This window comes from Erysipelatoclostridium sp. MSK.7.34 (assembly GCF_019041935.1).
Lineage (GTDB): Bacteria > Bacillota_I > Bacilli_A > Erysipelotrichales > Coprobacillaceae > Thomasclavelia > Thomasclavelia ramosa.
Genome location: NZ_JAHPYJ010000002.1, coordinates 230,685 through 277,841, shown reverse-complemented (window position 1 = coordinate 277,841; position 47,157 = coordinate 230,685). Strand labels below are relative to the sequence as shown.

Genomic DNA, 47,157 nt, shown 5'->3' with positions numbered 1-47,157 from the left:
TTAACTACAGGAGCTAATATCATGGGTGCTGTATCTCAAGCAATTGCAATCGTAGCATCTATCTTAATTTATGCACCATTCTTAATTGCTTATGAAAGATATCAAAACAAACAAGCTGCAGAAGCTGCTGAATAATTTGATAATAAAAAGTGTATCTTTAAAAAGATGCACTTTTTTAAATTTCAAAAATAAATAAAATAATTTATAAAAAGGTTGATTAATTCATATTAAATTAACATTCATGAGAGATTATAATAGTGCAAGGTAGATAACTTGTATAAATAGTCACTACTCCCTAAAATATCTATTGACACTATTTGTTTTAATCAGTGACTATTTTTATTTTTTTATTAAGCCGTATAGGCTTTTTTATTTTAGTAAAATAATCTTTTCTTGGCTTTTAATAAACTGAGTTGTTATAATTCGAATAATCAAGTAACAGTAATGTGTAAATCTAGATATTGGGTTTGCGCATTTTTTATTTGCATTTTCAAGTGAGGACGCTTAAGCAAACGATTGGGGTATTTGAAAAAATAGTAGAGAGTATAAAAAATGGTTATACGGCCACTAATTAGAGTACTGCTCAGTTGTACTGGTGGATTAACAACTAGTTCTTTACGATATCTTATAGTAAGCTATTTGCAGTAGGAAATCACTATGATGTAATTGTTTTAAGCACCACAAATTTTTACTAAATATGATGCTAGACATGCTCTTACATTGATTGAAGATAAGATTGATCATATTGAGGGAAAAAGTTATATCACTTGAACCCTTGTCATTGAAAATGGCAACCCATAAAGGTGTTAAGATCTTATGTATCTCAGTCATTAGAATCAGTGAGCGGGTTTGGTTGATGCATCGTATTTATGATGAACAAAATATTATTATTCTTGATGAAGAACTTACTAAGAATTGAACCATTTTAGAAGATATATATGATATTTTAAATGTTATATTAATAAAATACCAAGATATTAGAAAAATTGGGATAAGTATGCCAGATATAATTAATCATGGCAGTCTTCTCTTATTTCTGGAAGATTTTGATTGTTAGTGTCTTAGAGCCGGGGATTATTGCTTTTTCGTGTTAACTTACATTATAGGTAGATAAGTTAGTTTATAAAATGGAAAAATATATCTTGGAAATTGTGAAAATCGTTAGTTTAAAGGAGTGTATTTTATTAGGAAAAATGATTTTATATGTATAAGCAATGAATAAAAATGAGATTACTAAGTATTATTAAAGTAATTGTGGTAATGATAGATGCAAGGAGTGAATGGAATGTGAAAGATGGACAAACTAAGTTTTATGAATATTATTTAAAAAGAGTGAAACCTGAGTATCAAGATGCAGCACAGCATTTATTAAAAGAAAGTTTCAAAAGACAAGCTGATGGAAATTTTGATGATAATTTTATTAATAAATTTGTTAAAGAGACTCAAGTTTATATTGAAACAGATAAATTAACAGAAGTTTTAGAAATAATTGAACATTTTTGTACTGGACATTTTAATAACTGAATCAAAGTAAAGCCTCCGGTTATTAGGAGGCTTTACTTCTATTCAAAATCTGATTGACTACTAATATTTTTCCAAGTTTCGATTTCTTGAATTCTTTCTTCTAAAGCACTAGCTACGATCTTGGTAGCATCACTACCTAAGAGAAGACGGAAAGGATAGTTGTCTTTTTCAATTGTATCAACAATAACTTGACCACCTTTATCAGGATCACCAGGTTGATTTTTATGATTAACGACATTCTCTTTACGAGTTTTCCCAGCTGTTTCGTTATAATCATCGATCTTATTTTTAGTCCCTTTTAGTGAAGTATCATAAAAATTAGTTCGGAAAGAACCTGGTTGTGCTATCATGATCTTGATTCCTAGCGGTTTTAATTCTTTAGCTAGACCATCAGTCATTAATTCTAAAGCAGCCTTACTAGCAGCATAATAACCAGAACCTACACCCGATCTAACCGCTGCAATTGATGATACGTTGACAATAGCACCGTTTTTGTTAGCTCGCATTTGTGGTAATACTTCTTTAATTAGTTCGATTGGCCCAAAGAAGTTAGTATTAAATAAAAGATTAACATCATCTATGTCACCTTCTTCAACTGAAGAACGATATCCATATCCAGCATTATTAATCAATACATCAATTGTTCCAAATCTTTCTTGTGCTTGTTTTACTGCAGCACTAATACTCTCTTTTTTGGTAATATCTAGAGCCACTCCTAAAGCTGTATTTGGATATTGATCAACTAGATCGGCAATTTTACTTGTATCACGAGCAGTAACAACAGCATTATCCCCTTTCTTTAATACCGCTTTAGCAATGCCGTGTCCAATTCCGCTAGAGCATCCTGTAATTAACCATGTTTTCATTTTAAGTCCTCCTTCATGTATTTATCTTTTCTACATTTATAGTATAGAACTTAGAGTTAACTATAAGTCAATATAAAAATAAAAAAATTAAATATTCTCTTTTTGTCAGTTGCCCAAAAGACATTTTTATCATATAATAATGAATGTGTTAATGACGTACTTGAATTAAAAGCCCTTTGGAGACAAAGGGTATTTTTCTTTTAAAAATACTGATATAATCAAAAATAATTGAAAAGGGCTGATAAATGTGAATAGAATTGGAACTGGAAAACTACGAGATTTAAATGATCAAATCATTTTGAAATTGTTATTAAGACATCAAGAAGTGACAAAAAAAGAACTAGCTAATTATTCAAGATTGACAGTAGCTACAGTAGGAACGATTCTTAATGATTTTTTGGATAATGGAACTGTTGTTGAAAAAGAAATTATTTATTTAAAAAAAGGTCGTCCTACTAAAAAATATGGATTGAATCCAGAATATTTTCATTCATTGTGTTTATTTGTACAAAGAAAAAGAGGCAGAGATTATCTTTGCTGGCAAATCATTGATGCCCTTGCAAGTGTACTAAAACAGGGTAAAGAATTAGTAAATGATTTAAAATTAGAGGATATTTTAAAATTCATTAAATATCTTTTATCACAAGATTCGAGAATCCAAATAATTGGTTTAGGGGTACCGGCAATAATTTCTAAAGAGATAGTAATTGAATCAGATATTCCTAATTTAAAAAATGTAAATCTTAAAGCTGAAATCGAGAAGGCTACAGGATTAAAGACAGTTGTTAAAAATGATATGAATTATACTGCTTATGGCTGCTATTTACATAATAATAAAAAGGATCTTTGTTATGTGACGTTTCCATTAAATTCTGGACCTGGCTGTGGGAGTGTTATTAATGGTAAATTAATAGAAGGAGAAAATAGTATTGCTGGTGAAATCTTATATTTACCATTTTTTAAATACCTAAAACAAGAACAGTTATGCTTTGATTATTCACCAGAAGATGTGGCTTTATCATTATGTTGTGTAGCATCGATAATAAATCCTTCAATCGTGATTTTAACAGGTGAAGCTATTGAGGCTGATGATATATTAAAAATCAAGAAGATTTGTTTAGAGTATTTACCAAGTGAATTTATGCCTGAATTAACGTATTGTGCTAATTATGAAAATGATTATTTATTGGGAATACAGGAAGTTATTAGAGAAAGTTTCATTAAACAAGACAAATAAAACAACTGTTATTGATATAAAAACCTCCTAGATAGTGTAAATAATTAAACACTGAATAGGAACTTTTATATTGTTGAGGGGACAAAAGTATGCTAAAGCGTATAAATTAGAAATTGTCAAAGAACATCTAAATAATCATAAATCTTTCCTTGAATTGAAAGAGAAATATGGATTTATATGTTTGTTGGACGAACAGTATTATCATCAGATTTATCAGTTTGATGTTCAATACCAGAAAATAAAAAGATTATGAAATATGAGACTGAACACTATAGTAATAATATTTGCATAGCTTAACCTGTTTATTTCTAAATAATAAATGAAGTTATTATTTTTGATAACTTCAAATCTAATAATTTGATTGTTTCATCTATTTATTTGATTAGGACGGTTCAAGGACAGTTGTTTTATTTGTTGACTTTTTTATTAGATAACTTATAATTATTAATTAATAAAAGACTTTTAATAAATAAGGAGATAAGTGTGAAACCAAAAAAGAGAATTCTTCATGAACGTTTGGCAGCAGTTGTTGCTAGTCTGCGTCATGGTGAGATGTTATTTATTGCTGATGCTGGCAGTGGAACATCTAGTAAAGCCCTATACCCACTGGATTCAAGTGTTGAATATATAGATGTAGAAGTAGTGACCGGTTCACCAAGTTTTGAGGATATAGTAACTACACTAGTTGCTTGTGGTGATTTTGAAGGAGCAATCGTCACAGAAGATATGATTGAAGTAAATCAAAAAGATTATCAGTTACTGGTTGATTTGTTGGGAAAGAAAAATATTCATTCGATGCATTACATTCCTGAATATTATGAAATGCGTGATCGTTGTAAAGCAGTGGTACAAACAGGTGATTATGGTGTACATGCACAGGCAATTTTAATTGCAGGGTATCCTAGTGCAGAGATTAGTATGAAATGGTTAAAAGAAGGAATAAAGGGGAAATAAAAATGACAGAACGTGAAAAAATGGAATTAGGAATGTGGTATGATGCAAATAATGATGAAGAATTATTAAAACAAAGAGTATTAGCTAAAGATTTGTGTTTTGATCTAGATCACATAAAACCTAGCAGTTATGAAAAAAGATTAGAAGTGATTACAAGTTTGTTAGGTTATCAACCTATAAACATAGAGCTTATAAGTCCCTTTATGTGTGATTATGGAAATAAGATTAAAATTGGTAAAAATGCTTTTATTAATAGTAATTGTTATTTTATGGATGGTGGTGGAATTGAATTAGGAGATAATGTTTATATAGGACCTTCATGTGGTCTATATACTGCTATTCATCCTACCGAATATAAAATTAGAAATACTGGTTTAGAACAAGCGCTACCAATTAAAATTGGTAATAATGTGTGGTTAGGTGGTAATGTAGTTATTTTACCAGGGGTAACGATTGGCGATGGCTGTGTAATTGGAGCAGGCAGTGTTGTGACTAAAGATATTGCTCCTAATAGTGTTGCTTGTGGAAATCCCTGTAAAGTAATAAGATCAATCGAAAATTAAAATATCTGTTTTAGAGGTTATAGTGAGAAGTCATTATAACTTTTTATTATGAAATAATCTGATGAAAGTATTTGTTTATTGACAGATTGGTAACTAGTTACTATAATAAAAATAAGTAACTAGTTACGGATATGGAGAGAATGATGAAAAAATCAAGTTATGAATTATTAGGACAGGATCCTAAATGGGTCAAAAAACTGTTATTTGCGGGTGTGTTTATTCAGGAGAATAAGTTACATGCGATATTTGATCGTTACAATGAAATGACGAGTAAACAATGGTTATTAATGGCTACGATGACTTCATTTACTGATGCTCCTGATTTAAGCATGTTAGCAAAAGTGATGGGGTGTTCACGACAAAATGTAAAAAAATTAGCACTGAGTTTGGAAAAGCAGGGATATGTGATTTTAGAGAAGTCACCCAAAGATGCACGTTCGTTATGTGTGGTAATGAGTAAACAGGGATTGCGCTTTAGAAAAGATATGGAAGAATTAACAGATGAGGTACATCAAGCTTTATTTAGTGAATTTAGTAATGAAGAAATCACTCAGTATTATCAGTTATCAATTAAATTAATGCATGGGATCGATCATTTAGAAGTATTTTTTAAAAATCGTCAAAAGGGGGCAGAAGGATGATTGAAGTAATATATAAAAGTAAAAAGAATAATAAGAAAATTGCGAAGGCAATTGCTGACGAACTTCAAGTCGATGCTAAAAATATTAAACAAGTGCAAGATGTTAAAGCAGATATTTTATTTTTAGGATGTCCAATTTTAGGAGGAAATATTCCTGAACAAGTAACTAGGTTTGTAGCACAACTTGATGCTAATAAAGTTAAGAAGGTTATTTTATTTTCTGCTAACGGTTTTGGAACAGATCAATTTACTAATGTTAAAGCACAGCTTAAAGAAAAGGGAATAATTTATGGACCGGTGTTTTCATGTAAAGGAAGTGCTTTTATTTTTAAAAACTTTGGACATCCTGATAAAAAGGATATCCAGGCAGCTAAAAAGTTTGCTAAAGAAGTTCTAAAATGGAGGTGAGTCGAATTAAAGATCTATATTATGTTTTAATGAAGAATAAACTAGGGAATCACAAGATATGTAAAACCTTGATTAGGCATGGGGAAATTAGGGTGAACGATCAAGTAATTACAGATGTTCGTTATCCAGTAAAGGCGGATGATATTATTATGTATCATCATATTCAATTGAATGCCCAGCCATTTGTTTATTATATGATGAATAAACCGGCTGACTATCTTTGTGCAAATCATGATAAATATCATCAGTGTGTAATTGATCTGATTGGGCGAGAAGATTGCTATTGTTTAGGGCGTTTAGATATTGATACAACAGGGCTATTGATAATTACTAATGACACTTCACTATCAAAAAAATTATTATTACCACAAAATCATGTTAATAAAAAATATTATGTGACTACTAAATTTCCGCTTAAAGATGAATTGATTAAAAAATTCTCTGATGGTGTAGTGATTGATCACAAGGTTCAATGTTTACCTAGTTTATTGGAAATACTTGATGAATACCATTGTTTAGTAACTATCAATGAGGGGAGGTATCATCAAATTAAAAAAATGTTTAAATCATGTCAAAATGAAGTGTGTACACTTAAACGAATTGCTTTTGCAGGAATAGAACTTGATCAAAAATTAGCTTTAGGGGAATATCGAGACTTGACCTCAACAGAATTGATAACTTTGTTTAAGCATTGTTAGACTAATAATTTGTTTTTAGACCTCATTTGTGAGGTTTTTTTGCTTTTCCAGAAAATGAAATTTACTTTGTTCAAAAGAATATGGGCGTATAATAGGTAACTGTAGGGGGCGTGAGGAATGTTATTTGATAACAAAGCATTAAAAAAATTAATTATTCCCTTGGTTGTGGAACAATTATTAGTAATTACAGTAGGTTTTGCAGATACTGTTATGGTTGCTAGCGTCGGCGAAGCAGCAGTATCAGCAGTTTCGCTGGTTGATGCAATTAATATTTTATTAATCAATATTTTTGCTGCATTAGGAACAGGGGGAGCAGTAGTTGCAGCCCAGTTTATTGGACAGGGTTCTAAAGATAAGGCAAAGTATTCAGCAAAACAGTTGATTTTGATTACAGCATTATTGTCAGTAATTATCATGGTGATAGTTATTGCATTTAATGTGCCATTATTACACATGGTTTTTGGAAATGTTGAAGTAGATGTAATGAAAAATGCAGAAATCTATTTTTTATTTTCAGCAATGTCGTATCCTTTTATTGCATTATATAACTCTGGAGCAGCATTATTTAGGGCAATTGGTAACTCTAAAATATCGATGATTAATAGTGCAGTCATGAATGTTATTAATATTATTTTAAATGCAATTTTTATTTTCGTTTTTAGATGGGGGGTATTTGGTGCCGTATTAGCAACGCTGATTGCCAGAGCAGTAGCTTGTATCGTAATTTTAAAGATGTTAAGTCATCGGGATAATGATGTATGTGTAAATGATTATCTTCATTGGAAATTTGACTTTATGTATATAAAAAAGATTTTAGCAATTGGGATACCTTCGGGATTAGAAAATGGGATGTTTCAGCTAGGGAAAATCTTAGTACAAAGTTTAATTGCAACTTTTGGGACATATTCAATTGCAGCTAATGCTGTTTCGAATAACTTGGCTCAAATGCAGATTATTCCTGGGATGGCAATGTCTTTGGCGATGGTGACGGTTGTAGGTCAATGTGTAGGTGCAAATGATTATAAACAAGCAAAATATTATGTTAAAAAGTTATTAAAAATTACTTATCTTTCAATGGCTGGATTAATTGTAGTTTTAATTATTGCAACACCTTCAATTTTAACATTCTATTCATTATCAAAAGAAACGACGGACCTTGCATACCAATGTATCTTTTTACATGCAATTATTGCAGCATTAATCTGGCCTACGTCATTCACATTTCCAAATGCTTTAAGAGCAGCAAATGATGCTAAGTTTACGATGATAGTTTCAGCTGCATCAATGCTAATATTTAGATTATGCTTTAGTTATGTTTTGGGACAATATATGAATCTTGGATTAATTGGTGTTTGGATTGCAATGTTTATTGATTGGGGAGTTCGTTGTATTTTCTTTATCTGGCGCTATTTTAGTGGAAAATGGATGAATCGGCAATTAGTTTAATAAAAAAAGATTGACTTAAAGTAATGTTTAAGGAGTATAGTACTATCGTAGCAAAGTAAGTGATCATGTAGATTATTTTTCTCTCCCAATATAAAATATTACATGATCATTTCATTTGCTGCTAAAAATGAGAGTTATATTGTTGTTTGAAAAGGAAGAAATTCCTTTTTTTAGTAAAAAACAATTCATTATGATAGTTGTTTAGGTAGTTTGGCTAAAATAATTTGGCCTAAGATACCAATGACACTACCTGTAATAAGTGATAAGATTATTAAATAAGGTAGATAATAAATAATATTAAAACCATAGAAAATTAAGGCTACTAGGATTTGTCCTAGATTATGAAAGATTGCGCCGGAAATACTAATGATCAAAGTTGAAAAGAGTTTGGTTTTTTTTAAAAGAACCATAATGACTAAACTTAATAAAGCACCGCTTAAACTATATAAAAACATATAGTAGTTAGTAAAAACACTGGCAATAATAAAAACTCGCAGGAGAGTGATGATTAAAGCGTCTCTAAATCCAAAGCGATATAGTGCAATTAATCCGATGAGGTTAGCAAGGCCGAGTTTTGCACCAGGAATTCCAAAGTTAATAGGAATAAAGGTTTCAAGATAACCGAGAATAATTGCGATTGCGATTAGTAAAGATAAATAGGTAATTCTTTTAGTCATTGGGGCCTCCTATTTGGATGATGAATCAACATCGTTATATTGATTAGAAACAATTGCAATAACAACTTGATTAGGCAAACAAATAATTTGTTCACCATTTTTAGATATCGTTCCTTGTTTGATACATAATTTATCAGGGCAAGTAGCATCTTTCATATGTACACTTCCGTGATTGATCACGATCATATTTTTATCACTAATCTTAATTGTCTGATCAATCTCTAGAGGAACAGTACGATATACTTGATTATTAACGGTGATTTTCACGTAAGCAGCTTTTTGACTGAAATAAAAATGATTAAAAAGTAGTGCCCCGATAATAACGACAAAAATTATGAAAATAATAATGAAGTCTTTCTTCTTAAACATAGCTACCTCCAGAATGAAAGGAAATGACATGAAAAAACGTTGGTTTATAAAAATTTTAATAATCTTAATTATATTTTGTGGATGTATGAATAAACAGCCTCTAAGTCAAACGCAGCTTCTTTTAGATACGCAAGTTACGATTACTTTATATGATTGTGCTTCGTCTAATATTCTAGATGAATGTTTTGCTATTTGCAAGGACTACGAGCTTCTCTTTTCCCGGACTAATCCCAAAAGTGAATTATATCAGCTCAATCATCAAGATAAAACTAAACCAATTAAAATATCCAAGGAACTTGCTAAAGTTATAAATATTGGTTTGGAATATAGTAAATTATCTAATGGTACTTTTGATATTACAGTAGGACAATTGATTGATTTGTGGGATTTTAAAGCTGATACTCCAAAATTGCCGGAAACTTCAGCAATAGCCGGTGCTTTGACGTCGATTGGATATAGGGGAATTACTTTAAATGATAGTACAATTAGTTTTAGTAATCCTAATACTATAATAGATCTAGGGGCTGTTGCAAAGGGATATATTGCTGATAAAATTAAGGAATACTTAATTGAGCAGGGAGTAGACAGTGCAATTATCAATTTAGGTGGTAATGTTCTTTGTGTAGGGAAAAAGAATAGTGATGATTTTACAATTGGTATTACTGATCCTAAAGGAAGTAGTGACATTTTAAAATTAAAAATTAATGATCAGTCGGTTGTAACTTCAGGAATTTATCAACGTTATTTTGAAGTTGAAGGGAAGTATTATCATCATATCTTAAATCCGAAGACGGGATATAGTTATGATAATGGGTTAGCTTCAGTTACGATTATTAGTAATCATTCAGTTGATGGTGATGCATTAAGCACAGTATGTTTTACTTTAGGTAAAGAGCAGGGGTTAGCATTAGTAAATCAATTAGCGGGGATAGAAGCTGTGTTTATTGATACAAACAATGCTCTTTATTACAGTGATCATGCAAAAGATTATGTGATTCAGTAATTATTTTCATAATATTAAAATATCTCATAAAAGATATGAATTTCTTTATACTTAAAAGAAGGAGGAGCATTATGAATACGAAAATAGCGTTTTTTGATATTGATGGGACATTAGTTAATGTACCTAATGGGATGTTACATCCAACTGATGAGACAATAAGGGTTTTAAATGAATTTAAAAATCAAGGTAATAAGATCGTCATTGCAACAGCTCGGGGTGAAGTACCTGAAAGTGTGGCAAACATTGAATTTGATGGGTATATTTGTAATGATGGACATTATATTCGTTTTAATAATGAGATTTTGATTGATGAACAATTTGATAATGGAATGGTGCAGAAGCAATTAGATGTATATGCAAAATATAATGGTCGTTCAATGTTTAATGGTCGCGGTGGTGCATGGTGCAGTTTTCTTGATGATGAATTGGTTATAAAACATCGTGCTATGTTTCAGGGAACAACTGAAAGACCAACTGATGTTAATGAGGTATTTAAAACTAGTGATGTTAAAGCGGTAAGCTGTTGTGTTTTATTTGATAGTGCAGCACAGTTGTGGGCAGCTTATCATGAATTAGAAGATGAATTTACGATGATTCCGTATGATACAGGTTTGATTCGAATGGATGTTTATTGCAAAGGGTTCACTAAGGGAACTGCTTGTGAATATTTATATCAAAAATTAGGAATTGATTATGAAAACACGTATGCTTTTGGTGACGGTATCAACGATGTAGAGATGTTACAATTGGTTAAACATGGTATTGCTATGGGGAATGCTATTCCTAAATTAAAAAGTGTAGCAAGTGAAATAACTGATAGTGTTGATAATGATGGGATTGCTCAAAGTTTTAAAAAGCATTTTAATATTTAACAGTAAAGTCAGCAGAATGCTGATTTTTTTGTAAGAAAAATGTAAGAAATAAGTGGGAATTTTGTGATTTTTTCTTATGAAGAAATTAAAAAATGAAGAGCGTTTTTTTTATATTATAGATTTATCGAAGGAGTAGTAAGGAAGGATATAATATGAAAAGAAAAACAATAGCTATTTTATTTGGAGGAAAATCAAGTGAATATGAAGTGTCGCTACAATCAGCAGCTGCGATTATAAAGAATTTTCCGCAAGAAAAATATGATCTTTATTTAATCGGGATTACGAGAGCAGGACAGTGGTTTCATTATGATGGGGAAATTGAAAAAATTAGTAATGATACTTGGAATCAAGAACTGCTTAATCCAGTGACGGTATGTTTAGAACCAGAAAGACAAGCAGTGATGGAAATAGTTGATAATAAAATAATCTATCAGCAAATTGATGCGGTTTTACCGGTCTTGCATGGAAAAAATGGTGAGGATGGTACTGTTCAAGGATTAATGGAGCTTGCAAAAATACCAGTACTTGGCTGCGGATTATTAGCATCAGCATTATGTATGGATAAATATCGAGCTCACCAGTTAGTCAAAGCAGCAGGGATAAAGGTTACTAGGTCTGTGCTTGTACATAATATAAATGATTTTAATGTTAAAGCATTGAATTTTCCATTATTTGTTAAACCATTAAAAGCTGGATCATCATATGGAATTAGTAAAGTTGTCAAAGTGGAAGAATTAACAAAAGCACTTGAATATGCCTTTAATTACGATAATGAAGTAATTGTAGAGGAAGCTGTTGAAGGGTTTGAGGTAGGTTGTGCGATTATTGGCAACGATGAATTGACTGTTGGTGAGGTAGATGAAATAGAATTATCGGGAGGTTTTTTTGATTATGATGAAAAGTATACTTTGAAAACTTCAACAATTCATATGCCCGCTAGAATTGATGAAGTAACGGCAAGGAAAATTCAAGAAACTGCAAAAATTATTTATCAGACATTAGCTTGTCAGAATTTTGCTAGGGTAGACATGTTTTTAACGCCAAACAATGAAATAGTTTTTAATGAGGTTAATACGATTCCTGGTTTTACTGATCATAGCCGTTTTCCCCAGATGATGAAAGGAGTAGGTTTTGAATTTAGTGAATTAATAGATAAAATTGTTGCGATAGGGCTTAAGTATGCAGATGGTAACTTTAAATAAAGATGATATTTACCAAGGTCCATTAGTATTGGTTAATCATAATTATCCAATTGCAAATAACTATCAAATTACTAACTGTTCGACTGCCAAGGATTCAACAATATCATTAGAAAAAACGGCTATGGAGATGCTAACAAAAGCATTACAGGAAATTAAAGCAGAAGATAAGATTGTTTTAGTCAGTGGTTTAAGAAGCGGTCAAGAACAAGCTATGATCTATAATCAGGCTATTCAAAATCATGGAAAAGAGTTTGTTGATAAGTTTGTTGCTAGAGTGAACTGTAGTGAGCATCAAACAGGTCTAGCCATTGATTTAGCAGTAAAAAATGAAACAATTGATATCTTTTGTCCTGATTTTACAAGTCAGGAAATCTGTCAACAATTTCGTGATATTGCAAGTGATTATGGCTTTATTCAGAGATATTCTAAAAATAAAATTGATTTTACCAAAATTAGTGAGGAACCATGGCATTTTCGCTATGTTGGGATTGTTCATGCAAAAATTATGGAAGAAAATCAGTGGTGTTTTGAAGAATATCATTTATATATAAAAAATCATTCTATTTTCAATCCATATGTTTTAGAATGCCAAGGAAAGTTAGTTGAAGTATTTTATGTTCCAGCAGTTAATGAACAGACTAAGTTAAACTTAAGTGATCATGGTAGTTATCAAATATCGGGAAATAATTGTGATGGTTTTATTATTACATCATGGAGGCCATATGTCTAAAGTAAAAGGTTATCCCTTAATCGACTGTTTTAGGATAATTGCTGCAATTTTAGTTGTCACGATTCATACTTCACCATTAGATACAATTAGCCCAACTTTAGATTTTTATTTAACTCGTGGATTAGGACGTATTGCAGTACCATTCTTTTTTATCACAACTGCTTATTTCTATTTTCTTAATCCCAGTAAAAAACGACTATATAAGATTATTAAACAGACACTATTGATTTATTTAGCAGCAATAATTATTTATTTACCATTAAATCTTTATAATCATTATTTTAATCAAAGTAATCTGATTTATGAAATAATTAAAGATGTTTTGTTCGATGGAACTTTCTATCATTTGTGGTATTTACCAGCAACAGTTCTAGGATTGATCATTGTTGCAGTATTAGATAAACGGGTATCTTTATTAACGAGTTTTTCAATTGTGGTACTACTTTATTTAATTGGATTAGGTGGTGATTCGTATTATGGTTTGATACACCCATATTGTAAATGGGGGTATGACTTGATTTTTTTAATAAGTGATTATACACGAAATGGTATTTTCTTTGCACCGTTATTCATTTGGATTGGAAAACTTCTTGCGGTAAAGCAATTTAACTTTAGTTTAAGAGTAATCGTTATTAGCACGATATTAGCAATAAGTTTGATGTTTATAGAAATATCACTATTGAAAGGTTATCAAGATGCAGCAGATTATGTTTTTGTACGTCATGATTCAATGAATATCTTATTGCCGGTAGTAATGTTTTGGCTATATCAGGGACTTTTACGAATATCAGGCAAACGAATATCTAAATGTAAAGATCTATCGTTAGCTATTTATCTTTTTCATCCCTTGATGATTGTTGTTGTTCGTGGAATAGGTAAATTATTGAAGTGTGATCATTTAGTTGTTGACCCGCTGATTCAGTTTATTAGTGTATTGATAATAACTGTTTTATTTTCAGAGATTTTATTGAAAGGAAAAGAGAAGTATGGTGAATATTCGCACAAGTCGCAGTTGGATCGAAGTTGATCTAGATGCAATCACGCATAATCTTGATGAATTGAGTTCATTATTAAATAAAAATAGTTCATTAATGGTAGTTGTTAAAGCAGAAGGATATGGTCATGGGTTAGTAGAAGTTGCGAAACATTGTCAAAAAATGGGAATTGAAGCTTTTGCAGTTGCTACTATCGATGAAGGTATCAAACTTCGAGAACATGGGATATATGGCGAAATTTTAGTACTTGGTTATAGTCATCCCATTCGTGCAATTGAATTACATAATTATCGTTTGATTCAAACCATTGTAAATCGTGAGCATGCTCGGCAATTAAATGAAAGTGGGCATATGATCAATGTTCATATTAAGATTGATACTGGAATGCATCGTTTAGGTTTTGATTTAAGCGATTATGAGAGTATTAAAGAAATATATGATTACCAGTTTATTCATATTCAGGGTTATTTTACACATCTTTGTGTTTGTGATAGTAAAAGGAAAGTTGATCAAGAATACACCCAAAAACAAATAGCTGCTTTTTATGATTTAATTAATGAATTAAAATTAAGACATTATGATATAGGAAAGGTTCATCTTCAAAGTAGTTATGGATTAGTAAATTATCCTGAAATCAATGCCGATTATGCTCGGGTTGGGATTTTAATGTATGGAGTGTACTCAACGTTCAATGATTATTCAAAAGTACAATTAGATTTAAAACCAGCTTTAACAATTAAAGCACAAATTGCAATGCTGCATTATTTGACTAAAGGCGCGAGTCTTGGTTATGGCTTGACTTATAAGGTTAATCGTGATAGTGTAATTGCCGTTATTCCAATTGGCTATGGTGATGGATTGCCACGTATACTTTCTTCAAATGGAAGTGTTTTGATCAAAGGTCAAAAGTGTCCAATCGTTGGAAGAATTTGTATGGATCAAATGCTTGTAGATGTTAGCGAGATTAGTGATATCAGTGATAATGATCTAGTCACCGTAATTGGTCAAGATGGTACAGAAGAAATTAGGGTAGAAGAAATTGCACTTGAAGCTAATACAATTAGTAATGAGATTTTGAGTCGTTTAGGAAGTCGACTGCCAAGAATATATCGAGGAGGATAATAGGTTGAAAAGAAGCAGTTACATGTCGTACAATGAAAAGAAAAAAATCCCTTATAAAGTAATCATTAGTGTATTAATCGCTATGTTAATACTTGGGACATTGATTGCATTTAATTTTACAAGAATTCGGTTAATGACGAAGGGCTATGGTTGGTCTGAACAAAGCATTATTTTACAGCTAAATGATAATGAGATTGAGCGTTATTTGGATGCGGAAAAGGTCAGTGATCTAAGTTCCTGGAATGAATATAAAAATAAAAAACATTATTTAGAGTATCAGACATATCAAAAAGAACATCAAGATTATTCAAAAAAAGAAGTAATAAAATATATTGATACTTTCTATCAGGATTATTATCAAGATCTCAAGGATTTAAAATATAGTTATAAACAAGTATTATCTTTAATGAAAGTTGCAGAGCTGTCTGATTTTAAGGTAATCGTCGATAATAAATATACATATTCGCAAATTAAATCTTATTTAAAGATTAATGGAATGGTCTTTGAGGATCTGCCTAAGTATCTTGCAAGTAATCAAGAGCCAATAACAGCTGTACTTACGGTTACTTACCCATTTATTGATGCTAATAATGCTGTTGGATCAGAATATGAAGTTTTAGATCCTAGTAATACACTTCTGTTGATTAAAAAGGGTTTTGTGTTACCTAAAGATTATGTCCCTGCTGATCTTGTTGTACCTGATATACCAATTGCTCCTGATAATAACCATAATAAACTTCGAAAAGATGCAGCTAAAGCATTAGAAGATATGAATAAAGATGCTTTAAAAGAAGATTATCATTTAGTTTTAAATAGTGGATATCGCTCATATGATGAACAAGTAGAAATTTATAATGATTATTTTAACCGTTATGATGAAGTCACTGCTAGTGGTTTAGTTGCGAAACCTGGCTCAAGTGAACATCAATTAGGGTTAGGAGTAGATTTAACTAGCCAAAGTGTAATTGATAAAAAGAGAATGGTTTTTGGTGATACGGATGAGTATAAATGGGTTGCTAAAAATGCTTATAAATATGGCTTTATTCTTCGTTATCCTAAAAATCGTTCGGATATTACTGGAACTGCTAATGAGCCATGGCATTTACGTTATGTTGGTAAGAAAGCAGCTAAAATAATTTATGATAATAATTGGACTCTAGAAGAATATATTTTAAAATATGGTTTTGATTATGAATTAAAGAAAATTGATTAAGCATCCTTTGGATGCTTTTATTATTTTCAATTAAACTTTTAATATGTTAAAATCATTATCATAAAAAGAGGAGTTAACAATGGATATATATAAATTTTTAACACAGTTGGGTATTGATTATCAAAAAATTAATCACCAATCAGTTAGCACTGTTGAAGAAGCAATGTTTATTAATGAGCAAATTGATGGAGTAGCATGTAAAAATCTATTTTTAAAAAGTAGTGATAAACAATTCTTCATTTATATGATGACGGTTGAAAAGCGTGCTGACTTGAAATATATAGCTAAACAAATTGGTAGTAAGCGGCTAAGCTTTGCTAGTGATGAAGAACTTGTAGAATTGTTAAAGTTAATTCCAGGATCAGTGACACCATTAGGAATAATTAATGATAATAAGCGAGTAAAAATATTGATTGATCGTGAATTAAGAGCACAACGATTATTAATTCACCCAAATATTAATACAGCAACAATATCAATTACCTATGATGATTTGTTATTGTTTATTAATGCTTGTGGAAATGAGTATTTAATTATTTAAAAATTTGATTATGGCAGTAATAAGAAATTTATTGAAATAAATACTTGCTGCAAGATTACATCTTTATAACTCTATGTATTTAGTTTAGTCATAATACTAATGAATATTATTCGATATATGCTATAATTTTAAAGAAAATTAGGAGGTGACTGGTAAGTGCTTGTAACTGACAAAGAATTACATAGAATCGTAAGCAGTGTTAGAAATCTAAGAACAGGACGAATATATTATCAAAAAGATTATGTTAGAGAAATCACAATTACTTATGATCGACTTTTTGATGATTATACAATTGAAGGCATTGTTGATAATGGTAGTTATGAAAATGTGTGTAAAATCGTTATTGATCAAGATAATAAGATTACTGACTATAGTTGTAATTGTTATTGGTGTGATGAACTCTCGGCTTGCGGTCATATTGGGGCTGTTTTGCTGAAGGTTCAAGAGTTATCACCTGATGATTTTCCATTTAAATATAAAAGTAAAAATGGTAAGATAAGTTATTTCGACAAGTTAGTACAAATTCGTCAGCAGCAGGAAGAAGAACTGCTAAAAAATGAATTAGCAGTAACAAAAAACCTAATAGCATCATTTAAGACTGCTAAAGCAATTGATTTTAATCAGGTTAAACTAAATCAAAAGTATGATCTTGAAGTCCAGATCAAGATTAATTATGGGCACCCATGTTTAAAATTCAAAGTAGGAAGTGATAAAAAGTATATAATAAAAAATATTCCTAATTTTTTAAGTGCATTAGCAAATAATGAATATGTTGAATATGGTAAACAATTAGCGTTTGTTCATAATCAAAAAGTATTTAGTGATGAAGCACTGAAGATTATTGAATTAATGAAATTTTGTATGATCACTTATGAGCGGTATCAACAGGAATATTATTACGATATATCGCATGTGACAAATGAGATAAAGATTATTCCCGAAAGTATTGAATATATCTATGAAGTATTAAAAGATTTAGAAAAAACTAATCAACATTTATCAATTTATCAATATAATTATCAGCCTACTTTACATATAAGGAAACTTGAAAAATATTATTCGCTTGAATTAAAGGATTTTGATGAATTTTGTGGTTATAAAAATCTTTATAAGATTACTGAAAATGAAATAGGTATGGTTAAGCTGGACGATGAAGGAAAGGCAATCAAATTTATTCATAATTGCGAAAGTAAAGACAAATTATTATTAGCAAAAGAAGATGTAAATGACTTTGTTAAATATATTTTAAATGATATTAAGCAATATTTTAATTATACTGGGGACTTATTAACAAGTGAAGTTATCGAAACAGAAATATTGACACTCTATGGCGATATTAATGAATTGGAACAAATCAAAGTTTATCTTGAAAGTAAACAAGGCCTAGAAACGATTTATTCATTTCAACAGCCGAGAAAGCAAACATCAATTAATTTTGATTTAATTGAAGATTATTTAAAAGAGATTGGTGATGTAGTTGATTTTGAAAAACATTGTATGTATTTGAATTTAGAAAGTGAAAAAACTTACTCCTTTTTAAATGAAGGTTTGCCTTTTTTAGCTAATTATTGTGAAGTGATGGTTAGTGATGCACTTAAAAAGATTGGGAAGAAAAGTCAATTTAGTATTACTGTAGGAGTGACTTTAGAAAATGACTTATTGGCAATTGACATTGAAAGTATTGATATTCCTAAAGATGAATTAGCGTTAGTCTTAAACTCATATCAAAAGAAGAAGAAATTTCATCGGTTAAAAAATGGTCAACTATTATATCTTGATTCTGATGAGCTGGAAGAATTAAATGAATTTATGACTGATTATCAAATTAGACCAAAGATGCTTGAGGATGGACATTTAGAAATGGATGTCTATCGGGCTTCTAGTCTTGATAATAAAGCCGAAACAAGCAATTATTTAGTATATGATCGTAGTACCGTATTTAAAGAAATTATTGATAATTTTAAAAATATAGCTAAACAGAGTTATCCCTTAGCGCCTAATTATCAAGAAATTTTACGCGATTATCAGAAATTTGGATATCAATGGCTTCAATCAATTAGTTCTTATGGCTTTGGAGGAATTTTGGCCGATGATATGGGGCTTGGGAAAACCTTACAAATGATTGTTTTACTGGATCAAAATCGGGATGATAAAAAAACTAGTTTAGTTGTTTGTCCATCATCATTGCTATTGAATTGGCAAGATGAGATACATAAATTTTCTAATTCTTTATCTTGTACTTGTATTCACGGCAGTCTAAAACGACGAAAAGAAGCAATTAGAAAATTTAATGAGGTTGATGTGCTAATTACTACTTATGATTATATGCGTCGTGATGCTAATCTTTATGATGGTTATCAATTTGAAAATATTATTTTGGATGAAGCGCAATATATTAAAAATCCTAAAACTAAGAATGCGATAACAGTAAAATCGTTAAAAGCTAAACATCGTTTTGCTTTAACCGGAACTCCTATAGAAAATTCTTTGGCGGAGTTATGGTCAATTTTTGATTTTTTAATGCCAGAGTATTTGTATAGCTATCATTATTTCAAAACTAATTATGAAACACCGATTGTTAAAAATCATGATGAAAACAAACAGCAGGAACTAAAAAAATTAATTACACCATTTATCTTAAGACGTAATAAAAAAGATGTATTGACTGAATTACCGGAGAAGATTGAAAAAACATTATCAATTGAATTTAATGAAGAAGAAAATAAGTTGTATTTAGCTAATTTAATTCAGGTCAATAAAGAACTGCAAGAACAGCTTAATTATGATAATGTAGATCGTATTGCTATTTTAGCAATGTTGACAAGATTAAGACAAATTTGTTGTGAACCACGGATAATATATGATAATATTTCGAATATTTCATCAAAATTATCGGGATGTCTTGATTTAATCCGAAATTTCCTGGGAAATAATCAAAAAGTGCTATTATTTTCTTCTTTTACTTCCGTGCTTGATTTAATTGCTAAAGAATTGGAGAAAGAAAGTATTACTTATTATCAATTAACAGGTGATACAAAAAAAGAAGAACGTCATCGATTAGTTAATCAATTTCAAAATGATGATACAACAGTATTTTTGATTTCATTAAAAGCTGGGGGAACAGGATTGAATTTGACTGCTGCTGAAGCAGTTATTCATTTTGATCCTTGGTGGAATATGTCAGCACAAAATCAGGCGACTGATCGTGCTTATCGAATCGGGCAAGAAAATGTTGTAACGGTTTATAAATTGGTAATGAAGGATAGTGTTGAAGAAAAGATCTTAGAACTGCAAAATAAAAAGAAAAACTTAGCTGATAGTTTTGTGGAAAATAATGAAGGTAGTATAACAACAATGTCTACTAATGACATTATTGAGTTATTTAAAGTATAAATGAAATACTCTAGTAAAAACTTACTAGAGTATTTTTATCGTTGTGCTTTATTAGATAATTATGAACTAACAATTTATAATCATAAGAATAAAAGCGGTAATATAAACTATTTGATTACGTAAGGAAACATGCTTGATTTATATAATATTTCATTTATTTACAAAGTTTAGTACTTCAAGTATACTTGAAATTAATAAAGCTAATCAATATAGTCAAAAAAGTTATTTGATTGTTTTAAAATGATGGTATTGTAACTATGCGATAAGATTATAGGTTGGAGTATATAATGGAATATTTTGAATATAGCGATATTGAAATTGAATATTTGAAAAGTAGGGATCCTGTTTTAAAACAAGTAATCGAGCAGATTGGTATAATTAAACGTGCGGTAATACCTGATTTATTTGCAGCTTTAGTTAATTCGATTGTTGGTCAACAAATTTCTACTAAAGCCCATCAAACAATTTGGCAGAGAATCAACAATTCTTTTAGTCCGATTACCCCAGCAAATTTTAAATCACTTTCAGCTGAGGAATTACAAAAATGTGGCATTACGATGAAAAAAGCACATTATATCAAAGAAATAACGAGACGGATCATTAGTGATCAATTGGATTTGGAGCGATTAGCTGATCTATCAAATGAAGAGGTTATAGAACAGCTTTGTGAGTTACCTGGAATCGGGAGATGGACAGCAGAGATGATTTTAACATTTTCATTACAACGTAAAGATATAATTAGTTATAGCGATTTAGCAATTTTACGGGGAATGCGCATGGTCTATCATCATCGGCGAATTACACCTCAACTATTCACTAAATATAAACGTCGCTATGGACCATATGCAACAATTGCCAGTTTGTATTTATGGGCAGTTGCTGCGGGAGCAATTCCAGAATTGAAAGATTATGCACCGAAATCAAAAAATAATGTTAGAATATAAGTTATATTGAGAGAGTTGATATTTATCTTGTCATGGAGGATAATATAATGAAATTTGAAGAACGGGTCTTACAACAAGAGTTTACACTAAACGATACAGATGATCTAATTGTTGATTATATTCGTAAAAATAAAGCAAATTTGGAACATTTATCAATTCAAAAGGTAGCCGAAGATCTTTATCTTGTTCCCAACTCAATCATGCGTCTTTGTAAAAAGTTAGGGTATAAAGGCTTTGCAGAGATGAAATTTTTAGTTAATAACGAAGTATCAGAAAATTTAGATATTCAAAAATTATTATCAAAGAATTTGTATAAATCAATGGAACTAATTAATTATAAAACGTTAGAAGAAGTTGCCGCTAAGATCAAGAATGCCCGAACATGTCACTTTATTGGTGTCGGTGAGTCATTATATTTTTGTGAAATGATGGTCGATAATTTGCGATGTTATGATTATCGAGCTGAATATTATCAAACTTATCGTGAAATTGAATATCGAATCAAGCATTGTGAAGAAAAAGATATTTTGTTTGTAATTAGTGCAAGTGGTGAGAATGGTCGTTTGAATAATTGGGTAGAAGAAGCAAAACAGAATGGAATTTTTGTTATTTCGGTTACCCATTTTAATGAAAATCGATTGGCTGGTTTAGCACATATTCCATTATATTATTGGGGTGATGAACAAAAATTGAATGGCTATAATGTTGCAGATCGAACAGGGATGATGATGCTGCTTCGAGAGTTGACAGAGGTATTTTGGAGGATGTACTGTGTATAAATACACGGTACATCCATTTTTTATTTAAAAATAAGTGTATGATTTTCCAAATTGAAAAGGGTTACAAAATAATATGCTATGATATTTTTGTAATCAGGGAAAGACATGTCGGTGATTAATAAAATTAAAAGAAGAGGGCAGAAGAAATGGAATTATCTAAATTAACAAGTGAGCAGCTTATTACTTTAAATAGTGATTTGTCATCAAAAGATGAAATAATTAAATTCTTAGTTTCTAAATTATATCAGGCAGGAAAAATTAGTAATGAGGAAGATTTTTATCAAGCAGTATTAGAACGTGAAAGCTTAACATCAACAGGGATTGATAATGGTCTGGCCATTCCTCATGGAAAAGATGGAGTAGTTAGAGAAGCAGCTTTTGCGGTTGTAACTTTAAAGAAACCTGTGAAGGATTGGGAAAGTGTTGTTGAAGGTAACAAAGTACAATATGTTTTTTTACTTGCAATTCCCCAAAATGATAAGAATTCGGTTCAAATGCAATTATTAGCAGAAATGATGACGAAGATGGCTAATCATACATATACAGAAAAATTATATGCTTCTAAAACAGTAAAAGAATTTTATCAAAATCTGGATAATGGGGTTAATAGTGATGAAATAAAATCCTTTGATCGCTCAATCGTTGCGGTTACTGCGTGTGCCGCTGGTATTGCCCATACTTACATGGCAGCAGAAGCATTAACAAAAGCTGGGCAAGAGTTGGGAGTAAATGTATATGTAGAAAAGCAGGGGGCTAATGGAATTGAAGATCGTCATACTAATGAGATGTTAAAAAATGCAAGTGCAGCTATTTTTGCTGTCGATGTAGCGGTTAAAGAGGAGGAACGTTTTAGTCATTTACCAACGATTAAAACAAAAGTATCTGCACCATTAAAGGATGCTAAAAAGATTATCGAAACAGCGTTAGTTAAAGCAGAACAAACTGCTCGTGGTGAGTATGTAGAACATTCACGACATCAAGAAGCCGGATTTTTAGAAACAGTTAAAGAAGCGGTTATGACAGGAATTAGTCATGTTATTCCATTGATCGTGGCTGGCGGAATGATTGCAGCAATTTGTGTAATCTTTGCAAGAACCTTTGGTTTTACAGATTTGATGAATACCGAAGGAAGTTGGCTTTATTTGATCAAATCAATGGGAAGTGGATTGTTAGGAACCTTGATGGTACCGGTATTATCAGCTTATATGGCTTATTCAATCGGGGATAAACCAGCTTTAGCTTCAGGGTTTGCGGCTGGATTTTGTGCTAATACCGTTGGCGGTGGATTCTTACTCGGGATGCTTGGTGGGATCATTGCTGGGTATTCAATACGCTATTTAAAGAAATGGATTCCAGCTAAAGGAACATTTGCCGGTTTTGTGAGTTTTGTAATTTATCCTGTATTGTCTTGTTTGATTGTTGGAGTCTTATTGTTAGTCGTATTAGGTAAACCAGTTGCAATGATCAATACAGCATTAGTTGACTTTTTAGGATCAATGGCAGGAACAAATGCTGCTTTACTAGGGGCTGTTTTAGGAATCATGGTTTCTTTTGATTTAGGTGGACCAGTAAATAAAGCTGCATATGCTTTCTGTGTTGCTGCAATGGCGGAAGGAGTTTTAATGCCATATTGTGCTTTTGCTTCAATTAAAATGGTTAGTGCATTTGGGGTGACATTTGCGACAAAGTTTAGAAAAGATTTATTTACACCAGAAGAACGTGAAGTAGGAAATTCAACCTGGCTATTAGGTTTAGCAGGAATCACAGAAGGGGCAATTCCGTTTATGATGGCAGATCCAATTCGTGTAATTATATCCCTATGTACTGGTTCTGCAGTTTGTGGAGCGATTGTAGCGATGTTTAATATTGGTCTTGATGTACCTGGGGCAGGAATATTCTCTATTTTCGTATTAACTGCTGATAATATTCCATTAGCGATGATCGTCTGGTTTGGAGCGGCAGTAATTGGAGCGATTATTTCAGCGGTGCTACTTGTAATTACTCGAAAACAGAAATTAGCTAAGGCAAAATAGGAGGAATAGCATGGCAAATCAAGTACACATTGTCCCCCATATGCATTGGGATCGTGAGTGGTATTTTTCAGCCGAAGAATCAAAGTTATTATTACTAAACAATATGGAAGAAATATTAGAAATGTTAGAAAATAATGAGGATTATCCTTATTATGTTCTCGATGGACAAACAGCTGTACTTGAGGATTATCTAGCATTAAAACCAAAAAATTTATCACGAATAGTTAATTTAGTGAAAAAAGGTAAATTAATTATTGGGCCTTGGTACACTCAAACTGATGAGATGGTTGTAGGTGGAGAGTCGATTGTTCGTAATTTATTATACGGTCATAAAGATAGTCAGACTTTTGGAGAACCTATGAATATTGGTTATTTACCAGATTCATTTGGTCAGTCAGGCCAAATGCCAATGATTTTAAACGGTTTTGGAATTACAAGAAGCATATTCTGGCGGGGAACGAGTGAGCGAATGGGTTCAAATAAGACAGAGTTTTATTGGACTAGTGACGATGGTTCAAAAGTCTTAACTCAACTATTACCACTTGGTTATGCAATTGGAAAATATTTACCCACAGATCTTGATGAATTAAAAAAACGTTGTGATAAATATATGCCAGTGTTACAAAAAGGAGCAACTAGTGAACATATATTAATTCCTAATGGTCACGACCAAATGCCATTACAAAAAAATATATTTGATGTCATTGAGCAGTTAAAAAGACTTTATCCAGATAAAAACTTCTTTTTAAGTAACTATGATCAGATATTTAAAGAATTAGAGAAAAAAGATAACTATGATATCCTTCATGGTGAACTGCTGGATGGTAAATATATGCGTGTACATCGTTCGATTTTTTCATCACGGGCAGATATCAAAACAATGAATACCGTAATTGAAAATAAAATTACCAATCTGCTAGAGCCATTGGCTTCCATTGCTTTTAAATTAGGGTTTGAGTATTTTGATGGGATGATGGAATCGATATGGAAAGAGATAATGAAAAATCATGCCCATGATTCAATTGGATGTTGTTGTAGTGATAAAGTACATCAAGAAATAAGCAGCCGTTTTACGATTGCTAATGAGAAAGTAGAGCGAATGATTGACTTTTATAAACGAAAGATTACTGATGCAATGCCTAAAGATATTGCGCTTGATAAACTAACGGTCTTTAATTTACTCCCTTATCCAAGAAATCGAGTGGTTCGCAGTGAAGTTATCACGAGAATGAAAAGTTTTAAAATTGTTACTAGTGAGGGTCATGAAATAGATTATCAAGTTATTAATAAAGAAATCATTGATGCTGGGTTAATTGATCGTCAGATTGTTCATTATGGGAATTATGATCCATTTATAAAATATACAATTGAATTTAAAGATAATTTTCCTGCGATGGGATATCAGGCTTATTTAATTCAAGAAGCAGTAGAGCCAAAAGAAATTTTATTAGATAAAGTGGACTTTCTGGAAAATGAATACTATCAGATTAAAATTAATAGTAATGGAACTTTAAAAATATATGATTTAGTTAATGATCATACTTATGATTCCGTTTTATTGATTGAAGATGGTAGTGATGAGGGTGATGGTTATGATTATTCACCATTATTGGAAGATTATATCATAACTTCTAAAGATGCTAAGGCAGATTATCAAATCAATAGATCCAGGTATTCTACTACAGCTCATATAATTGTCGAAATGAAAGTACCAAAAGATTTAACAAGTCGTAAACAAAAGAAATGTGATACAAGTTTAAAAATTGAATTTCAAATAGAATTAAAACAAGGGGAACGAAATCTTGACATTACAACTAATATTGATAATACAGCTAAAGATCATCGACTTAGAGTACTTCTTCCAACTGATATTTGGGCTCAGGCCTCAGTTAGTGATAATCAGTTTGGGATAATTGAACGCCCAGTAAAAGATATGGCGATAGAATCATGGCAAGAAGATAATTGGAGCGAGCGGCCAGATAGTATTTATCCAATGCTTAGTTACGTTGCAATCAAGGGTTGTCCATTAGCTTTACTCACTAATTCAGTTAGAGAATATGAAGTAATTGGGGATAATTATAATACCCTGGCAATTACGTTATTTCGATCAGTTGGCTATTTAGGTAAAGAAGAATTAGTTCGGCGTCCGGGACGACCATCAGGAATTAAGATGCCTACACCAGATTCACAATTATTAAAACCATTAGAGTTTAGATTTGCGCTTGTTATTGAAAATGATCACGCTAAATTATCACGTTTAGCTAAAGATTATTTAACGCCATTAATTAGTTATAATAAAATGCCGTACAATGCGATGAAGTTAAATGAGGTTGATTTTAACACTCCATATACTTTCTCTCTGCTTCATGAAAATAATGAACTTACTACACTAAGTGTTTTAAAAAAGGCAGAATCTTCAAATAAATTAATTTATCGAACTTTTAATACTAATAATAAAGAGGTTTTAATTTCTTTAAATCATGATCTTAAAGATTTTGTTGATTTAAAAGAAGAGATAGTTAAGACTAATAATAAACTAAAAAAGAATCAAGTAAAGTCATTTATTTTAGATGATTAAATAAAACCGTAGTCCAAATGACTACGGTTTTGACAGTTACCTAAAGGTGCCTACTATTAAAAGACTAGATAATCAATATAATGATATATAAGGAGGAATAAGCAATGTTAGGTGAAGAAAAGTTAATTAATTTTACGAAAACAAACTATCAAAAGAAAATTACTAAAGTTAATGAACGGGTATATCATTTTTTGGGCTATGGACATAGTAATGCAATTGCGATTATTGGGGAAACTTCAATTATATTAATTGATACTCTTGATTCTGATTATCGTGCAAAAGTGATGAAAGATGAACTAGCGAAAATTAGTGATAAACCGGTTAAAACAATTATTTATACTCATGGACATCCTGATCATTTAGGAGGAGCAGGTACTTTTCGGGATACAGTTGTAGAAGTAATAGCATTTAAACCTCGAAAACCAATTTTAAAATACTACGATAGAATTAGTAAACTACTAAATCAACGAGGGATTTATCAGCATGGTTATGGATTAACAGATCAGGAAGCGATTAGTCAAGGAATTGGAATCCGTGAAGGAAAAGAAATTAAAGAAGGAAAATATGATTTTATAAAACCGACGACATATTATGAGCAAAAAGTGGTTGAACGAGTAATTGATGGAATTAAATTAAAGATGGTTAGTGCTGTAGGTGAAGCAGATGATGAAATCTATGTTTGGTTAGAAGATGATCAGATAATGTGTTGTGGAGATAATTATTATGGATGCTGGCCTAATCTTTATGCAATAAGAGGAACCATGTATCGCGATGTTGCGACATGGATTGATACTTTAAATGAGATTTTAAATTATCCAGCTGTTGCATTATTACCAGGACATACACGAGTTTTATGGCAAAATGAGATTAAAGCAATAGTGGGAACTTTTAGGAATGCCATCGAGGATATTTTATTTAAAACATTAGATTGTATGAATCAGGGAATGTCTTTGGAAGAAACTGTTAAAAATGTTAAATTAGCACCAATATATCAGGATAAAGAATATTTAGGTGAGTATTATGGTACTGTAGAATGGTCAGTGAAAAGTATTTATAATGGTTATGTAGGATGGTTTGATGGGGATCCTGTGAAGTTATTGCCACATCCAACTGAGGCTTATAATCAGGCGGTACTTGCTTTAATTGGTGATAATGATAAACTAATATCAGCTATTAAAAATTATATGGCACAAGAAGATTATCAAATGGCATTGCAATTAATTGAGTTATTGATGGTGCAAGATAATTCATTACAAATTATAGAACTGAAAAAACGAGCCTTATTGATGCGGGCTAAACAAGTGACATCTGCTAATGCTCGTCATTATTTAATTGCATGTGCTAAATCATTATAAAGTAAGGAGAGAATATGACAAAAAAGATTTTGGTAACTGGAGGAACAGTTTTTGTAAGTAAATTTGTTGCAACTTATTTTAAAAATCATGATTATGATGTTTATGTTTTGAATCGTGGAAATCGAAAACAGATTGAAGGAGTAAAATTAATTAAAGGTGATCGACATCATTTAGGAAATTTGTTAAAGGGATATGATTTTGATGTGGTTTTTGATGTTACTGCTTATACTAAACAAGATGTCAAAGATTTGTTAGAAGGTCTAAATGGGGTCAAAGATTATATTTTGATTAGTTCCAGTGCTGTTTATCCGGAAAGTTTATCACAACCGTTCAAAGAGGAGCAGAAGGTTGGAAGAAATTCTATCTGGGGAGATTATGGAAGTAATAAAATTGAAGCTGAAAACTATTTACTAAGTCATATTCCTCAAGCATATATTTTAAGGCCACCATATTTATATGGACCAATGCAAAATGTTTATCGCGAACCTTTTGTGTTTGAATGTGCATTAAAGAAACGTTCTTTCTATTTACCTAATGATGGTAAAATGTTATTACAGTTTTTTCATGTTGAAGATCTATGCAAGTTAATGGAAACCATTATTAAAAAGCACCCTCATGATCATATCATGAATGTTGGAAATAGCGAAATTGTTGATATAAATAAATTTGTTGAGTTATGTTATCAAGTTGTAGGAGTACCGCTAAATAAAGTATATGTAACTAAGCATGATAATCAACGTGATTATTTTAGTTTTCATAACTATAATTATGTTCTTGATGTAACTAAGCAAAATCAGCTGTTGCCAAGTCAAAAAAGTCTTTTCGAAGGATTAGAGGAATCATATCAGTGGTACCTTGATCATCCAGATGAAGTTGTTAAGAAAAATTATATAGAGTTTATTGATCAAGAGCTTATTTAAAATAATCTTAAATTTTATATCTAGGAGAATAATGTAGTATGTGGATTATCTTTGGAAGCTTGAGTATTATCTGTACTTTGATGAGCTGTCTGTCTATATTTAAAAGTCAAGAGAAGCTGAGGGCTTATTGGTTTTCGATTTTAGGACTTGTTTTTACCGTGCTTACTCTTTTAGCAGGGTATCAATTAGTAAGTAATTGGGTAAAGCATGAAGATTGGTCAGCATTATTGGATGTAGTACCGTCAATGTTTACAATTCTTACAATATATGTAATTACGATGTTGACTGCAAATATTATTGCACTTATATTAATAAGAGGTAAATCAAAAAATACAAATGATAACTTAATGAAAAAAGATAGTTATTGATTAAATAACTATCTTTTTTATGTGATTATAGTAAAATAAAGTAAATAATAACTATTTATATATTGAAAGAAATAATGATAAATCATTTTAACAAATGTTGGAATTGAAAAGATTATGAAAAAATATATTAAACGTGTAGTTGCTATGGGTGTTTAAAAAATTTATAATGCAGTATATTTATTTAAAGGATTTCTTTGAGTAATAAAGGAGGAGCTAATGGAAATAAAAAGAGTATTTGAACGAGACGAACAGTTAATTAGTTCACTTGTTACTGTTTGGGAAAGTTCGATTAGAGCAACTCATGATTTTTTTAGTGAAACTAATATTCGAGAAATAAAAAAGTATGTTTTTCAAGCAATTGAAGAAATTCCAATTTTAGTAGTTGCTGTTGATAATAAAGAAACATTGGCTTTTATGGGGATTGCTGAGGATAAATTAGAGATGTTATTTATTACAGCACAACGTCGAGGACAAGGTATTGGTAGGAATTTATTAGAGATAGGAATAAATGATTATGAGATCACTGAAGTCTGTGTAAATGAGCAAAATCCTCAAGCTCTAGCTTTTTATGAATATATGGGGTTTACTATTTATCGGCGAAGTGAATTAGATGAACAAGGGAATCCATTTCCAATTTTGTTCTTACATCGTCAATAAGAATTATAAATAGATATTTAGAAAGGACAAATTATGAAGTTGTTGTCATTAACTGAAAAGATAAAGCTAACTAAACAGCAAGAACTTGAATTTATTGATGTTCTCGAAGATGATATTAAGAAGTATTTTAGGATCCCGATATTTTTTATTATGTTATTTCAAATCTATAATATGGTCTATGTAAGTGTTTATACGGATTTTACCTATTATACCAAGTCAAGTAAGATTTATATGCTTTTATACACACTCATGTTTATCATCTGTGTCTTAGGGTTGATTTTATTGCATAAAAAGAATGTTAAAAAGGGTTTATTGTTGAAAGTTCAAAATTACTATATTGTTTTTTTAATCATGTGGTCGCTAGCAGTAACGATATATGATAATCGTGTTTCTAATAACATTAGTGTGCATATTATTACAATGTTGAGTATTGCTATTCTTGTTTATTTACCGCCAAAATTATTTGTTCCTCTGTATTTGTTCTCTGATATTATTTTGATTACTGGAATTGAATTAGTGAAACATGGTGAACCATTGGGGAGTCATTATAGTATTTATGTTAATAGTACCTGGTTAACGATTATGGCTCTATTTGTTGGATATTATCATTATCAATCAATGCGACAAACTTTTTTAAATCAGAGTATTATTCTAGAAAAAAATAGGATGATTGAAGAAAAAAGTGCGGAATTAGATTTTATTGCCCATCATGATTCTTTAACGGGGCTTCAAAATCGACGTTATTTAGCTAATTGTTTAAATAATATTTATTTAGAGAGTCGCGATAGTCAGCTTAAAACAGGTGTTTTTATAATTGATATCGATGATTTTAAATCTTATAATGATACTTTTGGGCACATTAAAGGTGATGAATGTCTAAAGAGAGTTTCTAATGCTTTAAATTTATGTTTGAGTGAAGGGTTTTTGATTCGTTATGGTGGAGAAGAATTTGTTTATTTATTAAAAAATACAGATTTAGAAGAAATGCAAAGAATTGGTACAGAACTTTGTCATACTGTTGAACGTCTGCATTTATTAATGCCAAATACTTCAAGTCGTGAATATTTAACTGTAAGTATTGGTGGGGCAATAGGTGTTTTAAATGGAGAAGAAAGTTGGCAAGCAGTTTTAGAGCAGGCGGATCAAGCCTTATATAAAGCTAAAAATACTAATAAAAATAAATGTATATGTGCAGTCGAGTAATATATTTTATAGTTGGGTTATAGATTTGTTTATTAAAAATAGTTTTATGATTGGATAGGAGGTTTGAAAGAGACCTCTTTTTTTATTTAGTGATATTTTAAATTAATAACATTAAGTTTTTATTGACTTATAGTTAACTCTAAGATTTATACTATGTTTAAAGATAAATAAGGTGAGATGGAAATTTTAATTATTTAAAAAACCATATTTAACTTTTTATTCTTATCGATACAAGTGCATAATTTATAGTGCACTGTTAATCAGATAAAGATTTTTAGTATATAAACTAAATATATTTAAATGTAAAAGATTATGATTGAATCTTGAATTTAAAAATCAAATTATTAAAACAAGATTATTGAGACTAAAAATATATGGCTAGAATAGGGGGAAAAATAATGGAATATATAACTTTAAATAATGGTGTAAAAATGCCCATGGCAGGATTTGGAGTTTTCCAAATCAAGGATAAAGAAGAATGTGTAAGGGTTGTCCTGGAGGCAATTGAAACTGGGTATCGTTTAATTGATACAGCACAGTCTTATGGTAATGAAGAAGCTGTAGGAGAAGCAATCTTAAAAACTAATGTACCTCGAGAAGAGTTGTTTGTTACAACAAAAGTCTGGATTACAAACTATGGCTATGAAAAAGCTAAGGCATCGGTGGAGGAATCTTTAGAAAAGATGAAACTCGATTATATTGACCTAGTATTATTGCATCAGCCTTTTAAAGATTATCATGGTGCTTATCGGGCTTTAGTTGATTTATACAAAGAAGGAAAAATTAAAGCGGTTGGTGTATCTAATTTTTATCCGGACCGTTTAGTAGATTTATGTTTAGATACAGATGTTGTTCCTGCAGTGAATCAGGTGGAAGTAAATCTATTTCATCAACAGAATCAAGCATTAGAATATAATCAAAAATATGGTGTTCAATTAGAAGCATGGGCACCGTTTGCAGAGGGAAAGAAGGGAATCTTCACTAATGAAACATTAATGGAAATTGGTGAAAAATATAACAAATCAGTAGGTCAAGTAATTTTAAGATGGTTAGTCCAAAGAGGAATTGTGCCATTAGCTAAAACGGTGAGAAAAGAAAGAATGTTAGAAAATATTGATATTTTTGATTTTCAATTAAGTGAAGAAGATATGAAAACTATTACAAATATGAATAAAGATACGAGTTCATTTTTCTCTCACTATGATCCAGCAACTGTTGAGATGATCTGTGGTTTAAAAAGATAAATTATTAAAGCAAGATGAAAGCTAGATAGCTTTATAGTGAACTAGTCAGAATCTACAATATACTAGGAGGTAAAATATTAATGAGAATAATTGAATTGAGTAATGGTGTGAAGATGCCGATCATTGGTTTTGGAACAATTGGACAGTTTGGTAAACAAGTAGAAGATAATGTTTCTTTTGCTTTACAAAATGGGTATCGTTTGATCGATACAGCTAATCGCTATACTAATGAAAAAAGTGTAGGTAGAGGTATTAGTAAAAGTGGATTGGATAGAAAAGAAATTTTTATTGAGACAAAATTAGCTCCGACGTTTTATGAAAAAAGTAATGCTGTTGAGCAAACATTAGAACGGTTGGGAGTTGAATATATTGATCTGATGCTGTTGCATCACCCTTTAAATAATTATATTGCGGGTTATCAAATGATGGAAAAAGCTTATAAGGAGGGGAAAATCAAAGCACTAGGGTTATCTAATTTTAAGGTTGAACAAATTCAAGAAATTTTGGATATTTGTGAAATTAAACCAGTAGTAATGCAAATTGAATGTCATCCTTATTATCCGGCTGAAAAGGTAAAAGATTTTTGTTTTGAAAATGGGATTATTCTACAATCATGGTATCCTTTAGGGCATGGTAGTAATGAATTGTTAAATGAACCGTTATTTAAAGCATTAGCAATTAAATATCATAAGACAACGTCTCAAATTATTTTGAAATGGCACACGCAAATGGGGTTTAGTGCAGTACCGGGAAGTAGAAGTGCTAATCACATTTTAGAAAATATCGAGTTATTTGATTTTGTACTAACAAATGAAGAAATGTATGAAATAGCAAAACTAAATAAACATTGTCCATTTTATCAAATAACTGAAAAATCACAGCATATACTGGCAACAACAATTCCAGATGTTGACGGTGAGGAATAATAAGGGGGATAAGATTATGGAATATATTATTTTAAATAATCAAATAGAAATGCCAATTTTAGGTTTAGGGGTATTTCAAGTACCGGATAAAAAAGAATGTCAAGAAACTGTATTTCAAGCAATTAAAGCGGGGTATCGATTAATTGATACAGCAGCTTCTTATATGAATGAAGATGCTGTAGGAAATGCTGTTAAGCAAGCTATTGAAGCGGGAATCTGTACGAGAGAAGAGCTGTTTATTACATCAAAATTATGGGTGCAAGATATGCGAACATATGAAACAGCAAAACAGGGAATTGAAAATTCATTGAAAAAAAGTGGATTGGAATATTTTGATTTATATTTACTTCATCAAGCAATGGGAGATTACTTTGCTGCATGGCGGGCTATGGAAGATGCATATCATAAAGGAAAGTTAAGAGCTATAGGTGTTTCTAATTTCTATCCAAATATATTAACGAATTTTTGTGAAATTGTAGAAATTAAGCCAATGGTTAACCAGATAGAACTGCATCCATATTTTACTCAGGAGCAAGCAATAGAGACAATGAAATATTATGATGTTGTTCCTGAAGCATGGGCACCATTAGGAGGCGGTAGATATAATCCTTTTGAAGATGAGATGTTAAAAGGAATTGCTGAAAAATATCATAAGACAGTGGGTCAAGTATTACTTCGGTGGAATATTCAAAGAGATGTTGTTGTAATCCCTAAATCAACTCATATAGAGAGAATTATTGAAAATATTAATGTATTTGATTTTGAGTTGAATAAGGATGAGATGAAAAAAATTTCATCCTTAGATATGGGATATAGTGGTTCACGGGCTAAACACTTTGAACCTGATTTTGTAAGGATGGTTGTTCATAGGAAAATCCATGAATAAAAAATAGATTATTAAAGGAGTGAAAAAAATGAGTATATTATTTATTAACGGAAGTCCTAATAAAAATGGTAATACGGTTGCTTTAAGTGAGCAATTTCTAAAGGGTAAAAATTATCAGACATTGCATTTAGTAGATTATAAGATTTATAGTTATGGTCAGCATTTTACAGATGATCAATTTGATGAAGTTGTTTTAGCGATGAGTAAAGCTGATACAATTGTAATTGGCTCACCGCTTTATTGGCATAGTATGTCTGGAGCTGTTCGTAATCTATTAGACCGGTTTTATCAACATGTTGATGAAAGTTTATTAAAGGGTAAAAACATGTATTTTATCTTCCAAGGTTATGCTCCAACGAAACAACAATTAGAAGCAGGAGAATATACAATGCAGCGTTTTGCAAATTTATATGGAATGAATTATCGTGGGATGATTACTGAATAAGAAAGGATAATGCTATGATGATAAAAAGACAGTTAGGGAAAACGAATATGTATGTCAGTCCGATAGGATTAGGCTGTATGGGATTTTCTCATGCTTATGGCTTAGCTGAAGATAAAGAGGGAGCAATTCAAACTATTAAGCAGGCTTATAAAATGGGTTATAATTTTTTTGATACGGCTGAATGTTATACTGGTGAGAATACTGATGGAACTATTTCTTATAATGAAGAGCTTGTAGGTGAAGCATTAAAGGAGGTAAGAGAACAGGTTGTTATTGCAACTAAATTTGGAGTTGAACATAAAGGGGATCATTTAGAATTAGATTCCTCACCAGAAAAAATATATGCATCGATAGAAGGATCATTAAAGAAATTACAGACTGATTATATTGATTTATATTATCAACATAGGATAGATCCTAAAGTTGAACCTGAAGTAGTGGCTGGAGTTATGAAGGAATTGATTGCAGCGGGTAAAATTAAAGCATGGGGAATTTCGGAGACAACAGAAGAATATTTAAGAAGAGCACATGCTGTTTGCCCAGTTACAGCTATTCAAAATAGATATTCAATGATGGCTAGATGGTATGAAGATTTATTCGTTGTTTGTAAAGAGTTAGGAATAACTTATGTAGCTTTTTCTCCAATGGCTAATGGATTACTTTCAGGGAAATTTACACCAGATTCTACCTTTGAAAAAGGGGATTTTAGAAATAATATGCCTCAATATCAAAAAGAAGGGTATGAAAAAGCAAAAAAATTATTGAATTTGTTAAAAGTATTATCAGAAAAGAAAAATTGTACTATGGCTCAACTTTCAATAGCATGGATGCTAAGAAAAAAGGATTTTATTGTGCCTATCCCGGGAAGCAGAAAATTAGAACGTTTAGAAGAAAATTTTAGAGCAGGGGAAATTGAAGTTACAATTGATGAAATCAAAGAAATTGATGCTTTATTAGATACAATTGATTTTGATGTCTTCGGCGGACATTAAAAATGAATATAAGTGAAAATACTACTATTCAAGAAGTATTAGAACTTCCAGCCTTTAAAACATGGGGAAAGTTACTATTTCCAATCAATAGACCGATAGCTCTAAATATGACGATTAAAGAATTAAGTTCGTCTAAAATTTATTTATGGTATAATTATATAGATGTGAATAAGACAATTGAGATTATAAATACACTCAATCACGATGCTCAAAATCATTCAATATTTTATAACATTTATTCTAAAGAAGAATTATTAAATGATGCTTCAAAAAGAGATGTAGGATTGTTCTTTTTTAAAGGAAGTAAAGATACGCCTTTTGCAATATGCAATGCTGGTGGTGGTTTTGTATATGTAGGAGCAATGCATGATAGTTTTCCACATGCTTTAGAGTTAAGTAAGCGTGGGTACAATGCTTTTGCTTTGATTTATCGTGTTGAGCATCCGTATGAAGATTTAGCTAAGGCTATTTCGTTTATATATAATAATGCGAATATGCTGAAAATAGATAAAAGACACTATTCACTTTGGGGTGGGTCAGCTGGTGCTAGAATGGCAGCAGTATTGGGAAATAAAAAGTTTTTATCTTCATATAGTGAAATTGCTGTCCCTTCAGCCGAAGCTGTCATTATGCAGTATACAGGGTATGATTATGTTTCAAATGAAGATGCTCCAACTTATGCATGTATTGGAACAAACGATTATATTGCAGATCATATTCTTATGAAAAAACGGTTAGAGCACTTAAATAAATTAAATATTCCAACTGAGTTTCATTGTTATAAGGGTCTATCACATGGATTTGGCTTAGGCACAGGAACAATAGCTGAAGGTTGGATAGATGATGCCATTTACTTTTGGCAAAGACAATCGTAAATATGTTGAATAAAAAAGACTTTACAATTAAGTTAATTAATATTGTATCGTCTTTTTATTTGGTCATAAAGATAATGTTATTTGATGTTCATTATTATGGATGTTAAAATAAAATTATAAAGAGAAAAGAGGGATAAAATGACTGAAAAAAAGGCGGTTTTTGATTTTAAAGGTTGGATTCGAGAGCATCATAATACTCCATATGAGATTCGTTTAGAAAACGATGATCTTATTAAATTAGTAACTGAATACGGTGAGGCATCGATTCAATTTACAGTAATTGAGGAATATACAATCGTTGAATTTAGTATTGTTTCAAATAAGGATCATTCTGTTAAATTCTATCTTCATTTTGAACTCAATGATGAAAATCATGCAAAGCAATTATATGATGAGATGGTTGAAACATTGATTGGGTTAAAAGAAGAAAAAACTTTGCGTGTTTTATTATCATGTTCGGCAGGACTTACAACTTCTATGTTTGCTGATAATTTAAATTCTGTAGCAGGAATGTTAGGGTTAGATTACCATTTTGATGCAGTATCTTATATGAGTATTTATGAAGAAGCAGAAAAGTATGATGTAATTTTAATTGCACCACAAATTGGGTATATGCTCAAACGTTTAAAAGAGAGTATCACAGAAAAGCCGGTATTACAAATACCAACATCGGTATTTGCTTCGTATGATGCTTTAGCTGCTTTAAAGTTTATTCAAAGTGAGCTTGAGATTTTCCGCCAAGAAAAAAGTAATGAGCAAGCGCATGAATGTACCCATTGTGCAGAATATGAAAATCGTATCTTATCAATTGTTATTTTGATTAGTAGAGAGCAGACACGTATTTATTATCGGTTAAATGATAAATGTGAAATAATTGATAGTAACCTTGTCATTAAACCTACAATGAATATATACGATCTCTACGATATTATTGATACCATTTTATTAAAACATTCTTACATTGATATGATTGGAATTGCGACACCGGGTATTGTTAAAGATGAAAAGCAGTTGAAAGAACCAACAGATGGAAGAACTATTGATATAAAAGCTGATTTTGAAGATAAATATGGAATTGATGTTTTTGTTTATAATAATGCAAATGCAGCAGTTGTAGGTTTTTCTTTAGAACATCCAGAGTATGATAATATTATTTTCCATTCACAGCCATTTGGATTTGGGGTAGGGGGACAAGGAATAATTTCTAATGGTAAAGTAATTAGAGGGAAAAATGGTATAGCAGGTGAGATAAGATATTTTATCCGACGGATGCAATTATCTGATGATGTTCATAAACTGGCTTGGACACAGCATGGAGCCGTAGAGCTCGTAACAAAATCGTTACTTCCAACTATTTCGCTCATTGGACCCGAAGCTGTAGTGATAAGTTCACCAATGACACCGGATATGGATGAAGTAAAAAATGTGCTATCCTCTTTTATTGATAAAGAATTTTTACCTGAATTTTATTATATTAAAGAAGCCAGCTCTTATATGTTAAGCGGAATTACAAAATTATGTGTTGATTTTATTGAAGAAGAGTAGGATATTTCTAATATAGAAATAAGTCTTTATCTTTTAGTGACAAAAGATAAAGACTTATTTTCTTAAAGTGGTAATTATCAAAGCTATTTACTCATTTATTTCAATAAGATTACTTGTGTACCTGCATTTTCCTTCAAGTACGTCATCGTAAAAGCTTTGTTTATTATCGATATATTCAATACACTCATTTATTTCTGCAATTCTTTTTAACAAATGTTCTTTTGTTTGGCTAAGCATATCTTTACGTTGGGGAATTGAAGTTGGCCCTTGTAAACAATAATTCATATATATTTTTATTTCACTTACGCCTAATCCACATTTTCTTAAACATTGAATTCCTTTTAACCAGGCAATATTTTTCTCATCAAAATTACGATAATTATTTTTATCTCGTTTTACATTAGGAACAAGACCTTCTTTACAATAAAACTTTAATGTTTCATAATTCATACCAATTTCTTTACATACTTCTTTCATCGTACACATAATAAATACCCCTATTTTTGATTTATTTTAAAAAATTATTGACCGGTAGTAACTACCGAGTATTACAATATAATTGTAAGATAAATAAAAAGAGAAATCAAGGAGGATAGAAAAATGAAAGTTATTTTAATTAATGGAAGTCCAAATGCTAAAGGATGTACGTATACAGCCTTAGAGGAAGTATCAAAAACCTTAAAGAGTGAAGGGATTGAAACTGAGATTATTCATGTTGGTCATAAAGATATTCGTGGATGTATCGGTTGTCGTCAATGTAAGACGAAAGGGAAATGTGTATTTAATGATATTGTTAATGATATTGCACCAAAATTTAAAGAATGTGATGGCATTGTTATTGGTTCACCAGTTTATTTTGCGTCGGCAAATGGAACCTTAGTATCATTTATTGATCGGTTATTTTATAGTATGACTGCTGATAAAACAATGAAAGTTGGGGCGGCTGTAGTTAGTTGTCGTCGAGGGGGTAATAGTGCTACATTTGATGAATTAAATAAATATTTTACTATTTCTCAAATGCCGATAGCCTCTAGCCAATATTGGAATATGGTACATGGTAATTCACCAGAAGAAGTACAGCAGGACCTTGAAGGACTACAAACGATGAGAACTCTTGGTAAGAATATGGCTTTTTTAATTAAAAGTATTCAATTAGGTAAAAAGGAATTTGGATTACCGGAAAAAGAGGAGCATAAATTCACTAATTTTATTCGATAAAAAGTAAGACGACAGTATGGTAATGGATTTGTTCCCATATTGTTGTTTTTATTGTAGATTGTGAAGTTCTTTAGTAAGCAAGGCCAAATTATCAATTGTTTTTTTATTAAGAAAGTGTTCAATTTTCTCAACTTGTTCTAGTTCGTTATGACTGTTATTGAGTAGACAGAGAAAGTTATTTAATACCTGATGACGATATATAAAATATTCACCCCATTGTTTACCTAATTCAGTTAACGTGATAATTCCATATTTTTGATATTCTAAAAAGCCTTCTTGACTTAATTTAGTTACCATTTTAGAGGCGGATGAGGGTCTAACATTAAGATTATTGGCCAATTCGTTGATTCTAACGAAGGGTTGTTTTTCTTTTAAGCGAATGATCATTTCTAAATAATCTTCCATTGAAGAAGTTAAGTTACTGTCATTATTCAATTGATAGCCCTTGAAAGTAAAATAGGCATTTTCATCGTTATTCATTTTTTTCTCCTTTTTAGTAACGCTTTACTAGTAATTTAATATTATAGTATTAGGAAACAAAGTTTCCTTAATCTAATATACGATGAGGAGAAATTTATTATGATAGAAAATAGATGTTTAAATGATTTACAAATGGGTGAAGTAGGAGTGATTACTTCATTAATGGCACAAGGGAGTATTAAAAGAAGACTTTTAGATATTGGCTTAGTTGATGATACGGAAGTACAATGTATTTTGAATAGTCCAAGTCAAGATCCTAAAGCTTTTTTGATCAGGGGTGCAGTAATTGCTTTACGGAATGAAGATTGTCAAAATGTTTTAATTAGAAAAGATGATGTGAATTATGGGCTTAACTAACAAATCTACAGGAATTAATGCAAGTGAGACAAAGTTAGTAATAAAAAAACAAAGTAGAAATGATAAAGTTGTTGCCATTGCAGGTAATCCTAACGTTGGAAAAAGCACTGTTTTCAATGGGCTAACAGGCCTTCATCAACATACTGGTAACTGGCCTGGTAAAACAGTTACTAATGCTCAAGGCTATTGTCGAGGAAAAGAAAATTCATATGTTTTAGTAGATATTCCTGGGACATATTCATTATTAGCACATTCAGCGGAAGAAGAAGTAGCACGTAATTTTATTTGCTTTGAGCATCCAGATATAATTGTTGTTGTATGTGATGCAACTTGTTTAGAACGTAACTTAAATTTAGTAATTCAGACAATTGAAATTCATACAAATGTAATAGTTTGTGTTAATTTGTTAGATGAAGCTAAGAAAAAAGGAATTGATATTGATCTTGAGCAATTATCATCTTGCTTGGGAGTTCCTGTAATTGGGATTACTGCCAGAAAAAAGACAGATTTGCATAAAGTTATTGATTCTTTAGATCAAGCAATCGATAGACCAGTTAATTACAAATCCTTAAAAATAGCTTATAGTGATATTTTATTACAAGCAATAAGAATTGTTGAGGAAGTATTGCAAAAGAAAGTAACTACTTCTTTAAGTTATCAGTGGCTTAGCTTAAGATTGATTGAAAACGATCCTTCCTTAATGATTGAAATGTCAAATCAATTAGGACTGGACTACGATGATCAAGAGCTTAAAGAAGCTATCGACCAAGCAAATGAATTATTAGCACAACATGATATAAATAAGGATAATTTACAAGACAAGATTGTTGTTTCATTTATTCACAGTGCTCATTTGATTTGTCAAAAAGTGGTTCACTATCAAAAGCAAGATTATAATCAAAGGGATCGTCAGATAGACAAGATTTTAACAAATCGCTGGACGGGGTATCCAATCATGATTTTATTACTTGCTTTAATATTTTGGATAACTATAACAGGGGCAAACTATCCATCGCAGTGGTTATCGGATTTCTTATTTGGATTAGAAGTACCTTTTAATCAGTTCTTTCATTTTATTGGGACGCCGTTATGGCTTAGTGATATGCTTGTATCTGGGGTATATAGGGTGTTAGCTTGGGTTGTAAGTGTTATGCTGCCACCAATGGCAATCTTTTTTCCATTGTTTACTTTGATGGAAGATTTAGGCTATTTACCAAGAATTGCTTTTAATCTTGATCATGCATTTAAAAAATGCAGCGCTTGTGGTAAACAAGCTTTAACGATGTGTATGGGATTTGGATGTAATGCTGCTGGAATAGTAGGATGTCGGATTATTGATTCACCACGAGAGAGATTAATTGCAATGATTACTAATAATTTTGTGCCATGTAATGGTCGTTTTCCAACCTTGATAGCAATCTTAACAATGTTCTTTATTGGAACCGAAGCAACTATGCAAAATTCTCTATTATCAGCAATATTTTTAACAATGTTAATTGTTTTAGGAATAACTATGACTTTGATTATTTCAAAGTTATTATCTAAAACTATATTAAAGGGAGTCCCATCTTCATTTACTTTAGAATTACCACCATATCGTAAACCTCAAGTTGGCAAAGTGATTGTTAGATCAATTTTTGACCGAACATTATTTGTTTTATCTCGAGCTGTGGCAGTAGCTGCTCCTGCTGGTCTTATTATTTGGTTAATGGCAAACATTAGTGTTGATGGTATGACAATTTTAAATATTACTTCTAATTTTCTGGATCCCTTTGCTAAATGCATTGGTCTAGATGGCGTTATTTTGTTAGCATTTATTTTAGGGTTTCCCGCTAACGAAATAGTAATTCCTATCATGATTATGGCATACCTCGCTAGTGGTAGTTTGATTGAAATGGATAATTTAGTAATGTTAAAAAGTTTATTAGTAGAAAATGGCTGGACGTGGATCACTGCAATTAATGTAATGTTATTTTCATTAATGCACTGGCCTTGTTCGACAACACTTTTAACAATAAAAAAAGAAGCTAATAGTTGGAAATGGGCGATTGTATCTTTCTTAGTTCCAGCTGTAACCGGAATCATAATCTGTTCTATCTTCACTATGTGTGCTAATCTGTTTATCTAAATGATTTTTAATAATAATGAAATTGAACCTCTTAGTTGGATTTCCAACTAAGGGGTGAACTATATAAAGATGATATATGGTTTTATTGAGATAAGTAGCTATAGATGATATGATATTAAAAGACAGGGGTGGAGAATATAAATGACACGTCCAAATTTTAATGATATTCAAAGTTTTGATGAATTTAAACAGTATTATTGGTATCGTGATGAACTAAAACAAATTTGTAAAGAACACGGAATTACTCATACAGGTACTAAAACGGAACTGAATGATAATATTAAAGCCTATTTTAATGGTGAAATAATTAAACCAGTAAAACGAATGAAAATAAGGAAGCAAGATGTGCCTTTAACCTTAGAAACAAAATTATTAGAATGTGGCTTTGTTCTTAATGGACGTTTTCGTGAATTCTTTGGCGAAATTACAAAAACACCTAATTTTAAGTTCACCGCAGATATGGCAACTGCATTGAGAAGGGTTCGAAGTGAGGGGAATGTTAATTTCACGCTCAAGGATCTTTTAGATGTGTATTATGGAAAAAGTGATTATGCTAAATATGATAATTCAGCTTGTCAGTGGAATCAGTTTTTAAAAGATTTTTGTCGTGATGAAAATAATAAAATTTATTATAATAAATTGAAAGCTGCCTCGATATTGTGGAAGGTTATTAGAGATCAGCCAGGAAAGAAAGTATATTCAGCTTCATTATTAAAGAAACATCAAGCTTTGCTAAGACAATATAAAGGGGAAAATAAATGATAAGAGAAATAGTTAGTGATCAATTTAGACTAAGTCAAAAATCACTTCCAGCTACTAAAGAGGATTTACCGGTTGTTCAAGATTTATTAGATACGATTATAGCTCATGCTACAGGTTGTGTAGGAATGGCAGCTAATATGATTGGTATCAATAAAAATATTATCATTGTAAACGATGATGGTAATTATTTAGTAATGTTAAATCCAGAAATTATAAAAACTATGGGACGTTTATATGAAACAGAAGAAGGATGTCTATCACATATTGGAGTGAAAAAGACAAAGCGATACGAAAAGATAAAAGTAGCATATTATGATGTTGATTTCAAAAAGAAAATAAAAACTTTTAGTAATTATACAGCTCAGATCATTCAACATGAAATAGATCATTGTAATGGAATTTTAATTTAATTAAAGAAGTAAAAGGAATGATATAATTGCAGTTTACTATATAAATATTTAATGGTAATTTTAAATATGATTATGCGCCAAAATGATGATGGAAGGATTATTGTAATTCATTCAGTTGTAATGAAAGATATTTCAGCATATTCTGTTATTGGAGAGAATTCGGCTCATTTTAGACAAGAATGTTTTGGTAATGAAATGATCGAATTGTTGGGATGGTTAAAATGATAAGATTATGAATAAGAAAAACTATGTGATCTCTCCCTTTATTACGTAAGGAAGATTTAGGTGAAGTAAAAAAGAGAGTTTATAAAATTATTAATGGTGAAATCGATGGAAATTAGAAAATATCAGTCTTCGGATTTAAAAGTAATTTGTGAATTGTTTTATGAAACGATTAATACAATAAATAGATATGATTACAATAATGATCAAATCAAAGTATGGTCAAATCGGAGTAATTTTCTGCTGACTCAAGATGACTTTTTTAACTCTATGTATACTCTTGTAGCTGTTGAAAATGAAAAGGTTTTGGGTTATGGTAATATTGATAAGAGAGGTTATTTAGATCATTTATACGTACATAAAGATTATCAAGGAAAACAGATTGCAACAAAGCTATGTGATAAGTTAGAACAGTATTGTAAAGATGTAAAAAGTTTAACAGTTCATGCTTCCATAAGTGCTAAGCCTTTTTTTGAAAAAAGAGGATATAAAGTTATTAAAGAACAGTCAGTCAAAGTAGATAATGTTTATTTAACTAATTATTTGATGGAAAAGACTAGATAATTTGATTTAGCAGTTTAAGATGCCGTTAGGCATCTTTTAATTCGTGATAGATTATTGATTATGAGATAATATAATTAGATTGAGGATATGGATAGTGATTGTCTTTGTTTTAGAATTAACTAAGGATGGTAAAGTAATCAAGCAAGGTAATTTTACTTACAAAATTAGAATATCTTTGTTTTGTTATGATTAGCAATATATACTTATATCGATAAAGGAGTAATTTGAAAAATGAGAATTTGAGTCAAATGGTCTTTTTAAGATATATTTTTATGATGAAGAATCGTTAAGTGATAGAAATGATGAATCAGCTAATTAGGGTGTTATAATAAATTAAATTGTTTAAAGACTATTTTAATCAGGATTAAAAGGAAAGGGGGATTACTGAAGATTTTGGAATTTATTATCAACAAATTATAAGAATAGAGAAAAGTCGTGATGCAATTGCATCATCAGCTAATTCTTTGGATCGGCTCAATATTGTTACAGAGCAAAAAGATTTTTATATTTCTTTACAAAATAATGATCTATTTATTAGTCAAATTAGAAAATTTAAAAGAGAGTTACAGTATAAATAATTTTAATAAAGAAATTAAAATAGTAGAAAATCTTCAAAACAGTTATATATTTGAGGACAAGACTGGGATATGGAATAAAAATAGGGGAACTTTTATATTAGTGCTTATCATAGAAATTTAAATGATTTTATTGAAAACTATTTGTTGAAGGATGAAAATAAATCAAACTGTTTAAACAAATACAAAAAGCTGGTTATCGCTATTGTGGAATCCAGCATGGTAATTTTAATTATTATTTATTTTGCGGGGAGGGAACACATATCTTTTAGCTGTATACATTGTCATAATAAAGTTAGAAAATATGATTATTTAGTGTAATTTGTTAAATATCTAAATATTTTATAGCAGTAAGCTAAAAATGGATAATTAAAGATTTTTAGCAAAACAATATTTTTGCAATCGACAGGCAAATACTGTGACTAAGTTTGGTTTTATCAAAGAAATTTATAAGAAGTTATTATATGATGTTCTTGAAATTAACATGAAATAGGGCTATATTCATACATATAGATTGGGGGTATTCAATGAAACGAACAAAATTAGATGATCGAGTATTACCCGAATATACTCGAGGTGAAGAAATTTTTAATATGGTTACTCATATTGTAGGTGGAGTTTTTGGAATTGCCGTATTAGTACTTTGTATTGTTTTTGGAGTATTGCGCCATAACAATTATGGTATAGCTTCAGGAATTATTTATGGAATATCAATGATCTTGCTATATACAATGAGTAGTATTTATCATGGGCTTTCCCCAAATACTAAGAGTAAAAAAGTGTTTCAAATTATGGATCACTGTTCAATTTTTGTATTGATTGCTGGTACTTATACACCTATTGTGTTGTGTTCGATAAGACCAGTAGATTCATTTTGGGCTTGGATGATCTTTGCTGTTGTTTGGGGCTGTACGGTTCTAGGAATCATTTTAAATGCAATTGATATTGAAAGTAATGAAAAGTTTTCAATGATTTGTTATTTAGCGATGGGCTGGTGTATTATCTTTAAATTCAATCTATTGCCGGAAGCTATTGGATATAATGGAATTTGGTTACTTGTGGCTGGTGGTGTAGCTTATACGATTGGTACCGTTTTTTATGGTTTGCAAAATAAGTATCGCTATATGCATAGTATTTGGCATTTATGGATCTTATTAGGAAGTGTGTTACATTTCTTATGTATAATTTTATATGTTATTTAAAAGGTATCATTTTAAAAATGATGCTTTTTTTACGATAATATAGAGAAAATGGGGCTAAAGAGTATCATAATAGTGTGGTATTAATAATTCAATGAGGAGATGATAGGTATAAATCTATTTTATCCATCAATTATTAAGTTTGCTCGTTTTAAAATGCAACCAAAAAGTAATGATATTTTTACTATTCTCGAAAATGTCCACTAAGTAGTTGATATTCCTTATCAAGATGACAGGAATCATAATCATTTACTAGATATTTATTATCCTTAATCCACGACTAAGCCATTGTCTATGATCATTGATGTTCACGGTGATGCCTGGATTTATGGTGATAAAGGAGTAAATAAAAATTTGCAGTTATGCTAGCTGCTAAAAATTTTACTGTTGTGAATATAAATTATACTCTAATACCACAAGCCTCGTTGAAGCAGTAAGTTCAGGAAATTATTATGACTTTAAAGTTTGTTGCTAAAACAAAGAATAAATATTTTTGGAATATTGATCAAATTATTTTTACTGAGTGATTCAGCTGGTGGGCATTTAGCAGGATTGGTTTATGCAATCATAAAACAGCCTGAGCTCTGTAAAGTATATAATGTTCAGCCACCAGAAATTATGATTAGAGAGTTTTGTTACATGGTGGAGATGATTTAATAAGTTTTGACTAACAGTAAAAATTTTGTTTATCAGTAGGTTAGTGTTATGGTTCAGGGAGTTAACAATGAAGATTCAGACATATATCGAAAAGCTTGCCTTATTGATGTAATTGATAGTTACCGCCACTTTCAACACGTATTATTAGTAGTGAGATAACTTACATTTTTAGTCAATAAAGGCTAAAAATGTATTGAAGGCTTATAACTGGTATGTTTGAACCGTGTGTTGCTCTAAGGAAAACATTTAGGACATGTTTTTGAAGTTCTGTATCCTGAATATCTTGAAACTCAGTCAACGATTGAACGAATTAAATATTTTATTAATAACTAATTATAATGAAGGTTTTTAAGTAGTTATTGGCCTTGCATTTTAGTTTAGA

General features: G+C 30.7%; 49 protein-coding genes. 44 read left to right on the top strand and 5 right to left on the bottom strand.

Annotated elements, in window-relative coordinates:
* Positions 1–787 precede the first annotated feature (787 nt).
* Positions 788–919, top strand: a complete 132-nt coding sequence (locus tag KTF99_RS17350; RefSeq protein WP_003538867.1) for a hypothetical protein — start codon at positions 788–790, stop codon at positions 917–919.
* Between the two features lie 305 nt (positions 920–1,224).
* Positions 1,225–1,524 (top strand): hypothetical protein, encoded by a 300-nt coding sequence (locus KTF99_RS02830; RefSeq protein ID WP_003538865.1) that lies wholly within the window; start codon positions 1,225–1,227, stop codon positions 1,522–1,524.
* A gap of 38 nt (positions 1,525–1,562) precedes the next feature.
* On the opposite strand, the gene KTF99_RS02825 is transcribed toward KTF99_RS02830, so the two are convergent.
* Positions 1,563–2,390, bottom strand: a complete 828-nt coding sequence (locus KTF99_RS02825; RefSeq protein ID WP_217215436.1) for an oxidoreductase — start codon at positions 2,388–2,390, stop codon at positions 1,563–1,565.
* A 247-nt stretch (positions 2,391–2,637) separates the two neighbouring features.
* Here KTF99_RS02825 and KTF99_RS02820 point away from each other — a divergent pair, with 247 nt between their 5' ends.
* The 7 genes from KTF99_RS02820 to KTF99_RS02790 all read left to right on the top strand — a co-directional run bounded on the left by KTF99_RS02820 (position 2,638) and on the right by KTF99_RS02790 (position 8,336).
* On the top strand, positions 2,638–3,627 hold the full coding sequence (locus KTF99_RS02820; protein WP_003538854.1) for an ROK family protein: 990 nt from the start codon (positions 2,638–2,640) through the stop codon (positions 3,625–3,627).
* Positions 3,628–4,110: 483 nt separating this feature from the next.
* A complete protein-coding gene (locus KTF99_RS02815) occupies positions 4,111–4,581 on the top strand; it encodes an RbsD/FucU domain-containing protein (protein ID WP_003538852.1) in 471 nt (156 codons plus the stop codon).
* A 2-nt stretch (positions 4,582–4,583) separates the two neighbouring features.
* The gene (locus KTF99_RS02810; protein WP_009008682.1) at positions 4,584–5,144 is read left to right on the top strand and encodes a sugar O-acetyltransferase; all 561 of its coding nucleotides are present in this window, start codon (positions 4,584–4,586) and stop codon (positions 5,142–5,144) included.
* 143 nt (positions 5,145–5,287) lie between these two features.
* Positions 5,288–5,785: a MarR family winged helix-turn-helix transcriptional regulator gene (locus KTF99_RS02805; RefSeq protein WP_008792221.1), complete on the top strand. Its 498-nt coding sequence runs from the start codon at positions 5,288–5,290 to the stop codon at positions 5,783–5,785.
* On the top strand, positions 5,782–6,192 hold the full coding sequence (locus tag KTF99_RS02800; RefSeq protein ID WP_003538848.1) for a flavodoxin family protein: 411 nt from the start codon (positions 5,782–5,784) through the stop codon (positions 6,190–6,192). The genes KTF99_RS02805 and KTF99_RS02800 overlap by 4 nt, the downstream gene beginning before the upstream one ends.
* Positions 6,183–6,890, top strand: a complete 708-nt coding sequence (locus KTF99_RS02795) for a 16S rRNA pseudouridine(516) synthase (RefSeq protein ID WP_008792220.1) — start codon at positions 6,183–6,185, stop codon at positions 6,888–6,890. The genes KTF99_RS02800 and KTF99_RS02795 overlap by 10 nt, the downstream gene beginning before the upstream one ends.
* A 117-nt stretch (positions 6,891–7,007) precedes the next feature.
* The gene (locus tag KTF99_RS02790; RefSeq protein ID WP_003538837.1) at positions 7,008–8,336 is read left to right on the top strand and encodes an MATE family efflux transporter; all 1,329 of its coding nucleotides are present in this window, start codon (positions 7,008–7,010) and stop codon (positions 8,334–8,336) included.
* Between the two features lie 188 nt (positions 8,337–8,524).
* Here KTF99_RS02790 and KTF99_RS02785 read toward each other — a convergent pair whose 3' ends face one another.
* Together KTF99_RS02785 and KTF99_RS02780 are read right to left on the bottom strand one after the other, a co-directional pair.
* Positions 8,525–9,013 (bottom strand): Gx transporter family protein, encoded by a 489-nt coding sequence (locus KTF99_RS02785; protein WP_003538835.1) that lies wholly within the window; start codon positions 9,011–9,013, stop codon positions 8,525–8,527.
* A gap of 9 nt (positions 9,014–9,022) precedes the next feature.
* On the bottom strand, positions 9,023–9,382 hold the full coding sequence (locus KTF99_RS02780; protein WP_008792218.1) for a NusG domain II-containing protein: 360 nt from the start codon (positions 9,380–9,382) through the stop codon (positions 9,023–9,025).
* 13 nt (positions 9,383–9,395) lie between these two features.
* On the opposite strand from KTF99_RS02780, the gene KTF99_RS02775 reads away from it, so the two are divergent.
* The 25 genes from KTF99_RS02775 (at position 9,396) to KTF99_RS02655 (ending at position 38,203) form a co-directional block, all read left to right on the top strand.
* Positions 9,396–10,385 (top strand): FAD:protein FMN transferase, encoded by a 990-nt coding sequence (locus KTF99_RS02775; protein ID WP_227174078.1) that lies wholly within the window; start codon positions 9,396–9,398, stop codon positions 10,383–10,385.
* 71 nt (positions 10,386–10,456) lie between these two features.
* Positions 10,457–11,257, top strand: a complete 801-nt coding sequence (locus tag KTF99_RS02770) for a Cof-type HAD-IIB family hydrolase (RefSeq protein ID WP_003538827.1) — start codon at positions 10,457–10,459, stop codon at positions 11,255–11,257.
* Between the two features lie 152 nt (positions 11,258–11,409).
* Positions 11,410–12,459, top strand: a complete 1,050-nt coding sequence (gene vanG / locus KTF99_RS02765) for a D-alanine--D-serine ligase VanG (RefSeq protein ID WP_009299521.1) — start codon at positions 11,410–11,412, stop codon at positions 12,457–12,459.
* Positions 12,437–13,189 carry a D-alanyl-D-alanine carboxypeptidase family protein gene (locus KTF99_RS02760; RefSeq protein WP_008792215.1) on the top strand — a complete coding sequence of 251 codons (753 nt, stop codon included), beginning with the start codon at positions 12,437–12,439 and terminating at the stop codon, positions 13,187–13,189. The genes vanG and KTF99_RS02760 overlap by 23 nt, the downstream gene beginning before the upstream one ends.
* Positions 13,182–14,216: an acyltransferase gene (locus KTF99_RS02755; protein WP_008792214.1), complete on the top strand. Its 1,035-nt coding sequence runs from the start codon at positions 13,182–13,184 to the stop codon at positions 14,214–14,216. The genes KTF99_RS02760 and KTF99_RS02755 overlap by 8 nt, the downstream gene beginning before the upstream one ends.
* Positions 14,176–15,306 carry a serine racemase VanT catalytic subunit gene (vanT, locus tag KTF99_RS02750; protein ID WP_008792213.1) on the top strand — a complete coding sequence of 377 codons (1,131 nt, stop codon included), beginning with the start codon at positions 14,176–14,178 and terminating at the stop codon, positions 15,304–15,306. The genes KTF99_RS02755 and vanT overlap by 41 nt, the downstream gene beginning before the upstream one ends.
* Positions 15,307–15,328: 22 nt before the next feature.
* Entirely contained in the window at positions 15,329–16,519 is a 1,191-nt protein-coding gene (locus tag KTF99_RS02745; protein ID WP_003538820.1) for a M15 family metallopeptidase, read from the top strand.
* Positions 16,520–16,598: 79 nt separating this feature from the next.
* Positions 16,599–17,060, top strand: coding sequence for a prolyl-tRNA synthetase associated domain-containing protein (locus KTF99_RS02740; protein ID WP_009008688.1), 462 nt, complete (start codon positions 16,599–16,601; stop codon positions 17,058–17,060).
* A 156-nt stretch (positions 17,061–17,216) separates the two neighbouring features.
* Positions 17,217–20,453, top strand: coding sequence for a DEAD/DEAH box helicase (locus tag KTF99_RS02735; RefSeq protein ID WP_217215434.1), 3,237 nt, complete (start codon positions 17,217–17,219; stop codon positions 20,451–20,453).
* A 287-nt stretch (positions 20,454–20,740) separates the two neighbouring features.
* Positions 20,741–21,397, top strand: a complete 657-nt coding sequence (locus KTF99_RS02730) for a DNA-3-methyladenine glycosylase family protein (RefSeq protein ID WP_008792211.1) — start codon at positions 20,741–20,743, stop codon at positions 21,395–21,397.
* Between the two features lie 47 nt (positions 21,398–21,444).
* The gene (locus tag KTF99_RS02725; RefSeq protein ID WP_009299523.1) at positions 21,445–22,176 is read left to right on the top strand and encodes a MurR/RpiR family transcriptional regulator; all 732 of its coding nucleotides are present in this window, start codon (positions 21,445–21,447) and stop codon (positions 22,174–22,176) included.
* A gap of 146 nt (positions 22,177–22,322) precedes the next feature.
* Positions 22,323–24,209 carry a PTS 2-O-a-mannosyl-D-glycerate transporter subunit IIABC gene (gene mngA, locus KTF99_RS02720; RefSeq protein ID WP_009299524.1) on the top strand — a complete coding sequence of 629 codons (1,887 nt, stop codon included), beginning with the start codon at positions 22,323–22,325 and terminating at the stop codon, positions 24,207–24,209.
* Positions 24,210–24,219: 10 nt separating this feature from the next.
* Positions 24,220–26,787, top strand: coding sequence for a mannosylglycerate hydrolase (gene mngB / locus KTF99_RS02715; protein WP_003538813.1), 2,568 nt, complete (start codon positions 24,220–24,222; stop codon positions 26,785–26,787).
* A gap of 104 nt (positions 26,788–26,891) precedes the next feature.
* Positions 26,892–28,142, top strand: coding sequence for an alkyl sulfatase dimerization domain-containing protein (locus KTF99_RS02710; RefSeq protein ID WP_029481734.1), 1,251 nt, complete (start codon positions 26,892–26,894; stop codon positions 28,140–28,142).
* 14 nt (positions 28,143–28,156) lie between these two features.
* Entirely contained in the window at positions 28,157–29,062 is a 906-nt protein-coding gene (locus KTF99_RS02705; protein ID WP_003538811.1) for an NAD-dependent epimerase/dehydratase family protein, read from the top strand.
* 38 nt (positions 29,063–29,100) lie between these two features.
* Positions 29,101–29,430 (top strand): hypothetical protein, encoded by a 330-nt coding sequence (locus tag KTF99_RS02700; protein ID WP_029481732.1) that lies wholly within the window; start codon positions 29,101–29,103, stop codon positions 29,428–29,430.
* 216 nt (positions 29,431–29,646) lie between these two features.
* Positions 29,647–30,087 (top strand): GNAT family N-acetyltransferase, encoded by a 441-nt coding sequence (locus KTF99_RS02695; RefSeq protein WP_003538809.1) that lies wholly within the window; start codon positions 29,647–29,649, stop codon positions 30,085–30,087.
* A gap of 33 nt (positions 30,088–30,120) precedes the next feature.
* Positions 30,121–31,290 (top strand): GGDEF domain-containing protein, encoded by a 1,170-nt coding sequence (locus tag KTF99_RS02690; RefSeq protein ID WP_003538808.1) that lies wholly within the window; start codon positions 30,121–30,123, stop codon positions 31,288–31,290.
* A 398-nt stretch (positions 31,291–31,688) separates the two neighbouring features.
* Positions 31,689–32,534, top strand: a complete 846-nt coding sequence (locus tag KTF99_RS02685) for an aldo/keto reductase (protein WP_008792203.1) — start codon at positions 31,689–31,691, stop codon at positions 32,532–32,534.
* Between the two features lie 80 nt (positions 32,535–32,614).
* Entirely contained in the window at positions 32,615–33,460 is an 846-nt protein-coding gene (locus KTF99_RS02680) for an aldo/keto reductase (protein ID WP_003538806.1), read from the top strand.
* A 16-nt stretch (positions 33,461–33,476) separates the two neighbouring features.
* The gene (locus tag KTF99_RS02675; protein ID WP_029481728.1) at positions 33,477–34,346 is read left to right on the top strand and encodes an aldo/keto reductase; all 870 of its coding nucleotides are present in this window, start codon (positions 33,477–33,479) and stop codon (positions 34,344–34,346) included.
* A gap of 28 nt (positions 34,347–34,374) precedes the next feature.
* The gene (locus tag KTF99_RS02670) at positions 34,375–34,791 is read left to right on the top strand and encodes a flavodoxin family protein (protein ID WP_008792200.1); all 417 of its coding nucleotides are present in this window, start codon (positions 34,375–34,377) and stop codon (positions 34,789–34,791) included.
* A gap of 17 nt (positions 34,792–34,808) precedes the next feature.
* Positions 34,809–35,783, top strand: a complete 975-nt coding sequence (locus KTF99_RS02665) for an aldo/keto reductase (protein WP_029481726.1) — start codon at positions 34,809–34,811, stop codon at positions 35,781–35,783.
* 2 nt (positions 35,784–35,785) lie between these two features.
* The gene (locus tag KTF99_RS02660; RefSeq protein WP_029481725.1) at positions 35,786–36,658 is read left to right on the top strand and encodes an alpha/beta hydrolase; all 873 of its coding nucleotides are present in this window, start codon (positions 35,786–35,788) and stop codon (positions 36,656–36,658) included.
* A 138-nt stretch (positions 36,659–36,796) separates the two neighbouring features.
* Complete coding sequence (locus tag KTF99_RS02655; protein ID WP_003538800.1) at positions 36,797–38,203, top strand: ROK family protein; 1,407 nt, start codon at positions 36,797–36,799, stop codon at positions 38,201–38,203.
* Between the two features lie 87 nt (positions 38,204–38,290).
* Here KTF99_RS02655 and KTF99_RS02650 read toward each other — a convergent pair whose 3' ends face one another.
* A complete protein-coding gene (locus KTF99_RS02650; RefSeq protein WP_008792197.1) occupies positions 38,291–38,689 on the bottom strand; it encodes a MerR family transcriptional regulator in 399 nt (132 codons plus the stop codon).
* Positions 38,690–38,803: 114 nt separating this feature from the next.
* Between KTF99_RS02650 and KTF99_RS02645 the strand changes: the two genes are divergently transcribed.
* Positions 38,804–39,421, top strand: coding sequence for a flavodoxin family protein (locus KTF99_RS02645; protein ID WP_003538789.1), 618 nt, complete (start codon positions 38,804–38,806; stop codon positions 39,419–39,421).
* A 48-nt stretch (positions 39,422–39,469) separates the two neighbouring features.
* On the opposite strand, the gene KTF99_RS02640 is transcribed toward KTF99_RS02645, so the two are convergent.
* On the bottom strand, positions 39,470–39,901 hold the full coding sequence (locus KTF99_RS02640) for a metal-dependent transcriptional regulator (RefSeq protein WP_003538787.1): 432 nt from the start codon (positions 39,899–39,901) through the stop codon (positions 39,470–39,472).
* Positions 39,902–40,000: 99 nt separating this feature from the next.
* Between KTF99_RS02640 and KTF99_RS02635 the strand changes: the two genes are divergently transcribed.
* The 9 genes from KTF99_RS02635 (at position 40,001) to KTF99_RS02595 (ending at position 46,775) form a co-directional block, all read left to right on the top strand.
* Complete coding sequence (locus tag KTF99_RS02635) at positions 40,001–40,258, top strand: FeoA family protein (protein ID WP_003538785.1); 258 nt, start codon at positions 40,001–40,003, stop codon at positions 40,256–40,258.
* Positions 40,245–42,386, top strand: a complete 2,142-nt coding sequence (gene feoB / locus KTF99_RS02630; RefSeq protein ID WP_029481721.1) for a ferrous iron transport protein B — start codon at positions 40,245–40,247, stop codon at positions 42,384–42,386. Before KTF99_RS02635 ends, feoB begins: the two co-directional genes overlap by 14 nt.
* Before the next feature lie 141 nt (positions 42,387–42,527).
* On the top strand, positions 42,528–43,148 hold the full coding sequence (locus KTF99_RS02625) for an SAP domain-containing protein (RefSeq protein WP_008792195.1): 621 nt from the start codon (positions 42,528–42,530) through the stop codon (positions 43,146–43,148).
* Positions 43,145–43,558 (top strand): peptide deformylase, encoded by a 414-nt coding sequence (locus KTF99_RS02620; protein ID WP_003538782.1) that lies wholly within the window; start codon positions 43,145–43,147, stop codon positions 43,556–43,558. Before KTF99_RS02625 ends, KTF99_RS02620 begins: the two co-directional genes overlap by 4 nt.
* A 51-nt stretch (positions 43,559–43,609) precedes the next feature.
* On the top strand, positions 43,610–43,783 hold the full coding sequence (locus tag KTF99_RS02615; protein WP_003538781.1) for a hypothetical protein: 174 nt from the start codon (positions 43,610–43,612) through the stop codon (positions 43,781–43,783).
* 105 nt (positions 43,784–43,888) lie between these two features.
* Entirely contained in the window at positions 43,889–44,344 is a 456-nt protein-coding gene (locus KTF99_RS02610; RefSeq protein WP_029481720.1) for a GNAT family N-acetyltransferase, read from the top strand.
* A gap of 380 nt (positions 44,345–44,724) precedes the next feature.
* Positions 44,725–44,922, top strand: coding sequence for a PH domain-containing protein (locus tag KTF99_RS02605; RefSeq protein WP_081446381.1), 198 nt, complete (start codon positions 44,725–44,727; stop codon positions 44,920–44,922).
* 524 nt (positions 44,923–45,446) lie between these two features.
* Entirely contained in the window at positions 45,447–46,121 is a 675-nt protein-coding gene (trhA, locus tag KTF99_RS02600; protein ID WP_003538775.1) for a PAQR family membrane homeostasis protein TrhA, read from the top strand.
* Positions 46,122–46,619: 498 nt separating this feature from the next.
* Positions 46,620–46,775: a hypothetical protein gene (locus tag KTF99_RS02595; RefSeq protein WP_155854231.1), complete on the top strand. Its 156-nt coding sequence runs from the start codon at positions 46,620–46,622 to the stop codon at positions 46,773–46,775.
* The last annotated feature ends 382 nt before the right edge of the window (positions 46,776–47,157 follow it).

Excerpts from the sequence above, each read along its gene's own strand:
- KTF99_RS17350 (WP_003538867.1), top strand. The coding sequence starts at position 788 with ATGGCAACCCATAAAGGTGTTAAGATCTTATGTATCTCAGTCATTAGA.
- KTF99_RS02830 (WP_003538865.1), top strand. The coding sequence starts at position 1,225 with ATGAGATTACTAAGTATTATTAAAGTAATTGTGGTAATGATAGATGCA.
- KTF99_RS02825 (WP_217215436.1), bottom strand. The coding sequence starts at position 2,390 with ATGAAAACATGGTTAATTACAGGATGCTCTAGCGGAATTGGACACGGC.
- KTF99_RS02810 (WP_009008682.1), top strand. The coding sequence starts at position 4,584 with ATGACAGAACGTGAAAAAATGGAATTAGGAATGTGGTATGATGCAAAT.
- KTF99_RS02805 (WP_008792221.1), top strand. The coding sequence starts at position 5,288 with ATGAAAAAATCAAGTTATGAATTATTAGGACAGGATCCTAAATGGGTC.
- KTF99_RS02800 (WP_003538848.1), top strand. The coding sequence starts at position 5,782 with ATGATTGAAGTAATATATAAAAGTAAAAAGAATAATAAGAAAATTGCG.
- KTF99_RS02795 (WP_008792220.1), top strand. The coding sequence starts at position 6,183 with ATGGAGGTGAGTCGAATTAAAGATCTATATTATGTTTTAATGAAGAAT.
- KTF99_RS02790 (WP_003538837.1), top strand. The coding sequence starts at position 7,008 with ATGTTATTTGATAACAAAGCATTAAAAAAATTAATTATTCCCTTGGTT.
- KTF99_RS02785 (WP_003538835.1), bottom strand. The coding sequence starts at position 9,013 with ATGACTAAAAGAATTACCTATTTATCTTTACTAATCGCAATCGCAATT.
- KTF99_RS02780 (WP_008792218.1), bottom strand. The coding sequence starts at position 9,382 with ATGTTTAAGAAGAAAGACTTCATTATTATTTTCATAATTTTTGTCGTT.
- KTF99_RS02775 (WP_227174078.1), top strand. The coding sequence starts at position 9,396 with ATGAAAGGAAATGACATGAAAAAACGTTGGTTTATAAAAATTTTAATA.
- KTF99_RS02770 (WP_003538827.1), top strand. The coding sequence starts at position 10,457 with ATGAATACGAAAATAGCGTTTTTTGATATTGATGGGACATTAGTTAAT.
- vanG (WP_009299521.1), top strand. The coding sequence starts at position 11,410 with ATGAAAAGAAAAACAATAGCTATTTTATTTGGAGGAAAATCAAGTGAA.
- KTF99_RS02760 (WP_008792215.1), top strand. The coding sequence starts at position 12,437 with ATGCAGATGGTAACTTTAAATAAAGATGATATTTACCAAGGTCCATTA.
- KTF99_RS02755 (WP_008792214.1), top strand. The coding sequence starts at position 13,182 with ATGTCTAAAGTAAAAGGTTATCCCTTAATCGACTGTTTTAGGATAATT.
- vanT (WP_008792213.1), top strand. The coding sequence starts at position 14,176 with ATGGTGAATATTCGCACAAGTCGCAGTTGGATCGAAGTTGATCTAGAT.
- KTF99_RS02745 (WP_003538820.1), top strand. The coding sequence starts at position 15,329 with ATGTCGTACAATGAAAAGAAAAAAATCCCTTATAAAGTAATCATTAGT.
- KTF99_RS02740 (WP_009008688.1), top strand. The coding sequence starts at position 16,599 with ATGGATATATATAAATTTTTAACACAGTTGGGTATTGATTATCAAAAA.
- KTF99_RS02730 (WP_008792211.1), top strand. The coding sequence starts at position 20,741 with ATGGAATATTTTGAATATAGCGATATTGAAATTGAATATTTGAAAAGT.
- KTF99_RS02725 (WP_009299523.1), top strand. The coding sequence starts at position 21,445 with ATGAAATTTGAAGAACGGGTCTTACAACAAGAGTTTACACTAAACGAT.
- mngA (WP_009299524.1), top strand. The coding sequence starts at position 22,323 with ATGGAATTATCTAAATTAACAAGTGAGCAGCTTATTACTTTAAATAGT.
- mngB (WP_003538813.1), top strand. The coding sequence starts at position 24,220 with ATGGCAAATCAAGTACACATTGTCCCCCATATGCATTGGGATCGTGAG.
- KTF99_RS02710 (WP_029481734.1), top strand. The coding sequence starts at position 26,892 with ATGTTAGGTGAAGAAAAGTTAATTAATTTTACGAAAACAAACTATCAA.
- KTF99_RS02705 (WP_003538811.1), top strand. The coding sequence starts at position 28,157 with ATGACAAAAAAGATTTTGGTAACTGGAGGAACAGTTTTTGTAAGTAAA.
- KTF99_RS02700 (WP_029481732.1), top strand. The coding sequence starts at position 29,101 with ATGTGGATTATCTTTGGAAGCTTGAGTATTATCTGTACTTTGATGAGC.
- KTF99_RS02695 (WP_003538809.1), top strand. The coding sequence starts at position 29,647 with ATGGAAATAAAAAGAGTATTTGAACGAGACGAACAGTTAATTAGTTCA.
- KTF99_RS02690 (WP_003538808.1), top strand. The coding sequence starts at position 30,121 with ATGAAGTTGTTGTCATTAACTGAAAAGATAAAGCTAACTAAACAGCAA.
- KTF99_RS02685 (WP_008792203.1), top strand. The coding sequence starts at position 31,689 with ATGGAATATATAACTTTAAATAATGGTGTAAAAATGCCCATGGCAGGA.
- KTF99_RS02680 (WP_003538806.1), top strand. The coding sequence starts at position 32,615 with ATGAGAATAATTGAATTGAGTAATGGTGTGAAGATGCCGATCATTGGT.
- KTF99_RS02675 (WP_029481728.1), top strand. The coding sequence starts at position 33,477 with ATGGAATATATTATTTTAAATAATCAAATAGAAATGCCAATTTTAGGT.
- KTF99_RS02670 (WP_008792200.1), top strand. The coding sequence starts at position 34,375 with ATGAGTATATTATTTATTAACGGAAGTCCTAATAAAAATGGTAATACG.
- KTF99_RS02665 (WP_029481726.1), top strand. The coding sequence starts at position 34,809 with ATGATAAAAAGACAGTTAGGGAAAACGAATATGTATGTCAGTCCGATA.
- KTF99_RS02660 (WP_029481725.1), top strand. The coding sequence starts at position 35,786 with ATGAATATAAGTGAAAATACTACTATTCAAGAAGTATTAGAACTTCCA.
- KTF99_RS02655 (WP_003538800.1), top strand. The coding sequence starts at position 36,797 with ATGACTGAAAAAAAGGCGGTTTTTGATTTTAAAGGTTGGATTCGAGAG.
- KTF99_RS02650 (WP_008792197.1), bottom strand. The coding sequence starts at position 38,689 with ATGTGTACGATGAAAGAAGTATGTAAAGAAATTGGTATGAATTATGAA.
- KTF99_RS02645 (WP_003538789.1), top strand. The coding sequence starts at position 38,804 with ATGAAAGTTATTTTAATTAATGGAAGTCCAAATGCTAAAGGATGTACG.
- KTF99_RS02640 (WP_003538787.1), bottom strand. The coding sequence starts at position 39,901 with ATGAATAACGATGAAAATGCCTATTTTACTTTCAAGGGCTATCAATTG.
- KTF99_RS02635 (WP_003538785.1), top strand. The coding sequence starts at position 40,001 with ATGATAGAAAATAGATGTTTAAATGATTTACAAATGGGTGAAGTAGGA.
- feoB (WP_029481721.1), top strand. The coding sequence starts at position 40,245 with ATGGGCTTAACTAACAAATCTACAGGAATTAATGCAAGTGAGACAAAG.
- KTF99_RS02625 (WP_008792195.1), top strand. The coding sequence starts at position 42,528 with ATGACACGTCCAAATTTTAATGATATTCAAAGTTTTGATGAATTTAAA.
- KTF99_RS02620 (WP_003538782.1), top strand. The coding sequence starts at position 43,145 with ATGATAAGAGAAATAGTTAGTGATCAATTTAGACTAAGTCAAAAATCA.
- KTF99_RS02615 (WP_003538781.1), top strand. The coding sequence starts at position 43,610 with ATGGTAATTTTAAATATGATTATGCGCCAAAATGATGATGGAAGGATT.
- KTF99_RS02610 (WP_029481720.1), top strand. The coding sequence starts at position 43,889 with ATGGAAATTAGAAAATATCAGTCTTCGGATTTAAAAGTAATTTGTGAA.
- trhA (WP_003538775.1), top strand. The coding sequence starts at position 45,447 with ATGAAACGAACAAAATTAGATGATCGAGTATTACCCGAATATACTCGA.